General features: G+C 57.1%; 41 protein-coding genes. 24 read left to right on the top strand and 17 right to left on the bottom strand.

The window, feature by feature from the left end:
• Window positions 1-104: 104 nt before the first annotated feature.
• On the bottom strand, window positions 105-1,937 hold the full coding sequence (ilvD, locus tag ACR0NE_RS15660) for a dihydroxy-acid dehydratase (RefSeq protein ID WP_170395133.1): 1,833 nt from the start codon (window positions 1,935-1,937) through the stop codon (window positions 105-107).
• Window positions 1,938-2,041: 104 nt separating this feature from the next.
• Between ilvD and ACR0NE_RS15655 the strand changes: the two genes are divergently transcribed.
• From ACR0NE_RS15655 to ACR0NE_RS15640, 4 genes are all read left to right on the top strand, one after another.
• Complete coding sequence (locus ACR0NE_RS15655; RefSeq protein ID WP_170395136.1) at window positions 2,042-2,599, top strand: XRE family transcriptional regulator; 558 nt, start codon at window positions 2,042-2,044, stop codon at window positions 2,597-2,599.
• Between the two features lie 14 nt (window positions 2,600-2,613).
• Complete coding sequence (locus ACR0NE_RS15650) at window positions 2,614-2,883, top strand: CBU_0592 family membrane protein (protein WP_170395139.1); 270 nt, start codon at window positions 2,614-2,616, stop codon at window positions 2,881-2,883.
• A gap of 93 nt (window positions 2,884-2,976) precedes the next feature.
• Window positions 2,977-3,831 (top strand): 3-mercaptopyruvate sulfurtransferase, encoded by an 855-nt coding sequence (sseA, locus tag ACR0NE_RS15645; RefSeq protein ID WP_170395143.1) that lies wholly within the window; start codon window positions 2,977-2,979, stop codon window positions 3,829-3,831.
• Window positions 3,831-5,015, top strand: coding sequence for an amino acid aminotransferase (locus ACR0NE_RS15640; protein WP_170515810.1), 1,185 nt, complete (start codon window positions 3,831-3,833; stop codon window positions 5,013-5,015). The genes sseA and ACR0NE_RS15640 overlap by 1 nt, the downstream gene beginning before the upstream one ends.
• A 70-nt stretch (window positions 5,016-5,085) precedes the next feature.
• Here the strand turns inward: ACR0NE_RS15640 and ACR0NE_RS15635 are convergent, their stop codons facing one another.
• Window positions 5,086-6,408, bottom strand: coding sequence for an ammonium transporter (locus tag ACR0NE_RS15635; RefSeq protein WP_170597132.1), 1,323 nt, complete (start codon window positions 6,406-6,408; stop codon window positions 5,086-5,088).
• 33 nt (window positions 6,409-6,441) lie between these two features.
• Window positions 6,442-6,780, bottom strand: coding sequence for a P-II family nitrogen regulator (locus tag ACR0NE_RS15630; protein ID WP_039541190.1), 339 nt, complete (start codon window positions 6,778-6,780; stop codon window positions 6,442-6,444).
• Between the two features lie 257 nt (window positions 6,781-7,037).
• Between ACR0NE_RS15630 and ACR0NE_RS15625 the strand changes: the two genes are divergently transcribed.
• The gene (locus tag ACR0NE_RS15625) at window positions 7,038-9,224 is read left to right on the top strand and encodes a PBP1A family penicillin-binding protein (RefSeq protein WP_170597133.1); all 2,187 of its coding nucleotides are present in this window, start codon (window positions 7,038-7,040) and stop codon (window positions 9,222-9,224) included.
• A gap of 57 nt (window positions 9,225-9,281) precedes the next feature.
• Here the strand turns inward: ACR0NE_RS15625 and leuB are convergent, their stop codons facing one another.
• Window positions 9,282-10,385, bottom strand: coding sequence for a 3-isopropylmalate dehydrogenase (gene leuB / locus ACR0NE_RS15620; RefSeq protein WP_170395155.1), 1,104 nt, complete (start codon window positions 10,383-10,385; stop codon window positions 9,282-9,284).
• Window positions 10,386-10,476: 91 nt separating this feature from the next.
• Between leuB and ACR0NE_RS15615 the strand changes: the two genes are divergently transcribed.
• The gene (locus tag ACR0NE_RS15615) at window positions 10,477-11,004 is read left to right on the top strand and encodes a redoxin domain-containing protein (protein ID WP_170515492.1); all 528 of its coding nucleotides are present in this window, start codon (window positions 10,477-10,479) and stop codon (window positions 11,002-11,004) included.
• A gap of 6 nt (window positions 11,005-11,010) precedes the next feature.
• On the opposite strand, the gene ACR0NE_RS15610 is transcribed toward ACR0NE_RS15615, so the two are convergent.
• The gene (locus ACR0NE_RS15610) at window positions 11,011-11,904 is read right to left on the bottom strand and encodes a LysR family transcriptional regulator (RefSeq protein ID WP_170395159.1); all 894 of its coding nucleotides are present in this window, start codon (window positions 11,902-11,904) and stop codon (window positions 11,011-11,013) included.
• Window positions 11,905-11,987: 83 nt separating this feature from the next.
• Here ACR0NE_RS15610 and ACR0NE_RS15605 point away from each other — a divergent pair, with 83 nt between their 5' ends.
• Complete coding sequence (locus tag ACR0NE_RS15605) at window positions 11,988-12,893, top strand: sugar nucleotide-binding protein (RefSeq protein WP_170597134.1); 906 nt, start codon at window positions 11,988-11,990, stop codon at window positions 12,891-12,893.
• 7 nt (window positions 12,894-12,900) lie between these two features.
• On the opposite strand, the gene ACR0NE_RS15600 is transcribed toward ACR0NE_RS15605, so the two are convergent.
• From ACR0NE_RS15600 to ACR0NE_RS15575, 6 genes are all read right to left on the bottom strand, one after another.
• Complete coding sequence (locus ACR0NE_RS15600; RefSeq protein WP_170597135.1) at window positions 12,901-13,923, bottom strand: endonuclease/exonuclease/phosphatase family protein; 1,023 nt, start codon at window positions 13,921-13,923, stop codon at window positions 12,901-12,903.
• Window positions 13,920-14,750, bottom strand: coding sequence for a hypothetical protein (locus tag ACR0NE_RS15595; protein WP_170395166.1), 831 nt, complete (start codon window positions 14,748-14,750; stop codon window positions 13,920-13,922). The genes ACR0NE_RS15600 and ACR0NE_RS15595 overlap by 4 nt, the downstream gene beginning before the upstream one ends.
• 331 nt (window positions 14,751-15,081) lie before the next feature.
• The gene (leuD, locus tag ACR0NE_RS15590; RefSeq protein WP_170395169.1) at window positions 15,082-15,687 is read right to left on the bottom strand and encodes a 3-isopropylmalate dehydratase small subunit; all 606 of its coding nucleotides are present in this window, start codon (window positions 15,685-15,687) and stop codon (window positions 15,082-15,084) included.
• A gap of 42 nt (window positions 15,688-15,729) precedes the next feature.
• A complete protein-coding gene (locus ACR0NE_RS15585) occupies window positions 15,730-16,284 on the bottom strand; it encodes an HdeD family acid-resistance protein (protein ID WP_170395171.1) in 555 nt (184 codons plus the stop codon).
• A 38-nt stretch (window positions 16,285-16,322) separates the two neighbouring features.
• Window positions 16,323-17,726, bottom strand: coding sequence for a 3-isopropylmalate dehydratase large subunit (gene leuC, locus ACR0NE_RS15580; RefSeq protein WP_170395174.1), 1,404 nt, complete (start codon window positions 17,724-17,726; stop codon window positions 16,323-16,325).
• A gap of 43 nt (window positions 17,727-17,769) precedes the next feature.
• Entirely contained in the window at window positions 17,770-17,865 is a 96-nt protein-coding gene (locus tag ACR0NE_RS15575; protein WP_260023663.1) for an isopropylmalate isomerase, read from the bottom strand.
• Window positions 17,866-17,988: 123 nt separating this feature from the next.
• Between ACR0NE_RS15575 and ACR0NE_RS15570 the strand changes: the two genes are divergently transcribed.
• From ACR0NE_RS15570 to ACR0NE_RS15555, 4 genes are all read left to right on the top strand, one after another.
• Window positions 17,989-19,350, top strand: coding sequence for a mechanosensitive ion channel family protein (locus ACR0NE_RS15570; protein ID WP_170395177.1), 1,362 nt, complete (start codon window positions 17,989-17,991; stop codon window positions 19,348-19,350).
• Between the two features lie 164 nt (window positions 19,351-19,514).
• A complete protein-coding gene (rsfS, locus tag ACR0NE_RS15565; protein ID WP_039541351.1) occupies window positions 19,515-19,874 on the top strand; it encodes a ribosome silencing factor in 360 nt (119 codons plus the stop codon).
• Between the two features lie 44 nt (window positions 19,875-19,918).
• The gene (gene rlmH / locus ACR0NE_RS15560) at window positions 19,919-20,389 is read left to right on the top strand and encodes a 23S rRNA (pseudouridine(1915)-N(3))-methyltransferase RlmH (RefSeq protein ID WP_170597136.1); all 471 of its coding nucleotides are present in this window, start codon (window positions 19,919-19,921) and stop codon (window positions 20,387-20,389) included.
• Between the two features lies 1 nt (window position 20,390).
• Window positions 20,391-20,876 carry an NAD(P)H-dependent oxidoreductase gene (locus ACR0NE_RS15555; RefSeq protein WP_170597137.1) on the top strand — a complete coding sequence of 162 codons (486 nt, stop codon included), beginning with the start codon at window positions 20,391-20,393 and terminating at the stop codon, window positions 20,874-20,876.
• A 3-nt stretch (window positions 20,877-20,879) separates the two neighbouring features.
• Here ACR0NE_RS15555 and ACR0NE_RS15550 read toward each other — a convergent pair whose 3' ends face one another.
• On the bottom strand, window positions 20,880-21,227 hold the full coding sequence (locus ACR0NE_RS15550; RefSeq protein ID WP_170597138.1) for a hypothetical protein: 348 nt from the start codon (window positions 21,225-21,227) through the stop codon (window positions 20,880-20,882).
• A 35-nt stretch (window positions 21,228-21,262) separates the two neighbouring features.
• The gene (locus ACR0NE_RS15545; protein WP_170395190.1) at window positions 21,263-21,973 is read right to left on the bottom strand and encodes a DUF599 domain-containing protein; all 711 of its coding nucleotides are present in this window, start codon (window positions 21,971-21,973) and stop codon (window positions 21,263-21,265) included.
• Between the two features lie 80 nt (window positions 21,974-22,053).
• On the opposite strand from ACR0NE_RS15545, the gene ACR0NE_RS15540 reads away from it, so the two are divergent.
• From ACR0NE_RS15540 to ACR0NE_RS15480, 13 genes are all read left to right on the top strand, one after another.
• Entirely contained in the window at window positions 22,054-23,493 is a 1,440-nt protein-coding gene (locus ACR0NE_RS15540) for an FAD-linked oxidase C-terminal domain-containing protein (RefSeq protein ID WP_170597139.1), read from the top strand.
• Window positions 23,494-23,543: 50 nt separating this feature from the next.
• Window positions 23,544-24,638: an FAD-binding protein gene (locus ACR0NE_RS15535; protein ID WP_170597140.1), complete on the top strand. Its 1,095-nt coding sequence runs from the start codon at window positions 23,544-23,546 to the stop codon at window positions 24,636-24,638.
• 3 nt (window positions 24,639-24,641) lie between these two features.
• The gene (glcF, locus tag ACR0NE_RS15530; RefSeq protein WP_170597141.1) at window positions 24,642-25,955 is read left to right on the top strand and encodes a glycolate oxidase subunit GlcF; all 1,314 of its coding nucleotides are present in this window, start codon (window positions 24,642-24,644) and stop codon (window positions 25,953-25,955) included.
• Between the two features lie 117 nt (window positions 25,956-26,072).
• Entirely contained in the window at window positions 26,073-26,858 is a 786-nt protein-coding gene (locus ACR0NE_RS15525; RefSeq protein ID WP_170423291.1) for a trypsin-like serine peptidase, read from the top strand.
• A complete protein-coding gene (locus ACR0NE_RS15520) occupies window positions 26,858-27,673 on the top strand; it encodes a trypsin-like serine protease (protein WP_170396061.1) in 816 nt (271 codons plus the stop codon). The genes ACR0NE_RS15525 and ACR0NE_RS15520 overlap by 1 nt, the downstream gene beginning before the upstream one ends.
• 122 nt (window positions 27,674-27,795) lie before the next feature.
• Window positions 27,796-28,263: an Hsp20 family protein gene (locus ACR0NE_RS15515; RefSeq protein WP_170395206.1), complete on the top strand. Its 468-nt coding sequence runs from the start codon at window positions 27,796-27,798 to the stop codon at window positions 28,261-28,263.
• 223 nt (window positions 28,264-28,486) lie between these two features.
• Complete coding sequence (locus ACR0NE_RS15510; protein ID WP_170597142.1) at window positions 28,487-28,918, top strand: hypothetical protein; 432 nt, start codon at window positions 28,487-28,489, stop codon at window positions 28,916-28,918.
• Window positions 28,919-29,128: 210 nt separating this feature from the next.
• Window positions 29,129-30,208 (top strand): coiled-coil domain-containing protein, encoded by a 1,080-nt coding sequence (locus ACR0NE_RS15505; protein ID WP_170423295.1) that lies wholly within the window; start codon window positions 29,129-29,131, stop codon window positions 30,206-30,208.
• Between the two features lie 307 nt (window positions 30,209-30,515).
• The gene (locus ACR0NE_RS15500) at window positions 30,516-31,634 is read left to right on the top strand and encodes a hypothetical protein (protein ID WP_170597143.1); all 1,119 of its coding nucleotides are present in this window, start codon (window positions 30,516-30,518) and stop codon (window positions 31,632-31,634) included.
• 55 nt (window positions 31,635-31,689) lie between these two features.
• Window positions 31,690-33,621 (top strand): ATP-binding protein, encoded by a 1,932-nt coding sequence (locus ACR0NE_RS15495; RefSeq protein WP_170597144.1) that lies wholly within the window; start codon window positions 31,690-31,692, stop codon window positions 33,619-33,621.
• Window positions 33,622-33,987: 366 nt separating this feature from the next.
• Window positions 33,988-35,325: a DUF6638 family protein gene (locus ACR0NE_RS15490; protein WP_170597145.1), complete on the top strand. Its 1,338-nt coding sequence runs from the start codon at window positions 33,988-33,990 to the stop codon at window positions 35,323-35,325.
• 1 nt (window position 35,326) lies between these two features.
• Entirely contained in the window at window positions 35,327-35,593 is a 267-nt protein-coding gene (locus tag ACR0NE_RS15485) for a hypothetical protein (RefSeq protein WP_170395242.1), read from the top strand.
• A 10-nt stretch (window positions 35,594-35,603) separates the two neighbouring features.
• Window positions 35,604-36,248 carry a DUF1523 family protein gene (locus ACR0NE_RS15480; RefSeq protein WP_170408694.1) on the top strand — a complete coding sequence of 215 codons (645 nt, stop codon included), beginning with the start codon at window positions 35,604-35,606 and terminating at the stop codon, window positions 36,246-36,248.
• 38 nt (window positions 36,249-36,286) lie between these two features.
• On the opposite strand, the gene ACR0NE_RS15475 is transcribed toward ACR0NE_RS15480, so the two are convergent.
• From ACR0NE_RS15475 to ACR0NE_RS15460, 4 genes are read right to left on the bottom strand one after another with little or no spacing between them, the layout of a single operon-like run.
• Entirely contained in the window at window positions 36,287-37,381 is a 1,095-nt protein-coding gene (locus ACR0NE_RS15475; RefSeq protein WP_170597146.1) for a flagellar basal body P-ring protein FlgI, read from the bottom strand.
• Complete coding sequence (locus tag ACR0NE_RS15470) at window positions 37,378-38,385, bottom strand: flagellin (RefSeq protein ID WP_170597147.1); 1,008 nt, start codon at window positions 38,383-38,385, stop codon at window positions 37,378-37,380. The genes ACR0NE_RS15475 and ACR0NE_RS15470 overlap by 4 nt, the downstream gene beginning before the upstream one ends.
• A 2-nt stretch (window positions 38,386-38,387) precedes the next feature.
• Entirely contained in the window at window positions 38,388-39,839 is a 1,452-nt protein-coding gene (flgK, locus tag ACR0NE_RS15465) for a flagellar hook-associated protein FlgK (protein ID WP_170597148.1), read from the bottom strand.
• Between the two features lie 33 nt (window positions 39,840-39,872).
• Window positions 39,873-41,168 (bottom strand): flagellar hook protein FlgE, encoded by a 1,296-nt coding sequence (locus ACR0NE_RS15460; RefSeq protein WP_255611994.1) that lies wholly within the window; start codon window positions 41,166-41,168, stop codon window positions 39,873-39,875.
• Window positions 41,169-41,236 lie beyond the last annotated feature (68 nt).

Below are 41,236 nucleotides of genomic sequence, written 5' to 3'. Positions count from 1 at the left end.
CCGGCGCCGCGCCAAGCGCGGCGCCGGGCCCAAATTCCGATACATGGAATCGGCGCAGCCGATTCCATGTATCGGGTGCGGGAGTGTTCGCTCACCCGCAGTGCTTAGACCTGACGGACGGCCCCTTTTGCGGCACTGGTCGTCAATTTGGCATAGGCTTTTAGCGCGGTGGACACTTTACGCTTACGTGGTGCAACGGGCTGCCAGCCCTTCTCGTCCTGCTCTTCGCGCCGCGCGGCCAGGTCTTCGTCGGAGACCGCCAGATGGATGCTGCGGTTGGGAATGTCGATTTCGATCGTGTCGCCGGTTTTCACCAAACCGATCTCACCACCTTCCGCTGCTTCGGGCGAGACGTGGCCGATTGATAAGCCCGAGGTGCCACCCGAGAAACGACCGTCAGTCAGCAGCGCGCAGGCTTTGCCCAGCCCCTTGGATTTCAGATACGAAGTCGGATACAGCATTTCCTGCATTCCCGGCCCACCACGCGGGCCTTCGTATCGGATCACCACCACGTCACCTTCCTTGACCTTGCCGGTCAGGATGTCATTGACAGCCTGGTCCTGGCTTTCGCAGACATAAGCTGAGCCTGTGAATTTCAGGATGTTCTCATCCACACCCGCAGTTTTCACGATACAGCCGTCGCGCGCAATGTTGCCGAACAATACCGCCAGACCGCCATCCTGGCTGAATGCGTGCTCTTTCGAGCGGATCACGCCGCCTTCGCGGTCAGTGTCGAGCTCCTTGTAGCGGTTCGACTGGCTGAAGGCTTGTGTAGTACGCACGCCGCCGGGCGCCGCTTTGAATAGGTCCTGAGCCTTCGGGTTGTTGGCGACTTTGATGTCCCAGTTGGCAATTGCTTCGCCCATGGTGCCCGAATGCACTGTATGGCAATCCTCATGCAGCAAGCCTGCGCGGCTGAGTTCACCAAGGATCGAGAAGATGCCACCAGCGCGGTGGACGTCTTCCATGTGCACGTTTTCGATGTTGGGCGCGACTTTGCACAAACAGGGCACCTGGCGGCTCAGGCGGTCCATGTCGGACATGGTGAAATGCACTTCACCTTCGTGCGCGATGGCCAGCAAATGAAGCACCGTATTGGTCGATCCACCCATTGCGATATCCAAGCTCATGGCATTTTCGAACGCGTCGAACGTGGCGATTTCACGCGGCAGGAAGCCTTTCTCGTCTAGATCATAGTGGCGCTTGGTGATCTCGACGATGCGGCGACCAGCTTCCAAGAACAACTCTTTACGGTCGGCATGTGTGGCCAGGGTCGAGCCATTGCCCGGCAGCGCCAGACCCAGTGCTTCGGCCAGACAATTCATCGAGTTCGCGGTGAACATGCCCGAGCATGAACCACAGGTTGGACAGGCGTTTTCTTCAATGTGTTGCACCTGCTCATCGGTAAATCGATCATCCGCTGCGGCAACCATCGCGTCGACAAGGTCGATCTTCTTGGCGTCCAGATCGGCGATGTCGATCTTGCCCGCTTCCATAGGTCCACCCGAGACAAAGATCGCAGGGATGTTCAGACGCATGGCCGCCATCAACATGCCGGGCGTGATCTTGTCGCAGTTCGAGATACAGACCATAGCGTCCGCGCAGTGGGCGTTAACCATGTATTCAACAGAATCCGCAATCACCTCACGCGAGGGCAGCGAATACAGCATCCCGTCATGGCCCATGGCGATGCCGTCATCGACCGCGATGGTGTTGAACTCTTTGGCGACACCGCCAGCGGCTTCAACCTCGCGCGCAACCATCTGTCCCAGGTCCTTCAGGTGGACGTGACCGGGTACAAACTGGGTGAACGAGTTGACGATGGCGATGATCGGTTTGCCGAAATCGTCGTCTCCCATACCGGTGGCGCGCCACAGGCCGCGGGCACCGGCCATGTTGCGGCCATGGGTGGAGGTTCTGGATCGGTACATTGGCATGATGCTGTATCCCTATTGCCCAAACTGCGATATTGGGCGTGTACGTTATAGCGCACGTATCATATGTACGTTATAACGCACAAGACAAATCGCAGGGCGCGGGTATGGAATCGGACGAACTAACGCTGAAACTAAGGGATGTGCGGGCGGCATCCGGGCTGAGCCTGTCAAAAGTCGCGGAACTCACCGGGGTCAGCAAAGCCATGCTGGGCCAGATCGAGCGTGGCGAATCAAGCCCGACCATCGCGACCCTGTGGAAGATCGCGAAGGGTTTCCAGCTCCCGCTGAGTGCTTTGATTGGTACTGCTGCAATGCGTGACACGACAGACGCTGATGTGTTCAGTACCGTGAGATTTCCGGGAAGTATTGAAGTCAAGATTGTCTTTCCTTTTGATCCCGCATTGGGGGCCGAAACATTTCATGTCGAGTTGTCACCCAATCAAAGCCACGAATCTCCGGCCCATGCAGCAGGCGTAACCGAAGAGGTTTTTGTTCTGAGCGGAGCTTTGGACGTGCTGCGAAATGGAAACTGGGTTCCGCTGCAATCCGGTCAAGGGTTGCGATTTTCTGCGGATGTGCCGCATGGATACCGCGCTGGTGATCAGGGAGCTGCTTTTCTAAATATGCACCACTATTCGCAACCAGCGGAAGTTTCAGAATAGGAAAGCCCCATACAATGACCGCACTACTGGACAGTTTGACCGTCGTCGATGCCATCGGCTCATTCGGGGCTTTGATCGTAGTTGCGGCATATTTTGCGACCCAGATGCGAGTGATGAACTCGGAGGATCTGGCCTTTCCGCTGGTGAATCTTATCGGTTCGGTGCTGATCGTGTTCTCACTGCTGCAGAACTTCAATCTGGCGTCGATGCTGATCGAAGGCTTCTGGATCATCATCAGCGTTATTGGGATCATCCAGTATTATCGCCTGCGTCGATTGCGATAAATCCAGTGTGGTCGGGACGCTAGCGCTATCCAGCCTTGAACCTGCATCCTGCCAAGTATAGGGAAAACCCAAGCTCGCTTAGGGGAGGCATAGATGCAGGACGATCCAAAAACCCTCGTTTCTACCGAATGGCTTGCCGCACATCTCAAGGATCCGGATCTAAGGATTCTGGATGGGTCGTGGTACCTGCCGCAGCAAGCGCGAGACGCCAAGGCAGAGTATGACGCTGCCCACATCCCTGGTGCGCGGTTCTTTGATATTGATGAGATATCCGACCATCGTTCTGACCTGCCGCATATGGCACCTCCGGTCGAGAAGTTCATGTCGCGCCTGCGCGCGATGGGCGTTGGCGATGGCCATCAGGTCGTGGTCTATGACGGCGCGGGGCTGATGTCGGCGGCGCGGGTCTGGTGGTTGTTCCGTCTGATGGGACAGGACAATATTGCCGTTCTGGATGGTGGATTGCCCAAATGGCAGTCCGAAGGGCGCGAGATCGAAGACCTGCCCCCCATTATTCGCGACCGTCATATGACGGTGCGGGTTCAGAACCACCTTGTCCGCGATGTGACGCAAGTTTCCTCAGCCGCGAAGCTTGCGGATCACGAGATCATCGATGCCCGTTCGGCGGCCCGTTTCTTCGGGACCGAAGCCGAACCGCGCGAGGGGTTGCGCTCGGGTCATATCCCAGGCTCGCGCAACGTGCCTTTTGGAATGCTGTTGAACAAGAATGGCACGATGAAGTCGCCCGAAGACTGCCGCGCGGTTTTTGAAGATGCCGGCGTCGACTTATCGAAACCCGCGATCACATCCTGTGGCTCTGGTGTGACTGCCGCAATTCTCAGCCTTGCATTGGAACGCATGGGCAAGAAAGACCACGCGCTTTATGACGGCTCCTGGGCTGAATGGGGTGCCTTCCCAACCCTGCCCGTCGCAACCGGAGAGAACTGATGTTCGAGAACCTTAAACCGCAGCCAGCAGACAAGATTCTGGCATTGATGCAGATGTACCGCGACGACCCACGTGATCACAAGATCGATCTGGGCGTTGGCGTCTACAAGAATGCCGAGGGGGTCACTCCGGTGATGCGCGCGGTGAAAGCAGCTGAAAAGCGTATTCTCGAAGAGCAGGAGAGCAAGGCTTATACCGGTCTGGCTGGTGATCCAGCCTTTGCGGACGCGATGATCGACTTGATCCTCGGAAATTCTGTCCCGCGTGGCAACATTGCAGCCGTAGCCACCCCCGGTGGTACCGGAGCCTGTCGTCAGGCGTTTGAGATGATCCGTATGGCCAACCCCACCGCGCGTGTTTTCGTGTCGAACCCCACATGGCCAAACCATTTGTCGATCCTGAACTATCTAGGGATCGAGACAGTCCAATACCGTTATTTCGACGGAGAATCGCGTGGCGTCGATTTCGACGGTATGATCGAGGACCTGAAAACTGCCAATGCAGGCGACGTGGTTCTTCTGCACGGCTGTTGCCACAACCCAACGGGTGCCAACTTAAATATGGTGCAATGGCAAGAGGTCGTGAACCTGATCAACGCGCGTGGCCTCGTCGCAATGATCGACATCGCCTATCAGGGCTTTGGCGACGGTCTGGAAGAAGATGCGCAGGCAACCCGTCTGGTGGCATCGTCAGTGAAGCGCTGTCTGATCGCGGCGTCTTGTTCGAAGAACTTCGGCGTCTACCGTGAACGCACCGGCCTGCTGATGGCGATCAGTGACGATCCGGCACAGACTGCACTGAACCAGTCTACGCTGGCATTTCTGAACCGCCAGAACTACTCGTTCCCGCCTGATCACGGCGCGCGGGTGGTGACGACGATCCTGAATGACGATGCTCTGCGGGCAGATTGGGCGACCGAATTGGAAGATGTCCGCCTTTCCATGCTGGGCCTGCGTCAGCAACTGGCTGATGAGTTGCAGAGCCTTAGTGGATCGGATCGATTTGGATTTATCGCCCAGCATCGCGGCATGTTCTCGCGACTGGGGGCCGCGCCAGAACTGGTTGAAAAGCTGCGTGCCGATCACGGCATTTACATGGTCGGTGACAGCCGTCTGAACATCGCTGGTTTGAACGCCAATACTGTGCCCATTTTGGCGCAGGCGATTGTCGATGTCGGCGTCTGAGCGATATCTTTGAATGAAGGAAAACCCGGGCGCGAACGCCCGGGTTTTTTTGTTTTTACTTGGTTGGCTATTAGCCTTTGGAGAATTCCGGATACGCTTCCATACCCAGTTCAGCCATGTCGAGGCCGTTGATCTCGTCCTCTTCGCTAACACGGATACCTACGGTGGCCTTCAGGATCGACCAAAGGATAAGAGCAGCACCAAAGGTGAAGACACCATAAGCAATGATCCCGGTCAGCTGAGTGATCAGGCTGGCTTCGCCATAGAAGATCACGGCGATGGTGCCCCAGATGCCAGCGAACAGGTGGACCGGGATGGCGCCGACTACGTCGTCGATCTTGAACTTGTCCAGCATCGGAACCGCGAAGACCACAATGATGCCGCCCACAGCACCGATCCACAGAGCGCCGAACAGGGTTGGGGCCAGCGGCTCAGCAGTGATCGACACCAGTCCCGCCAGCGCGCCGTTCAGCACCATGGTCAGGTCGGGCTTTTTGTACAGCAGCTGTGTCATGATAAGGGCGGCAACGGCACCGGATGCAGCGGCCATGTTAGTGTTGGCAAAGATGCGCGATACGTCCGAGACATCTCCTACAGTGCCCATCGCCAGCTGCGAACCACCGTTGAAGCCGAACCAACCCAGCCACAGGATAAAGGTACCCAGAGTGGCCAGAGCCAGGTTCGAACCAGGCATCGGGTGCACTTTACCGTCCTTGTACTTACCGATGCGCGGCCCAAGGATGAGAGCACCTGCCAGAGCCGCCCAGCCACCGACCGAGTGCACGATGGTTGAACCAGCGAAGTCCGAGAAGCCTGCTTCGGACAGCCAACCACCACCCCACTGCCACGAGCCCGAGATCGGGTACATGATGCCGGTTAGGACAACAACGAAGGCAAGGAAGGGCCACAATTTGATCCGTTCAGCCACCGCGCCGGATACGATCGAGGCGGTTGCGGCGACGAAGACCAGCTGGAAGAAGAAATCCGACCCGATCGAGGCGTAGTCGAGTGCCGCGGCATCTGCACCGACGCCCACCGGGTCAAGCACAGTGGTTGAGAAGAACGGACCCAGCCAGCCCGAAATAGTCCAGCCGTCGCCGGGATACATCAGGTTAAAGCCGATCAGCCAGTACATGATCGCGGCGATTGAAAACAGCGCGATGTTCTTGATCATCTGCATCGCGACGTTCTTGGACCGCACCAGCCCACCTTCGAGCATGGCAAAGCCTGCAGCCATGAAGAACACCAGAAAGCCACCCATCAGGAACAGCAGCGTGGTGAAGATATATTGGGTGTGTTGCGCGGGCTCGCCGGTAGCGGCCTCTTGCGCAAGACCCATCTGCGGCAGTGCGACGATCGCAGCGGCAGGGATGAGAGATTTCATCAGGTTCATTGTCAGTCCTCGAGTGATTGTGAATGAGCGCGCTTAAAGCGCCTCTTCGTTGGTTTCCCCGGTCCGCACGCGCAGGGCTTGCTCGACATCGAGGACGAAAATCTTGCCGTCACCGATCTTGCCGGTCTTGGCGGTTGTGGTGATGGTCTCGACGATCTGGTCGGCCATGGTGGCGGGCACCACGATCTCAAGCTTGATCTTGGGAACGAAATTCACGGCGTATTCGGCACCGCGATAAATCTCGGTGTGACCCGATTGCGAGCCAAACCCTTTGATCTCAGTCACCATCATGCCGCGCACGCCTGCATTGGTCAGTGCCTCGCGCACCTCCTCAAGCTTGAACGGTTTGATTGTCGCAATGATCAGTTTCACGTCTTTCCCCTCTACTACTCCGGGCGGCCCGGCATTTTGCACCTGCAGAAAAATGCGCGACAGAGGTTCAGATGGAACGTTTTCGGAGGGTAAATGAGGGTAAAAAATCAGCAATTATGCACAATTTTTGCACAAAACACGCTACTTGGTGAAAATATAGGCAAACTTGTGAGGGGAAATACGGGTATTTCACACCTCTACATGGCCGTTCCGGCGGGGTATGGTGCCCCAAAAGCATAACCGGGCAGAGTTTGAGCATGACTGAGTCCAACCGTCGCAAATCGCGCCTTGTCGCGGATAAAAGGTACCCGACCAAAGGCCGAAAGCCTGCGGCGACCAAGCGGGCTGCAAAACCCGCTGGTAAGAAGTCGACGGCCCGAAAAGCCGCTCCGCGCAAAACGGCGCGGAAGAAAACGCGGCGCAGTTCTGGTGGGAAGGGCGGTGGCATTTTCCGCCGGCTGTTCCGCTGGTTCTGGCGCATAATTTGGGGGATCAGTTGGAGGGTCGGCGCAGTGGCGGGGTTGCTGTTGGCGCTGGCGGTGGGTGTTGTTTACACCTCATTGCCGGATGTCGATGCCCTGCTTGATGGGCGGGCACGCGGTTCGGTGACCTTGCTGGATCGCGACGGCAAGGTCTTTGCCTGGCGTGGCGATCAGTTTGGCGGCGTGATTACGGCGGATACAGTTTCGCCGCATCTCAAGAACGCCGTGATTGCAACCGAGGATAAGCGGTTCTACCGCCATTTCGGCGTCAGCCCGCGCGGTGTCGCCAGCGCGGTACGCATCAACCTGAGCGAAGGACGTGGACCGCTGTCTGGTCACGGTGGTTCAACGATCACCCAGCAAACCGCGAAACTTCTATGCCTGGGTGTGCCTTATGAGCCCAGCGAATGGGAGTCTGAGGCTGCATATGAAGCCGATTGCCGTCAGGGTTCGCTATGGCGCAAGGCGAAAGAGGCAGTTTATGCCATTGCGATGGAGGTCAAATACTCCAAGGATGAAATTCTGACGATCTATCTGAACCGCGCCTTCCTCGGTGCGGGAGCCCGCGGCTTCGAGGCCGCCAGCCAGCGGTATTTCGGTATTTCAGCAGCCGAAGTGTCTCCGGCCGAGGCAGCAATGCTGGCAGGTCTATTGGTGGCCCCGACACGCTATGCGCCAACGAACAACCTGCAACGTTCACAAGATCGGGCACGTTTGGTGGTTGGGTTAATGGAGGCTCAGGGCTATCTGAGCAGCGCGCAGGCCAGCGAGGCCCGCAGCCGTCCGGCGCAGTTGTCCGAGGCCGCTGCCGCGCGTGCTGGTGGTTACTTTGCCGATTGGGTCATGGCCAGCGGGCCCGAGTTTTTCACACGTAACACAACCGAGGACGTGGTGATCCGAACCACACTGGATCAGCGCATTCAAACGTCGGCAGAAGAGGCGCTGAAATTCATCTTCCAGGAGAAGGTGCGCGAAGGGTCCAAAGCGCAGGCCGCTATTGTGGTGATGTCAGCGGATGGCGCGGTTCGAGGTATGGTCGGTGGGCGCAAGACCCGTGTTTCGGGGGCGTTCAACCGGGCTACGCAGGCTCTGCGTCAAACGGGTTCGTCGTTCAAACCGTTTGTCTATGCGACGGCCTTGGAGTTGGGTTATTCACCGCTGGACACGGTGATGGATGAACCAACGTGCTGGAACATCGCAGGTTCAGGTCAGTGGTGCCCGAAGAACTACACCAATAAGTTCTATGGCCGGGTGACATTAGCAGATGCGTTGAAGAATTCGTTGAATATTCCCGCAGTCAAAGTGGCGGATATCTCGGGGCTGGACAACGTGCGCACGGTTGCCAGTGGTTTCGGCCTTTCAAGTGATCTGGCCGAGGGACTCGCGCTGGCGCTCGGCGCATCGGAAAGCACGCTGATAGAGATGACGGGCGCTTACGCTGGTATCCTGAACGGCGGTTCAGCGGTGGAACCCTATGGTCTGACCGAGTTGAAGCTGCTTGGTGAGACCGATCCAGTTATGATCACGACAACCGGTATCGGTGAACGCGTCATCAACGACAAGGCCGCCAAACAACTGACCTGGATGATGGAGCGTGTGGTCTCTGAAGGTACAGGCGGACGGGCAAAGCTGCCGGGCTGGCAGGTGGCGGGCAAGACCGGCACGACCCAGGCCGCACGTGATGCGTGGTTTATCGGATTTACCGCGGACTACGTTACGGGCGTTTGGATGGGGTATGATGACAATACGCCGTTGTCAGGTGTCACGGGTGGAGGCTTGCCGGCGGAGATATGGAAAGAGACCATGCTGCGCGTGACAGAAGGGATGACGCCCACGCCGTTGCCCATGTTGGTGCCGGACCCACCGGTTAGAACCGCGCAGCCGCAGCAACAGCGCCGTAAGAATCAAACCGGTTTGGACCGTGCGATCAACAACCTGCTGAACAACATCTTCGGAAACTGACCAACAAAAAAAGGCGGTGCGCTGGGCACCGCCTTTGATGTCTGAATGATCGTAAGATCAGACGCTTTCGTCTAGCGCTGCCAGAATTGCATCACCCATTTCGCTGGTCGAAACCGGCTCAACCCCTTCTTCGGCCAGCAGGTCAGCTGTGCGAACGCCGTCGGCCAGAACCTTCTCGATCGCGGTTTCCAGACGATCCGCTTCGTCGCCTTGGTCAAAGCTGTAGCGCAGTGCCATGGCGAAGCTGAGGATACACGCAATTGGGTTGGCCTTGCCTTGACCTGTAATGTCCGGGGCCGAGCCATGAACGGGTTCATACATGGCCTTAGGGCGGCCATTCGCCATCGGTGCGCCCAGCGAGGCAGACGGCAGCATGCCCAAAGACCCGGTCAGCATCGCTGCGCAATCGGATAGTACATCGCCAAACAGGTTGTCGGTGACGATCACGTCAAACTGTTTGGGCGCGCGCACAAGCTGCATCGCGCCGTTGTCTGCATACATGTGTGACAGCTCGACCTCGGGGTATTCCTGACCGACACGTGTCACGACCTCGCGCCATAGGATGCCCGATTCCATCACATTGGCTTTTTCCATCGAGCACAGTTTCTTGTTCCGGCGCATCGCCAGCTCAAACGCGGAACGTGCTGCGCGTTCGATCTCGGATTCGGTGTAGCGCTGGGTGTTGATGCCAACGCGCTCATTGCCTTCTTCAAAGATGCCGCGCGGCTCACCGAAGTAGACACCCGATGTCAGCTCGCGCACAATCATGATGTCGAGGCCAGCGACCACATCCTTCTTCAGCGAAGAGAAATCCGCCAGCGCGTCGAAGCACTGAGCTGGGCGCAGGTTGGAATACAGGTCCATTTCCTTGCGCAAACGCAGCAGTCCGCGTTCGGGTTTCAGGCTGAAATCCAGATCGTCATACTTAGGGCCGCCAACAGCCCCCAGCAGCACGGCGTCGACGTCTTGTGCCTTGGCCATGGTCTCATCCGATAGGGGCTTCCCGTGCGCATCATAGGCAGCGCCGCCGACCAGATCCTCGCTCACGTCAAATTGAAGACCGCGATTGGCGCCGAACCAATCGATGATTTTGCGCACTTCGGCCATAACTTCCGGGCCAATTCCGTCTCCGGGCAGGATGAGGAGCGAGGGGTTGGACATCGACAGTCTCCTTGCGTTTTGTCGCACAGGCCCTAGCGTTTGCGGCGCATCGGGTCAATGAGACGAACCCATCAAATCACGAGGAAACCACATGCTGACACCCGGAAATCCGGCCCCATCGCTAAAAATCGAAACAGTAAGCCATGGCACCTTTGATCTTGAGCGCGACACGGGCGAAAACGGAACGCTGGTGATTCAGTATCGCGGCCTGCATTGCCCGATCTGCGTTCGCCAAATGGGTGAGGTCGAGGCTGCGCTGGATGAATTCGCCGAGCTGGGGATTGAGGTGATCATGATCACCACGGATACCGACGAACGTGCGGCCGAGACGGTTGAGAAGGCCGGAGTGTCGAAGCTGCGCGTAGGATACGGCCTGTCCATGGCCGACGCGCGGGATGTCTGGGGCCTGAACATCTCGGTGGCTCGTGAAGGTAGTGCCGAGCCAGCGTTGTTCGCTGAGCCAGGACATTTCTATATCAAACCTGATCAGACCCTCTATTACGTCTGGCAGCAGACAACGCCTTTTGCGCGGCCGCCGATGTCGGACATCGTCGGCGGTTTGAAATTCACCTTGGCCAATAACTATCCTGCGCGCGGCACCTATACCGGCGCGCTGTAGGCGGTTTTAAAGCCGGGCCTTCAACCCGTCGGCCAGCAGATCCCAGACTCTGCGAATGCGCGGGGTCTGTCGCATCGCCTGAGGGGCAGCCAGCCAGACCGGTAGCACCGGTATCTCGACATCAATATCTAGCACTTCGACCAGAGGATCGGACTGTGCGATGCTGAGTTGGCTGAAGCCCACCCCACACCCTGCGCGGATCAATTCCCAATAGGCAGTCTGGTTGTCGCATCGCGTGGCAAAGCTGTCCCGGCTGGCAGGCCAGCCCTTGTTCCGCATAGCGGTGATAATGTCTTCATTGGTGTCAAATCCCACAAGGTCGTGCTGCATCAGCTCTGTCGGCGTTGTTGGTCGCCCCGCACGATCCAGATAGCTTTGGGCGGCGCAGAAACATAACGGCACCTCGCCGATATGCTTTGCCACGATGTCGACCTGTTCGGGCCGATACATGCGCACGGCAATATCGGCCTCGCGGAACAGCAAGTTTTCGCTGGCATCCGAGGCGACCAGATCAAGCTGAATCGCCGGTTCTGCCTCACGGATTGCGGCAAGTATCGGCGGCAACAGGTGATGCGATACAAATACCGAAGCGGTGATCCTGACCGACCCTTCCAGCTGTTGCGCCTGACCCGCTGCCGTCAGCCCCAGGGCATTGACTGCGCTGTACATCTGCTGCGCCATTGGCAGCACTTGCTGCCCCACCTCGCTGAGCGTCAGTCCACGCGCGTGACGATCAAACAGCGAGACCCCCAATTCTTCTTCCAGCGCATGCACCTGACGACCAAGCGTCGGCTGGCTGCGACCCAGTTGCTTTGCGGCTGCGGATAGTGAGCCGGTTTCGGCAACCGCCAGAAAGCTTTGAACTAAGGACCAGTCGGATAGTTGGAGTGTTTTAGCCATTCAAAAACGAATACATAATCTGCGATTTTTCGCAATTTCCAAAACATCGTGAATGAATAGATTGATCCGGAACGGAGGGATCAATGCCACAAACGGTACTTATTCTCGGGGCCACCGGTCGATTTGGACGCAACGCTGCAAGAGCTTTTTCGGATGCGGGATGGATTGTGCAAAAGTTTGATCGACGCAGGGAGGAATTGCGCGCGGCGGTACATGGAGTAGACGTCATCGTGAACGCCTGGAATCCGCTTTACCCCGACTGGGCGGAGCAGGTGCCAGTGTTGCATCGTCAGGTAATCGCCGCTGCATCAGAGCGTGACTTGACGGTCATTGTCCCGGGGAACGTTTATGTTTTCGGTGCGGATACGCCCGGCCCCTGGTCTACCAGGACACCGCATCTTGCGCGAAATCCGTTGGGACGCATTCGGATCGAGATGGAAGAGGCTTATCGCGCCTCGTCGGTTCGGACCATCATGTTGCGGGCAGGTGATTTCATAGATACCACGGCCTCTGGCAATTGGTTCGATCAGATTCTCATCAAACACTTGCGGCGCGGGCGCTTTGTGTATCCCGGCAATCCGGATATCGCGCATGCTTGGGCCTATCTGCCCGATTTAACTCGCGCTGCTGTGGAGTTGGCAGAAATGCGCAGCCTGCTACCGCGTTTCTGCGATGTCCCCTATGCTGGATACACCTTGACTGGCAATGAAATGGCATTGGCGCTTTCGCAGGTTGCGGGGCGTAAACTCACCCTTAAACAGATGGCATGGTGGCCTTTGCATCTGGCCCGCCCGTTCTGGCGTATGGCGCCTCATTTGTTTGAGATGAGGTATCTATGGAATACTTCTCACCGGCTGGACGGACGCCTCTTTGATGCTCTGCTACCGGAATTTGCGCAGACCGACCTAAATGATGCGTTAAGGAACGCCGTGTCTGAACCTGTGCAATATGAATCCCGCCAGCGACTCGGCACAGTCATACGGTCATGATCGAAGCCTATTCGTCGAACAGATCGACCCAGACAAGCCGGTGACGGCTTGCGGCGACGGCCGCGTCACGGGATGTGGGTTCCGGCCAGTAAATGCCCGCATCGTGCACACGCCAATCCGCCGAAGGTAGGACATAATCCACTCTCATCTCGCCAACGCCCTTCCACAAAACTGTTGAAGTTGACCCCGCAGGGTCAACAGGCATCGGATCCTGCAGTTGCGGATTGGCCAGAAGATCACGGATTGCCGATTTGCGACCCTCGCCTTTGTAAGGATCCTGGTTCGCATCACCTGCGATGACAAAACGCCCCGCAGGTTTCTCACCCAGATCACCGTTCAGCAAAAGCGACCAGAGCCGAATTTCATCCCTGTTGCGCAGTCCGTTCCGATCTTCAGGTCCATCAAAGACAGGCGGGCTGGCGTGAAACGTCATCAGGTCTAGGCGACCACCCGGGGTGTCGACTGGAACGACCCAATGCGATGTAGAAGACAGCCGCTGAACAGCCTGCGCTTGTGGTGATGGGAAGGGCTCTCCATCCTCGGCTGGCAGCTGGGCATTCGGCAAGTCGCGCCACCGCAACTGGGTGAATGACCGCACTTGATCGGTAGCGATAGGATAGCGGGACAGCACTGCCAGCCCATTCTGGCCGGTGAACCGCCCCCAGCCTTGTGCATCGCCCGGGCCGCCCGTCTCGCCGTCCCCATCCAGATCCAACGCGGTTTCGATCCCGGAATTGGGTTGCTCGGCGTAACTGTATCGATAATCCAAGCCGTTGCTTTTCAGCGCCTCGACCAGCGCAGCAAGGGCAAGCCCGTCTAAATCCCAATCGATGCCTTGCAGCGCGACGATATCGGGACGGGTTGTCATCAGCACCTCGATCACCGCAGCGACCTGAGGGTCGTTCCGCCGAATATCACGCAGCAACAGGCCGGGACCTTCGCGACTGAGTTCTGTATTGAAACTTGCGATGCGCAATGTCTCTGCCTGTGCCGTAAAGGGCAACAGCAACAGAACCAGCAGTCGGATCATGCGATCTGAGTTGACTCGGAAGTTGAGTATGCGCGGCGCTTCTCAACGATCAGGCCGGCAATGCGTAGTGTCGCCATGCCTCGCATGATCATGCTGGCAGGCAGGAATGCCCATGCGCAAAGGGTCCAGATCAATGTCTGCGGATTGCTGAGCGCGATCGGCGTGATGAAAGCAGCCATCAGTTTGATCAGGGCGGGAATCAGGAAAGGCAGCAAAGCCCCAATTGCGATGTTGAGCCGCCCGTCACGCTGCAGACGGGTGACCACATCACCACCCTTGGTTGGGTCAAACAGCGGTAGATTGGTCCAGACGTTGAACGCGCCGTTGCCTGTTGGCCATCCCCGAAGCTTCACTGCATAGGCAAAGCTGGCGATGGTAACCAAGGCCGCGACATAAGCGACGCTGGCGGAGATACGCACCAAATCTACGAGGGGCTGGCTGGCATCGGCGGGCAGCATCAGAACCACAAGACGAACGGGGGAGTAGGGGAAATCCACCACATTCGCGACCATCAGGCCAACTGAATAAAACAGGCCAGTAAGTTCCGAGGGGGCATAGGCGTTCTTGCAGATCAGCGTCAGGAAGGTAACCATCGACATCAAACCGACAAAGCGCAGCCTGTTCACAGGTGGTGCGTCACGAAATTCGATAAAGCTTGGAAAGGCCGAGTTGTATTCCGAGAAAGTCAGGATAAACGCAAGGATCGCCAGAAAGACGACAATCTCAGTCCCATTCGACGTCGATGTAGGCAGGTACAACGCAGGGGTAAGCACCATAAGTGCTACCAATAATCCACGTATCGCCGCCCCCGTTGTGCGTGCAATCACAATCCGAACCCTTTTTCAAACCGGCGTAGTCGATTCTGTGCCGACTTATCGTCCAACTTGTGCTCACCGCTCGTTCGTTGGCGGCTACCTCATGGGTGCCAACTTTGCCGATAAGCGGTATTTCGCTCAAGCCAATGAGCAAATAACACGCAATTTCGGGCAAAATGATGGCGCAACTGGTGCGGGATTGCATCAATTTCGACGCAAATCCGACGTGTATCTCAAATTGATACCTACATGTTGTGGTGCTCTGGGTTTTTGCCCCAAGAATGCGAACAGGGCCGCGCTTGCGACCCTGTTAGGTTGAGTATCAACAGATTCGTCCCCAGAGTCATACCCAGGGGCGGGCCTGACTCGCATGATCTTCGAACTTGTCGATGTGATGGTCTTTTTCCATCGTCAGGCCAATATCGTCCAGACCGTTCAGCAGGCAGTGCTTGCGGTGTGGGTCAATGTCGAACTCGATGACCATGCCATCCGAAGTGGTAATCTGCTGATCTTCCAGATGCACCGTCATGCGGGCGTTTTCACCCTTGTGCGCGTCATCCATAAGAATCGCGTGATGCTCTTCTTCGACTACGATGGGCAGGATGCCGTTCTTGAAGCAGTTGTTGAAAAAGATGTCGGCGAAGCTGGTCGAGATCACCACCTTGATGCCGAAATCTTTGATCGCCCATGGCGCATGTTCCCGCGACGAGCCGCAACCGAAATTGTCGCCGGCCACCAGAATCTCGGTGTTGCGATAAGCGGGTTTGTTCAGAACGAAATCTTCGTTCTCGCCGCCATGATCGTGATAGCGCATCTCATCAAACAGCACGACACCCAGGCCAGAGCGTTTGATGGTTTTCAGGTGCACTTTGGGAATGATCATATCGGTGTCGATATTGATCAGTGGCATTGGGGCGGCCACCCCGTGGACTTTTTCGAACTTTTCCATTTCTACACTCCTGCGGGGTAGGGCCGCGCCCGTGCTCCGCGTTTAAGCTTCTTTCGCTTCTGTTGTTTCGTCCTTGGGTGCGTTCTTGACGAAGAACGCCATGAAGACCAATCCGAATCCGTTGAACAGCATCTCAATGCCCAGGAAGATCCCGAGTATGCTCAGCAGAGCAGCCGGTTCCTTGCCCACATAGGTCCAGATGATGCCGGCGAGGATGATCGACAAGATGCCCGAGATCATCGTGGGCCAGAAAAACTGCGTTCCTTTCATCTGGAACGACAGAATGACCCGCGCGATGCCGCCTGCCATGAACAGGATCAGCATCACAGTTGCCAGCGTCAGCGTGCCCTGCAGCGGGTGATCCAGAAAGGACCAGCCCAGAAACAGCATGACCGCACCCATGATGAGTGACAGGATCTTGTTGCCAGTGCCTTCAACCGTGAAGCCACCAACGATCTGCATTCCGCCCGCAATCAATAGCAGCACACCGGTTACTACTGTTACGGCAACGGACGCCACGACCGGTGCGCCTAATACGAACACCCCGAATGCTATGGACAAAAGTCCAAGCAGTAGCCATTTGACCCAATCACTCATGTTAGTCTCTCCATCAAATATCTAGATATGAGAGACTCTTACATCAATTCACGGACGTCTGTCAGCCGTCCTGTGATTGCCGCAGCGGCAGCCATTGCGGGGCTCAGCAGATGGGTACGCCCACCGCGACCCTGACGGCCTTCGAAGTTGCGGTTCGAAGTCGCGGCACAGCGCTCGCCCGGTTGCAGCTGGTCGGGGTTCATCGCCAGACACATTGAACAGCCCGCGAGACGCCACTCGAAACCGGCATCTTTGAAGATCTCGGCCAAACCTTCTTCTTCGGCCTGTGCACGCACCAAGCCCGAGCCTGGTACGACCATGGCGCGCATGCCGTCCTTGATCTTCTTGCCTTTCAGGATTTCCGCCGCAGCGCGCAGGTCTTCGATCCGACCGTTGGTGCAAGAGCCGATGAAAACAGTGTCGATTTCAACATCGCTCAGCTTTTGACCGGCTTCCAAGCCCATATACTCGATCGAACGGCGGGCCGCGTCGACTTTACCGCCTTCGAAATCTTCGGGATGCGGTACGGATGCGGTGATCGGCAGCACATCTTCGGGACTGGTGCCCCAAGTGACGACCGGCGCGATATCTTCACCACGCAGCGTGATGACTTTATCGAAATGCGCATCTTCGTCGGTGTAAAGCGTCTTCCACCAGTCCATCGCGGCTTCCCACTGCGCGCCTTTGGGGGCATGCGGGCGGCCTTTGACATATTCAAAGGTGGTCTCATCCGGCGCGATCAGGCCAGCGCGGGCACCGCCTTCGATGGCCATGTTACAGACGGTCATGCGCCCTTCCATCGAAAGATCGCGGATCGCTTCGCCGCAATACTCGATGACATAACCTGTGCCGCCAGCAGTACCGGTCTCGCCGATCACAGCCAGAGTGATATCTTTGGCGGTCACACCCGGCTGCAGTTTGCCGGTGATTTCGACCTTCATATTCTTGGACTTCTTCTGGATCAGAGTCTGGGTGGCCAGAACGTGTTCAACCTCGGACGTGCCGATGCCGTGGGCCAGAGCGCCGAATGCACCATGAGTCGCCGTGTGGCTGTCGCCGCAAACAACGGTCATGCCGGGCAGGGTCCAGCCCTGTTCGGGGCCGACGATATGCACAATGCCCTGACGGACGTCGTGCACAGGGTAATAGTGAATGCCGAAATCTTTGGCGTTCTTGTCCAGTGCCTCGACCTGAATGCGTGATTCCGGGTTTTCGATACCATTCACACGGTCCGGCGTGGTCGGAACGTTGTGATCCGGCACGGCGATGGTTTTTTCTGGCGCGCGCACCTTGCGGCCCGCCATGCGCAGGCCTTCGAACGCCTGTGGGCTGGTCACTTCGTGAACCAGATGGCGGTCGATATACAGCAGGCAGGTGCCATCATCGGCCTCGTGGGCGACATGGGCATCCCAGATCTTGTCATAGAGTGTTTTGGGGGACATCGGTCCTCTCCCGTATGAAATGAGAAATAGCTGGCGAGTTGGCTTAGGCCGCCGATAGGCGGGCCAAGACCGTGCGGGCAGCCCCAAAGAACCGTTCACGCAGACGCGCGCGATCTTCCAGATTCTGTTCTTGGGCCACATTGAGTCTCATACGCACCAGATATAACGGGCATTCGTGTCAATCAAGGTTCAATCCCAACCGTCTCACTGCGGGCTTGCATCATCCAGCATCGCTGTCCAAGCTGACCTGCAGGAGAGGTGAATGAACCAGGATTTACTACCGGAGACGCTCTCGGAGCTTTACGCCAACATGACGGCGGCGTTTTCCTCGCAAATTGAAGGTCTGGTCGAGTTGATCGTCACCCCAGGATGGCGGCAGTATCAACTCATCATCATCCTGTTTCTCTGGGCAATTTCATTCTTGCTGAAACTGCTGACGCAGGGCCGATGGGAAACCTGGGCGAGGGCCCGGGTGGGATGGCCAAAATGGCGTCTGCGGATATTGATACAACTGATGCGCCGTCTGACGTTGGTCTATTTTGTGTTGCTGTCTGGTGGGCTTTATCTGGTGATGCAACAGGTCACATGGCCGTCGCGGAGCTATATACTTGGTGTCTTCGCAACACTGGCTGTTGCATGGCTGGCCATCGCGTTGGTTTCGCGATTGGTGAGAAACCGAACGCTGCGACAAATATTTAAATGGTCTATGTGGGTCTATGCCACGCTGATTGCGTTGAACCTGACGGATGATGTAGCCGGTTTCCTAGATGGCGTCGCCATTTCTATCGGTGATCTTCATATCTCGGCGCTGGGCATCATCAAGGCTGTACTGCTGATCGGCGTCCTGCTGACTTTGGCGCGTGTCGGCACACGCGCGGCTGAGCGCGGCCTTACGAACAATCAAGACATAACCCCATCGATGCAGGTTCTTCTGGCCAAGGGTATTCAGGTGCTGCTCTACGGGGCGGTGTTCATGGCGGCGATCCGCACCCTCGGGTTTGATCTGACTGGCATAGCGTTGCTGTCCGGGGCCATTGGCGTCGGGATCGGGTTTGGCCTGCAAAAAGTGGTTTCGAACCTGATCTCAGGCATCATCATCCTGATGGACCGGTCGATCAAACCGGGCGACGTGATTTCACTCGGGGACACATTTGGTTGGATTAACGCGCTGGGCGCGCGCTATGTCTCGGTGGTTACGCGGGATGGTCGGGAATATCTGATTCCGAACGAAGATCTGATTACCAATCAGGTTGTAAACTGGTCGCATTCCGACCGTTTCGTGCGGTTGGATCTTGATTTCGGCACCAGCTACGACGACGACCCGCACAAAGTCCGCGCGACAGCGATCCGTGCCGTCAAGACGGTTGGTCGAGTGCTGAGTGGAGGCAAACATGAACCTGTCTGCCATATCACTGGTTTCGGTGACAGCAGCGTGGACTATGTGTTGCGCTTCTGGATCAGTGATCCGAACAAGGGTCTGACAAACATTCGAGGCAATGTCTTCCTGGCGCTGTGGGATGCGTTCAAGGTCGAAGACATCTCGCTTCCGTTCCCGCAGCGTGAAATCCGTGTATTGGGCGGCTTGGAGGCCGACGCCGAGGTGCAACATCTCGCCAAAGAGTGACTGGATGTGGGGCGCAGCGTCGGCCCTTTCATTGAAATGTTGCAATCCCCTTGTTACCTTATTAGTACCCCGGCGCCGGGGTTTCACGGCGCGCAGCAAAGGAGGACTATGTCCTGTCTCTACATACACAGGCGGGTTTGCCCGCCGATGATGGGGCCGGTGTAATGGCCCACTCTCAGTCAATCAGCGACAAGCTGCTTGAACGTATCCTTTCCTCACTTTCCGATGACAAGGCCGAAGACGTCGTGCAGATCAACCTGCAAGGTAAGTCTTCTGTTGCGGATCACATGGTGATTGCCTCGGGTCGGTCGACCCGCCAGGTCTCGGCCATGGCGGAAAAGCTGACGGATCGCATCAAGCAGGAATTCGGTTTCACCTCGAAGGTCGAAGGCAAGGATGCCGGCGACTGGGTGCTGATCGATACGGGCGACGTGGTCGTTCATATCTTCCGCCCCGAAGTGCGTGAATTCTATCAGCTGGAAAAGATGTGGCTGCCTCAGGGCGGCAGCGCCTCGGCGAATTGAGGCGCTATCCCGGCCTGTATTGAGGGGTCGGAGGCGAGAGAGACATGCGTATCAGCATCGTTGCGGTCGGGCGATTGCGCGCCGGACCGGAGAAATCCCTGCTTGACGACTACCTGACCCGATTTGACAGGACCGGCCGCGCGCTGGGCCTTGGTCCTGCGAAGGTGATCGAGGTCGAAGACAAGAAAAACGCAGGCATGGGGGCCGAGGCGGCCCTGCTGCGCAAGGCGCTGCCCAAGGGTGTGGTGATCTGTACGCTAGATGAGCGCGGACGGGTGTTGTCCTCGCCTGAATTTGCAAAAAAGCTGGGTGGATGGCGCGACGCGGGCCGACAGGATCTGGCGCTGATCATCGGCGGAGCGGACGGAATAGACCCTAATCTGCGGGCGGAGGCTGATTTTTCCCTATCCTTTGGGTCAATGGTCTGGCCCCATATGTTGATCCGTGTGATGCTGGCCGAGCAACTTTACCGGGCCGCGACCATCCTTTCAGGCGGCCCTTATCACCGGGTCTGACATGGCGCAGCTATTGATCGTCTACCACTCGCGCACCGGCGGCACCCGGCAAATGGCTGAAGCCGCAGCCGAAGCAGCGCGGGATGAAGCGAACACCATCCTGAAAACCGCCGATCAGGCCGGGCCAAACGACCTGCTGGCCGCCGATGGCTATATCTTCTGCGCACCCGAGAACCTGGCTGCGATTTCGGGTCTGATGAAAGATTTTTTCGACCGCTGTTATTATCCTGTGCTGGGGAGGATCGAAGGTCGACCCTATGCGCAGATGGTCTGCGCCGGATCAGATGGTGAGAATGCCGCGCGACAGATGGCACGGATCGCAACGGGGTGGCGGTTGAAAGAGGTGCAACCGCCCCTGATCATCTGCACTCATGCGCAAACACCCAAAGCGATCTTGGCCGAAAAGATCATTCCTGAAGAACAACTTGAAAACTGTCGTGAGGTTGGAGCGGCCTTGGCCGCAGGTCTCAGCCTCGGGGTGTTCTGAGGGTCAGTTCAGATCGACCACGGTCGTGTCTTCGCTCCAACCACCGACATTGTCGCGCGCCTGAATTTGCACCTGCGTGGTCCCGTCCGGAATCACCACCCCGCCAAGTGACCGTGTAAAGGGCTGCTCATCGACATGAGGGTGATGCAGCACACGCATCCCCAGCTCGTCCCCCTGCATATCCAGAACACGCCAGCCGTCGGCATAGTCATCCCATCCGGTGTCGGAGTGGCGGATCGTGACGTCGAACCGCCAGGTATCCCCATTTGATTGGGCTGAAACCTGTTCGACCGTCGGAGGGTCGGCGAATGCGGGGCTGGCCAGTAAGGCGCTGAGAATCAGATATCGCATGGGGCCAAACTATGCGCTCGCGCATGGCATTGCGATCACGACTCTGTGTTTGGTGGCGCAGTCATGATTACGGTGCGCGAATGCGAGGCGAATTCGCGACGATAGAGCACACCGAATGTGACGATTGAGCTTAGGATCAGGGCTACCGGTCCAAGTATCCATGCAATTGAAGCCAACGCAAAATATGTCGCCCGCAACGCGCGATTGAAACTACGAGCCGCCGTGATGCAGATATCAGCGGATTGTGTGGCGCGTGGATAGGCCTGTGGATCATCGGGATCATTTGGAACAGCGGCCATCAGGATTGCGCAATACCCAAACAGGCGATGCGACCAGACAAATTTCAGAAAAGCGTTCGACAGAAAAAGCAGAATAATCAGTATCTTGATTTCCCAAACCATGGCAGGCGCACGGCCGATGGCAAGATCTTCAGCAACCCCAGCAAGGCGTTCGGTATTGCCAAGCAATGCCAAGCCGCCGCCTATTGCAATCATGATTGTCGAAGCGAAGAACGTGCTGCCCTGGCGCATGGCCGAGATCACTTGTGCATCGAACACACGCGGCTGGCGCGTCACCATTTCACGCATCCAGACCTTGCGGAAATCATCCATCATCAATGAAACCGATGGTTTCTGAGAGGACGGATTTTCGATCCTCCACCCAATCCCCAGCCATGTCGCGAACAATAGCAAAACGGCTGCATAGTCCAGCGAGGAAAACAGTAATGTGCGGTCGATCCAGGTCATGCCGCGACACTATTGTTGGATTCGGCAACTTGCCAGTCGATAAAATTGGTAATATAATTTTACCAAATGGAGGATCAGCGATGGAAATGCCCAAGCCAAATCCGGATGTCTTAGCACGCAAGCAGGCATTGGTTGCGCGACTACAGCAAGTGCTGCCGAAGGATGCTGTTATCCATGAAGAGGCCGAGACCAGGGCTTATGAATGTGATGCGCTGACCGCCTATAAATGCCCGCCAATGCTGGCTGTACTGCCTTCGACCACGCAGCAGGTTTCCGATGTCTTGCGCATTTGCCATGAACTGGGTGTGCCGGTTGTACCGCGCGGCGCGGGCACGTCATTGGCGGGTGGTGCCCTGCCGACGGCAGATTGTGTGATTCTAGGCGTTGCACGGATGAACGAAGTTCTGGAAATCGATTACGACAACAGATTTATCAAAGTGCAATCCGGCCGAACCAACCTGAGTGTAACCGGTGCCGTTGAACAAGAGGATTTCTTTTACGCCCCCGATCCCTCATCCCAGCTTGCCTGCGCCATTGCCGGAAATATCGCGATGAATTCCGGCGGCGCGCATTGCCTGAAATACGGGGTGACGACCAACAATCTGATGGGTGTGACTATGGTCATGATGGATGGCAGCGTGGTCGAAATTGGAGGTGCCTATCTGGATGCAGGCGGGTTGGACCTGTTGGGTGTTATCTGCGGATCCGAAGGGCAATTGGGTGTCGTAACTGAAGCAACGTTGCGCATCCTGCGCAAACCTGAGGGTGCGCGGCCCGTTCTGATGGGCTTTGACGATAATGAAGTGGCCGGTCAATGCGTCTCTGACATAATCAAATCGGGCATATTGCCTGTCGCGATCGAGTTCATGGACCGCCTTTGTATTCGAGCCTGCGAGAATTTCGCCCAAGCGGGTTATCCTGATTGCGAGGCGTTGCTGATTGTCGAAGTTGAAGGATCAGAGGCAGAGATCGATAGCCAGTTGTCGAAGATTATCGAGATCGCCAAGCGGCATAATCCGGTTGAGCTGCGAGAAAGCCAATCGGCTGATGAAAGCGCCCGTATCTGGCTGGGGCGGAAATCGGCCTTCGGCGCGATGGGGCAAATCAACGATTATATGTGTCTGGATGGGACGATCCCGGTCTCATCGCTACCCTTCGTCCTGCGCCGGATCGGGGAGCTGAGCAAAGATTATGGCCTGCCAGTCGGCAATGTGTTCCATGCCGGTGACGGCAACATGCACCCCTTGATCCTGTTTGACGCCAACAAACCCGGCGATCTTGAGAAATGTGAAGCGTTCGGGGCGGACATCCTGAAGCTTTGCGTTGATGCGGGGGGCTGCCTGACTGGTGAGCATGGGGTCGGCATCGAAAAGCGTGATCTGATGACACACCAATATGAACCACAGGATCTTGAGGCGCAGATGGCGGTGAAAGATGTGTTTGACCCGAATTGGCTGTTGAACCCAGCAAAGGTGTTTCCGCTAAAGGCGTCTGCCACGCGCAGGATGGCTGCAGAATAGATGAGCCTTCCCCATCAATACCCAGAGTATTTGCGAAAAGATGAAGTGCCATGACACCTGAAACCGAGGCTGAACTTGCGGACATCGTTGCCGGCCTGGATGGCCCAGTGCGTATTGCCGGAGGCGGCACGCGCGGCCTTGTTGGGCCCGAGCCTGTGCTGAACCTGTCAGGACTGCACGGAATTACACAGTATGAGCCGGGCGCATTGACTCTGGTCGCGAATGCCGGGACTCCAGTGACTGAGATCGAAGCGGCTTTGGAGGCCGAGGGCCAGCAACTGGCGTTCGAGCCGATGGATCATCGCGGTTTGCTGGGCACCACGGGGGAACCGACAATCGGCGGTGTTGTCGCGGCCAACATCTCGGGGCCGCGTCGAATTCAGGCGGGCGCGTGCCGGGATTTCCTGTTGGGCGTACGTTATGTCGACGGGTTGGGGCAGGTGATCAAGAATGGCGGGCGGGTGATGAAGAATGTCACCGGTTACGATCTGGTCAAGCTCATGGCGGGTTCCTGGGGCACGCTAGGGGTGCTGTCCGAGGTCTCACTGAAAGTGCTGCCTAGACCTGAGATTGAGACCACTCTGGCAGTCGGGGCCGCTGATGTAGGAACCGCAGTTGATCTCATGTCCACTGCCCTGAAATCCCCCTTCGAGGTGAGCAGTGCAGCCTATGATCCACTGGGTGGGCAGGCGCTGTTGCGGATCGAAGGATTTGCCGACTCGGTTGCCTATCGGGTAGGTCGATTGCGCGAAATCCTTGGGGGCGAATGCACCGAGTTAGAGAATTCGAGGAACCGCTGGGTCGATCTGCGTGATCTGCGTGCGTTTCAGGATCTGGAAGGTGATGTCTGGCGCTTATCGGTGAAACCCGGCGATGCAGCCAGCCTTGCAGAACGGATCGACGTGGATCGAACCTTATTTGACTGGGGCGGGGGCTTGATCTGGGTATTGGTGCCAAAGGGCACTGATCTGCGTGCACGACTGGGTCACTTTGAAGGACATGCAACGCTGGTACGTGCAGAGGCTGACACCATCGTTGAATTTGGGCGGTTCCAACCGGAGAGCACGCAGATTGAGGCTCTAACAAAGGCAATTCGGAAGAGATTTGACCCTCGGAACGTGTTCAATCCGGGTCTGATGGGGTAGGCGATGCAGACGAAATTTACCGAAAAGCAGTTGCAAGACCCAGCGATTCAGCGATCCAACGAGATACTCCGAAATTGTGTTCACTGTGGTTTCTGTACAGCAACCTGCCCGACTTATCAGGTGCTAGGCGATGAGTTGGACAGCCCTCGCGGGCGCATCTATCTGATCAAGGACATGTTGGAGAATGAGCGTGTTCCGGACGAAAAGACTGTCAAGCATATCGATCGCTGCCTATCCTGCCTCGCCTGCATGACCACGTGCCCCTCGGGCGTGCATTACATGCACCTCGTGGACCACGCACGGGAATATATCGAAGACAACTACAAGCGCCCGTTCTCGGATCGGGCTCTGCGCTGGATATTGGCCAGAATCCTGCCTTATCCGACACGCTTTCGCTGGGCTCTAATCGGGGCAAAGCTGGGTCGTCCGTTCCGGTTTCTGATGCCGGATGCCCGGCTAAAGGCGATGCTGGACATGGCGCCGAGATATATTCCACCAGTCAGTCGCAATGATGACCCTCAGAGCTTTGCAGCAAAAGGCGCTAAGAAGAAACGCGTCGCCCTAATGACGGGCTGTGCGCAAAAAGCGCTGAACACCGACATCAACGACGCCACGATTCGCCTGCTGACCCGATTGGGCTGCGAGGTCGTTGTCGCCGAAGGTGCCAGCTGTTGTGGCGCATTAACCCATCACATGGGTAAAACCGGTGAAAGCCATGCGTCTGCTGCAGCCAATATCCGGGCCTGGACACGCGAAATGGATGGTGATGGTCTGGATGCGATCGTGATCAACACCTCGGGGTGTGGGACCACGGTTAAAGATTATGGGCACATGTTCCGCAGTGATCCGCTGGCGGTGGATGCGGGGCGTGTATCCGCCATGGCGATGGATATCAGTGAGCTTTTGGTGCAGCTGGAGATGCCGAACAGCGACAAGAAAGAACTGGTTGTTGCCTACCACGCGGCGTGTTCATTGCAACATGGGCAAAAGGTTACCTCTTATCCCAAGAACCTGCTGAAATCTGCTGGATTCACAGTGTTAGAGCCTAAAGATAGTCATTTGTGCTGTGGCAGTGCAGGAACCTACAACCTGATGCAGCCTGAGATTTCGGGTAAGTTGAAACAACGAAAAGTGCGCACGCTTGAGGCTAGGAACCCTGATGTTATCGCGGCAGGTAACATCGGATGCATGATGCAGATCGGCTCTGGGACTAACACGCCCGTTGTCCACACAGTCGAGCTGCTGGACTGGGCCACCGGAGGGCCGGAACCGCGCGCATTGCGCGGCGGCATGGCTGGGGTACCCCAACTGCGTTGATCGATTGCTGCACCCGCGCATCAGGTCCGGTTGAATTTCATCCAAGGGGCAATTGCCCTATTTTCGCCGCACCAACGGCATACGAATCTTGGTCGGACCCCATGACCGGAGACCCGCGTGCGCAACTGGATCACGGCTATTGTCTTCAGCTTGCTGCCCTTGGCAGGACAGGCGCAGGATACTGGGCTTAGGAGCCTGGAAACCACCGATGCCGGGCGCGAGTGGATGGCGGTTGGTCGGCTGGATATCGACGGTACTGGGTTTTGTACCGGATCGCTGATATCTCCGACTCTGGTACTGACGGCTGCGCATTGTCTGTACGACAAGACCACGAAACAGCGAATTAATCCGGCCCGGATCGAGTTTCTGGCCGGTTGGCGCCTTGGTTCCGCCTCGGCTTATCGTCCGGCGCGTCGAACAGTGGTTCACCCCGACTATGTTTATGAAGGCAATGTTTCTGCAACGCGGGTGCGTCATGATATTGCGCTGATCGAGCTGTGGCAGCCGATCCGCAACACCTCGGTCATTCCTTTCGAAACCGGACGCCGTCCTGCCCGCGGTCAAGAGGTGGGGGTTGTCTCGTACGCGCATGACCGCGCCGAAGCGCCAGCACTGCAGGAAGTCTGTTCCGTCATTGGGCGACAGGCTGGAATTCTGGTTATGTCCTGCAACGTGGATTTCGGGGCATCCGGCGCGCCGATCTTTTCGTTTGACGGCGAGCGGCCACGCATTGTGTCGGTCGTTGCAGCGAAGGCCGAATTGCAGGGTCAACGCGTTGCGCTGGGCACCGCCTTGGATGAATCGCTGGAATTGTTGCGGGCCGAGCTTTCGCAGGGGCGGGGTATGAACGCCACATTGGACAACAACACCAAAAACCTCGGAGCAAAGTTCCTTAAGCCATGATGCGTGTTTTTCTAAGTATCACCTTGCTTGTTTCTATTCTCGTAACTGCCGCGCAGGCCCAGACCAGCAGCAAGCGCCGACTGACGGATCGCGATGATCTGTATGGGTGGGAGGCGGTCGGACGTCTGGATATCGGCGAACAGGGCTTTTGCACCGGTACTTTGATAGCAAAGGACATCGTGCTGACAGCGGCGCATTGCGCTGTGAGCAAGGCCACCGGAAAACCCTATGCCCCCGGTGAATTGACCTTTCGTGCCGGTTTGAGCGACGGTCAGGCGCTTGCGGATCGCAAGGTCATCCAGATTGCGACCCATCCCGATTTTGTTGCCAATGCGCCGGTATCGGCGTCACGTGTTCGAATTGATGTGGCTCTAATGCGGCTGGAAGAGCCGATTCCCTATTCGATTGCTGATCCGTTCGCCCTGCACAGCGGCCGCGTCAGCGACAGCGAAATCAGCGTCGCCTCGTATGGTCGCGGTCGGGCCGAGGCGATCACGCGCCAACGCTCTTGCCGCATCCTGCAACGCGGGCAGGGGCTGATCAGCTTTGATTGCGATATTACATTCGGTTCGTCGGGCTCCGCTATTTTAGCAAAAAAAGGCCCGCGTTGGCAGATCCTGTCGGTTGTTTCGGCGGGCGCATCGGATGGTCAACGCAAGATCGGCTACGGGATGGAGCTGTCGGGGATTGTCTCGGAACTCAAGGCGATATTGCGTCGTGACGCGCCCCGACCCACGGCAACAATCCGCAGATTGCAGCCGGGTTCAGCCAAGTCCAGTTCGGGTGCTAAATTCCTCAGCGCGGGCGGGTCTTGAACCCAGTCCTTTTACTTCCCATCTGAGTTTTACTGGATCGCCAAGGCTGGGGTCCGGCATAAATCACCGCCCGTCCATTTCGGAGGGCAATTTCGTGAATCGCTCAAAGATGAGGATACGACATGCGTACATTTGACTTCGCACCACTTCACCGCGCAACCATCGGTTTCGACCAGATTGCAGACATGATGGACCGGGTTTTGACCAATGACGTGGCTCAGCCCAGCTATCCCCCTTACAACATCGAAAAGACCGATGCTGATACCTACCGCATTTCGGTCGCTGTTGCAGGGTTTTCCGAGGCCGATCTGTCGGTTGAGGTAAAGGAAAATTCTCTGGTGGTTTCCGGCAAGAAAGCTTCGGACGAAAAAGAGCGCAGCTACCTGCACCGTGGCATCGCCACCCGCGCGTTCGAGCGCCGCTTTGCTCTGGCCGACCACGTTCGCGTTACCGGCGCGAGCCATGAGAACGGCATGCTGAACATCGATCTGAAGCGCGAAGTGCCAGAAGCCCTGAAGCCGCGCCGGATCGAAATTTCGTCTGGCAAGGCCATTGAAAAGGACGTGGTTGACGCCAAAGCCGTGAACTGAGGCCGTTGATCACTTAGCGACAGTCCCGCCTCTCTGGATTGTCGCACCACACGCCCCGCGTTCCTCCAGGCGCGGGGCGAAGTTGTATCCATCGCAACACGGACATGGTGGGCAACACGTTTTCACGAAAATCTGGCAATAGTTTAGGTCGTCAGGCTAGTCTCTTCTGGAACACTTCAATGAACTGAATTTTGTTCACTGCCTACAGAGGGAGACGAAATAGATGCGAATGAAATCCGTTTTTGCCGCTATAGTCTGTGCCGTTGTTGCATCGACCACACTGACCGCGACACCAACCCGTGCCAACGATACAGGAGCGCTTATCGCTGGGGTCGCGTTGGGTGTGCTGGGAGCGTCGATCGCCAAACACCATCACAAGCACGGATCAAAATACCAGAAGCACCCGCACGTTTCGCCCGAGGAGAATGCGATCGGGCTTTGTATGCATCGGACCCACACCGCCATGAGCAATCAAGGCTACTATGCCGTCGATTTTGAGCGGACGCTTTCCTATACGACGAATTCTGATGGCATCGATCTGATTGATTTGGAGGTCGCGCGCTCAAAGGACAGCAATGATGCGCGGAGCCACATAAAAGCCCATTGCGCTATTCAAGATGATGCTGTGGTTAATTTCCGCTACTCAAACTACTGAGCTTGCCCTTCGGCAACTTCAACTTAAGAAATCCAAGAGCTTCTATTTTCCCTTCTGAAAACCAGTAGGCAATGTGTCTCGGCCTTGTCTCTGCGTCTATCTTTTTAGCGTCGAGTTTGTCACAGTCTTGGTGATTTGGAGACCCAAGGGGATGTAAATTGCCATAACATTCCCTATGTCATTGGATGATAAGAAGAATAGGGATAGCAGATGTCGAACCAGCAATTCGAAGCATTGATTCAAGAGACGCAACAGAAAGTCCGCGAAAGCCAGTCGCAGATTGAAGGCTTGACCTCACGGATCGAAGCGGCGCGTGCCAAGATCGGAACCGCAGAGGCAGATATCGACATTGAAAATGCCACTTTGGAAGATGTGCACGCCCATACCGAGGTGATGAACGCCAACATCGCTGAGTTGATCATGGGGCTCGACGACGTGACCAACGCGTTTTCCAAGGATTTCGACGAAATGCGTTCGAAAACCGGGTGGGAGTCGTTCGTCGGCATCTTCGCCAAGGCCAAATCCGAGTCCATGCGGCAGGAACGCATGCGCACCGCCAATATTGATGACAAGCTGCAGGACCTGATCGCCAAGTCCGATGTGATCGTAAAATTGCTGGAAGGGCAGTTGTCGGTACTGGAGGAACAGCGCGTCAAGGTCGAAGACAACCTGACTGTCACGCTGGATGACCGTGAGGCGACGGTGGCCGAGTTGGAAGCACTGCGCGCCGAGATTCAGGGTATGGACCCAACAATCATCACGCTGGAAAACAAGATCAGCGTCGAACAGGATGCTGCCGCCCGCACCCAGTTAGAGACTGAATTGGCCGAATTGAACAAGCAATACAACGCCAAGGTTCAGGAAGAGCAGGTCAAGCTGGCCAAGTCTCAGACGCTGGAACGCTATATCGAAAAGGGTAAAACTTGGGTCGATTCACTCCAGAACCAGGCAGCGACGCAGATGGTGCTGATCAACAAGCTGCAGACAGACACCCAGCAGCGCGTGGTGCTGTATGACGCCCTGACCAAATCGCTGAAAACCGCGCAGCAGCAGGACGTGGCCCACCGCATCAACGAGATCGGCGTGCAGACGGACCAAGAGGCGCAAACCGCCATGGCCGCCATCGGCACCGCGACCAACCAGAAAATGGCCGACATGCTCGAGGCGCATGAGGACCACATGGTCTTTGCCCGCGACGTGCTGGAGAAAAAGGCCAAGGCGGATGAACGCTTTGCCCGTCGGTTTGCCTCGATTGTCGAGAAGCATGATAAGAATTTGTATGGCGGATGAGTTCTCGTGTCCGATCTTACCTATTTGTCATGATTGGTCTTGGGCTTGGGATTTACGCCTATCACCTTGATCCGTGTGCATTTGGCAATGGTCCATGCCCATCCAACGCAAGGCCCGTTGGCTTTATCTCGTTCGTTTTCATCATCTTTCTAGGGATAGGACCGCTATTGAATAGGTTCATTTGGAAGGCAACCAAGGTGTCTGCCAACGAATATCAGATGATGAAATGGAAAAGTAAATGTGAGGGGCCGATGGGTGGACTTCTGATGTGGTGGTCAGGCATTCGAGAGGACGGAAGCACTAAGGAATGACTGATCCTACTCAAGACCATGTCGGCCTGACCGACACTTTCGCCTCGCGCCGTTACTTCCGCAAATTCGAGGTGATCACCGTCCACCTCCTGCGCGTGGCTGCGACGATGGAGGCGGAGGGTGCGATCAGCAAGCAAGAGGTGCGGATCATCTCGCGCTACCTCTCTGGGTTGCTCTACACCTTTCGCGCGCTCTCCATGAAATACCTGTTGGTCGGGCGCGATACAGGGCGGTTCTTTGGTAGCCTCGCGATGGACAAGCGTGACAGCGGGTTTCCGGTGGCGGCCGAGTTGTTGACCATGGCCAATGACGCGCAGCAGGCGCAGGTGCATCTGGCGAATATGCCCTCGGAAGACGATCTGAAAACCGACATGGTGCGCACCATCATTGGCGACCGGGACATCCCCACCAAGCTGCAATTTGCGCTGTCCCAAAGGCTCTATTACGAGGAATTGCTTAAAGGTCAGCTGTTCTGGGCCCGCAACGATCCCGAGTGCCACTGGATCGGGAATGAGGGCGAACGGCGGAAGTTCATGATCCACTGGGCGGTCTATGACAGCCAGATCAACCTGCCAGTGATCTACCTGATGCAACTGGAGGACAGCGGCAAAACCGCCCTTCCCAAAGACCAACGCCGCTGGCCCGAAGTGCAGGCGCATCTGATGGCGCAGTCTTTGGGCGGGTTGAAACTGGTGACCATAGCCAAAGGGTTCGATCAGGATTTCGACGACCTGCACCCCAAACACCTGCGCCGCATTCATGTGGGGCCAATGTATTCCTCGGCCTATACCGAACAATCCGGCCCCCTGCGGCAGGTGCTGGAGGATGCGCAATCTCCGCAAGGTCAGGATTGGGCGCTGGCCTGGACCACGGAAGAGCTGGAAAGCGAAGATGTGATCGAAGAACGCGCCGGTTGGTTTTCCACCGTCGAACGTGAGGTCTTTGCTCTCGACCCATTCGGCGCGCAAGGGGCCGAAACCGGGGCCACACGCACCCAACGGTCGATCATCTTGCCCCAGCGTCCGTTTCAGGTGCTGGCCGAGCGTAACCCTCCAGGGTTTGCCGATGTGCGCAAGTTCGTGGTCAGCAAGTCAGGGCAGGTGTTGAGGTATTAGTTTCGCCTTCGGCGAGAGTATTTTTGAAAAAGATGAATCAAGGGCGGTTTTTAAGATGAGTTTGACGTCAGATCAGATGGAATTGCGCGAGGCGGATATTCGCAAGCATTACCCGGCAGCGACCGCCTTGCTGAATGGGTTCGAACACGCACCGCGGATTGCCAAGGCGGTGGAGACGTCGACGGAACGGTCGCCGGGGGTGTCGATCGGACGGAGGTTTCGGTCCACCACGCCGGGTTTGGTGACACGGCGCACAGTGCGCGCAGACGGGGTGCATTTGGTCGAACGGATCGAGGCCTCGGATGATGGCGATGCGCTGGTCTCGCCACCGCAGGCCACAACGCAGCAGGCAATCCGCCGTGCGGTTGCCATCGCTCTGGCGGTGAGCGAGGCCTACGCCGAACAGACACCGTTGGCAGACTTGAAACGCGCGAACCTTGCGGGCGATTTGCCCGCCGCGCGGAAGACCGAATTCTCGGAACTGCTGACTGCCGAGGCTCTGATCACCTCGCACACCTTCGGCAATGCGCTGGCGTACTTGATGTCCTCGCATCTGGGAGAGACCACTGTCGATATCGGTGAGATCGAAGAGGTCCTGACCGACAACGGCCAACTCGCCTTGCACGGCGCGCTGTGGGAGTTGGACCAGACCATTGCCAAACACGCCCCCGATGATGCCCACCTGATCGCGGCCACCAGCGCCTATGCCGAGCAATTGATGGAGAAAGCCGCCCTGCGCGCGCAATCGGCCGGCCATCTAGCCCCGTTCCAGAATGCCGCGTGGCATATCGAGGCCGATGACCTGACGATCCGAGGGTTTGAACCGGCCTCCAAGGCCAAATCCACCACGCTGACCATGACGTTCAAGAAACCGAACGAGGTGGTGGGCAACCATATCGCCAAGTATCAGGCCATGAAGCTGGCCAAGATGGTCATGGCCTATGACTTCGACCGCCGCCTGAACCCGTTCGCCGAGCTTGGCGGGTTCATCTTCACCTTCATGGGTGACGGTAAACCGGGCACCGGTAAAACCACGCTGATCCAGATGATGGCCGGGCTGATCAACGACTATTGCCAGAACGCGGGCTATCCGTTCCGCTACCAGAACCTGAGCACCGACAACATCGACAGCTATCAGGGCAAATCCGGCCAGAACGCGAAGGCCTTCATCAACACGATCATCGACCCCTCGGTCATCGGTTTCGGCACGATCGACGATATCGACCAGCTTGCGGGCAAACGCGGCGATCGGCAGTCGTCAGCCGGACAGTTGGAAATCACGGCCGTGCTGATGGAGAGCTTTGCGGGGGCCAACACCGTCGTGCGCGGCAACTGCACCTTTGGCATGTTCTCGAACTACCCAGAGAATGTGGACGACGCCCTACGCCAGCGGGCGGGCGCGCGGTTCCTAGTGGACGGTCCGCAAACGCGTGAGGACTACATCGACATCCTGCACCTGCTGATGGGCCGCAACCACGACATTCCGCTGGGCGAACACGACGCCTATGCCGCGCAGGAGATCAAAAAGGCCGTCGTCGCCAGTTTCGAAAGCCACGCCCGCCCGCATGAGGATGCCCTGCTGCAGGTCTTTGACCGCGTCTCCGGCGAGATCGGCCAGATGGACACGATTGCCAAACTGGGCACCTACCTCAAAGCGATCCAGCAGGCGGATGAGCGGTTCACCGGCCGTGCGATCAAGAACATCACCGACGCGGTCAAGGTCCGCGCGATGGATTTCGAACTGCCCGACGAGTGGATGGAAAACCCCGACCTGTTCCTGTTCCGCGACTACGACACCAAGAAGGCGATGATCGACGACCTGCGCCAGCTGATCACGGTGGAAATGGTAATCCAGGAGATCAACCGCTACGCCGACAGCGAATTCCGCTATGCCGACAAGAGCGACGAGGTCGCCATCGAAAACGCCGTGCGCGAGATGGGCCGGATGGAGGAGGCCAAGCGGCGGTATCTGGAGGGGAAGGGGTGAGTATTTTCCGACTAGCCATCGTCGTCGCGATATTTTCTTTCGTTCCAGCGATTTTCATGACCGTAACGATTTGCGGTTGGAAGGGTTTATCACCTGAGAACTTTCGTATTGTTCGCACATGCTCAGTGACGGACCCACCAAGCGAAGTGATTTTTGGCTTTCTGACAATTGCAGGCATTTTGTGCGTGGCCGCCACAGTATTGTACTATTTTTGGCGGCGAGTTTCGAAATGACAAGTTTAGTTTTGACACATTCAATAATCGCGGCGCAGCCGCGACGCGCCCGACCCGCCTCCCAGGGCGGGCGCGTTCCGCACCCACCCTCGTACCGGGTGCATCGCTACCGTTGCGCGGGAAGGCATATGTCATGATCCGCCTCATCGAAAAAGGCCTGATGTTCGGCAACCTCGTCCACATCTCCAGCCCGGCGCTGGTCGAGCGGTATAACCGCGCGCTGCAGCATCTGGCGGGCAAGGCCACGGCGCTGACGGATTTCCACGTCGATATCTCGGGCTATTCGCCGGAGGTGGGGATTGAGCTGGAGGACGAGCTCTACCTCAACCCTAACGGGGTCAACCGGCAGTTCATCTTGCTGACGACCGAACAGAAACGCGCGCCTCTGCTGAACGTCAAATTCTCGACCTCGCGCGATATCCTGCGGGACTTCATCGAGATGAACGAAGCGCAGCTATTCGCCCTGACCGCCACCGATGCGGTGGCCGGAGAGCTGGTGAACTCAGTCATCAAACTCAGCACGCCGCGCGACCTGTTGAACCTGAGCAAGATCGAGATCGAGGCCGACACCGCAGGCGGCACCCTACGCAAGGCCCAGCAGCTAGCGGGCATGGTCGAACGTTTCAAAACCGAAGAGGATGCATGGTTCGACGATGTGCTGATCGCCAAGATGATCGAAACCGCCAAAGAAACTGGCGACGTAACGCGCAATCCGGTGCGCCTGCGCCATACCGCTTTCGAGCAGCGCAACTTCTGGACGGCGCACTTTGGCGGGCTCTACCTGTTCCCGGATATGGATCACCCGGCGGCGATTTGCATGGGCGAAAAGCCTGACGATATGCCGATCAAATATATTTTTGACCCGTCGCAGCGGAACCAGATTGCCAAGTTTCTCGACTACAACGATCTGGTTGAACCTATCGTTAAGGCGCGCGGCGTGGATGCCGCAGCGATCTTACAACAGAAGATGGACTTTCTGACCATTGCTGCGGCTGCTGACGCAGATGTTGATCTGAGCGGGTTGGATCGCAGCGACATGCGCCGACTGGCCCGCAATCACGCCGATCGCCTGCCCGAGGCGTACCACGGCCTCGCACAACTGTTGCGCTGGGCGACAGATGGTGGGCGCTGGCCACGCATCACCTCGGATCATCCCGCTTATTTCTACACATTGCGCGCAGCCGATACGCCGAACCGCGATCTGGTGAATATGCTGTTGACCGAATTGGCTCCGCTGGATCCGCGGCAGATGTTCATCTGCCACAAGGAATTGTTTTATATTACTTACAGGACCTGGCCCGAGACCAAGAAAGCCTATGTTGCCGACTTCCTTGCCCGCGAGTATCAGGTGGACAAGGCTGGTGCGCGGGCGGCTCTATTTGGTCATGAACCGGATATGACCGGCAATGACCGGGTCAGCGAAACAGTGATCGCACGGGTCGGCCCTTGGGGCGCGGTCAGGAGAGATTAAGATGTTCGGAGCGATGCGCCTGTTTCTGATCCTGCTGGTGATCCAGACGATTGCCTATTTCGCGCTGTCCTTTTATTCGCGAGGAGTTAGGCGGCGAAAGTTGGAGACGTGGTGGGACGAAAAGGGCAAAACCGGTAACAAAGAAGCGTTTGTTGCGCGTGGTTTGCACGTCTACGACAACTCATTCCGGCGCAAACTGATTTTGGGTGTCTATATTGTACCTTGGGTGGCGATTGGCGCGCTGATCTACATCGTGAATTACATGTGAGGGTTAAGGCATGGCCTATGTGAAATGGGCGTTCATTATCATCTTCTGGGGCACGATCGCCGTGATCTTGCAGTATTCCCTACCGCAGCACGATGTGGTGCGGATCGTCAACACCTATGAGGAACGTCAGGACCTGACGGACTGGACGCGAATCTTCTGGTCCGAGCCTGAAGATCAATCCACCAGCCTGTCAAACCGCGATGTACAGTTCATTCAGGCCGTACGCGCCAACGGGAAGCCGATTGTCTATCGCAACGAAGACACCGGTTGGGGCTGGCCGCCTTATTTCAAGTTCGACACTGCGAACCTTTACACCGAGGCCAACGATGCCAAGTCGACCAAAGATAACCCCGATTGGGTGGTCGTAACGCACTACGGCTGGCGGAATGAATTCATGTCGATTTTTCCCAACGCAATTTTCATCCGGCATGTCGAGGGGCCGGATGTCCGCATCATCCCGTGGTTCAATATTGTCTTCCTGACTTTGTTTGCTGCGCTGGTTTGGGCCATCTGGGTTCGATGGCGGCGGTTTCGGCAAAAGAAGATCGATCCTGTTTTGGAGAACATGGAAGATGGTCTTTACGCCGCTGGTGATGCAATAGATGAAAAGCGCAAGGGCTTTCGCCGCTGGCTGGACAGTTGGAAATCCAAGTAAAGTGGTACACCAAAAGGCGTGCGCTGTGGTCTGACTGCTCATCTCACGATGAACTCTGCATGAAGTGCCCCGGCAGCTTTGATGGTTTTCAGGATGTCGATCATATCGCGTGGCGACACGCCCAAGGCGTTCAACCCGGCGACCACTTCGGACAAGGTGGTTGCCTCGGGGATTTCTGCAAGCCCGGTTCCTTCTTCCTCTTCGATCCCGGCAAAGGTGCGTGGAACAACGACGGTTTCACCCCGCGCAAACGGATTGGGCTGAACGGCAATCGGGGCTTCCTCGACTGTGAGGGTCAAGTTGCCCTGCGATACCGCCACGCGTGAAATCCTGACGTCCCGACCCATGACAATTGTGCCCGATCTTTGGTCCACCACGACGCGGGCTTTGCTTTCGGGTTCGACCAGAATGTTTTCAATACGTCCAATCGCATGCGCGGTTGATACGGCCCGCGTCGCCTCGACGCTTAACTCCACAGTGCCGGAATCGCGCATGAGTGCGACGGCGCGGTTGAACTCCCTGTTGATGGCGGCCTCAATGCGGCTTGCGGTCGTGAAATCCGGTTCTCTCAGCGCCAGCCTCAGTTGAGTCAAATCAGCAAGCTGAAAATCAATCTCACGCTCCACCCGCGCGCCCGCGGGTATGACACCCGATGTCGGCACCCCACTGACAACCGACGCTGCATCGCCCTCAACCGCAGCGCCTCCGGCAAGCACTGTCCCTTGTGCCACGGCATAAATCTGACCATCCGCTGCATTCAGGGGTGTCATGATCAATGTCCCCCCAAGAAGCCCTTTGGAATCTCCGATGGCAGAGACAGTAACGTCAATCTGACCTCCGACACGCGCGAATGGTGGAAGGGTGGCGGTGACCAATACGGCGGCGACGTTTTTGGGGCGAAAATCTTCACCATTCACGTTTACACCCAGCCGTTCGAGAATGTTGGACATAATCTCTTCGGTGAACGGAGAATTGCGCAAGCCGTCGCCGGTGCCATTCAGGCCAACCACAAGGCCGTAGCCAACCAGATCATTGCCGCGGACACCGTCGAAATCCACCAGATCTTTCAGGCGTATAGCCCCGGCATTGGCAATGCACGGTAAGACTATCAAAAGGAATGCGAGTATCTTCATCTTAAGAAATTCACCAGTGACAGGTTGGCATTGCGAACGGTCACGGAATACAGACTCTCCAGTTGGAACTGCACGGTTTGCAACTGTGCCGCAGTCTCATAGGGATCTGCAGCGATCAACGCATTGCGCGCATGCTCAGCGCTGGTCCTTGCGGCGGCGTTGCGCGTTGCGGCTTGCTCCACACGCGCCTCAGCCGCGCCGACCTGGGCGCGCAAATTGACCGTCGCATCCTGTGTATTGGCCAGCTCAACACCAAGCTGCGTGAACATCGCGGTTCGTAGATCAGGCGTCCATCCAAGCGCATCATCTGTGGCCAGAGCCGCAACCGCAATATCGCGCAAAGCGTCCTTGAGCGTGGGGTCTGTCGCAGTGATCGGAAGCGTGATCCGCTCGTTCTCGGAAATCTGCATCGGAGCCAAGGTGTCTGTGCCACCTTGATATATCACCGCATCAAATCCGGCGGGGTCGTTGAACCAATCCTCAGCGGCCTGTTGGATATCTGTTAGGGAGGTCAGCCCTATCAATTCGGCCTGCAGCGCTGTCAATAATGTTTTAGCGGAGGGCAGAGGTGAGACGTCAGTCGATGTTCCAGAATACAGGCTGCGCCCTCCAGCCCGCGTATTCAGGGCTGAGATCATTGTGTCGAGCTCATTTCGTGCCTGAACCGATGCTTGTTCATGTGTCACGGTCTGGTTCGCCGTGCCGAATGATAGCAGCGACGCTGACATCTCGGCGACCGAGCCGCTTAGCGTTGTCAGGCTCAATTGCATTGCGTCCGTGAATAGCCGCGCCTCGGCGGTGGCGATGGAAAGCGCGTCCAACCGTTCCAGGCTGCGATCTAGATCCAGTAGGTGCGAGTAATCACCACCCAGACGGCCCGAGATATCCTGCACCTTGCCGGTGGACATCTCATACGACAGTGTTTCGATTTGTGATTTGATCTCGGCGCTGCGAGTTCTGAGGGTAAGACCGCGGGCCAGATCCCCGATCGAATTCAGTGTCATGTTCATAACCTCAACAGGGTATCCATCAGTTCATCCACGACAGCGACGATGCGTGCGTTTGCGGCATATGCCTGCTCGATCTGCATCAAGCGCTGCAGTTCCGCGTCACTGTCAACACCTTGCTCCGCGACGACTTTTTGCATTTCCAGCTGCGCGTTTGCTGCAAAACTGCTGCGCTGGTCAGCTGTGTGTGCGTTTGCCCCGGCTTTGGAAAGCAACGCCTCGGCGATCTCGGCCGCGCGCATCGTGCCTGTCCCAAATCCCACGCTAGGGGCCGGGCGTGAGTCGGTCAGAACGGCCCCAAAAGCTTGCAACTGGCTGGCATCACCCGGCGCACCGGGGGTCAATGCCCCCAGACCCGCGCGTAATCTCCAGCCGTCGCCCCCTGCGTCTGGGTCGACCACAACATTTAGTGAGATGCGCGACGCAAGACCGGTTTCAGAAGCCGGATCAAAGCGGCTGCCGTCATCCGTGAAGACGCCCGGATCGGTCGCGGTAGCGGTCGGGTCCAACCCGGTGGTTTCAAAGCGCTCGATCAGGTCGCGGGCGACGGCGTCCAGATCGGCTTGCGCTTCGACAGTCAGTTCGTCGCGGACCGAGAACTGGGCCATTAATGCGCCGCCTCGGATTTGGGCGAACTCACCGCTCACGCGAACGGGTCGGCCGTTGATCTCGAGCCCGGACAACAACCCGTTGCCAACGGTCATATGCGGCATGGTATCGCCTGTGGTCGAGAACGAAAACTCGGCCGCGGTTCCTTCCAGCAGGATCAACCCGCCATCGGAATAAAGGGAAATCTGATCATTATCGCGCGCGATCGCGTTGACAGGCACCAACTCGTTGACTTGATCGACCAGAATCTGACGATGATCCAACAGCGCGCCAATATCACCGCCCGAATTGCGGACAGCGGGGATACGAGCATTCAGTTTCTCGATGTCTTTCAGAGTCTGATTCAGCGTATCGACCTGTTTGCCTATCGTGCGATCCGCATCGGATCGCATTTGCCGCACCCCTTCGGACGCTGTATTGAGCGCTGTGCTCAATGTACCGCCTGCACGGGCGGCCTGATCCAGCCGTTGGGCTGAGCCGGGCAGGCTTGCAGCTGTAATCAGGCTGCTTTCGAATTGGGCCAGTCTGGCCGAGATCGAAGTGGCATCGTCGGCTGCCCCCAACAGTTTCTCGTAACTTGAATGAAATTGCGCCACGGTTTTGGCTGCCATCAGGTCTGCATCGGTCGCACGGCGGTTTGCGATCAGTACCGGATCCTGGTGCCGAGTGATACCAACGACACGAACGCCATTACCAGAAACTGCGCTGGTCGCCAGTTCAAGCGATCTGCGAGCATATCCCGGGGTCAAGGCGTTGGCGATGTTTCCTGAAACCACCGCCGCACCACGGCTGGCTGCGCTCAGCCCGCCCAGAGCGTTGTTCAGTGCTGTCGACATATTCATCGGACGCATCCCTTTCGTTGATCAATCATCAGATCAGCGTTTGATATTGGTGGTTTCCTGCAGCATCTCATCCACAGTCTGAATGACCTTGGCGCTTGAGGAATAGGCCCGCTGGGTCTGGATCATTGAGGTCAACTCGGTGGCGACATCGGTGGTCGATTCCTCGCGTGCGAAAGACACGAGATCGCCTGTCGGACCTTCACCCGCGTTCCATAAGAAAAAGGTGCCGCTGTCGCGCGAGGGGGCATAGGTCTGACTGTCCAACGCCGTCAGACCGTTTGGATTCGGCACATCGGCCAGCGGAATCTGGAACATCCGGCGGCTGACCCCAGTATCATAGAAAGCATAGACATAGCCGTTCTCATCAACCTGTACGCTTGTCATCGTGCCAACGGCCGAACCATCGCGTGTGATCGAAACCGGAGCAAAGGTATCGGAAAGCTGTGTAATGCCGTCCGCATCGCCGATCTGGCCGATGTTGATCTCCATCGGTCCGCCGGCGACGTTGACGACAACGCTGCCGTTTGCCGGGTCATAGGCACCGCCGGTCACGGCGGTGACGCTGGCTAGTGTTCCACCGGCTGTACGGCTATCGGTGAAGGTCAGGGTATATTCTCCGATGACAGCGCCGCCCGAGGCCGAATCGCGCAAGGTCATGGTCCATTCATTGCTGCTGCCGGTTGCAGGAACGGTGGGGACCAATTCGATATCGACGCTTTCAGACTTGCCCAAATTGTCAAAATACTCGACCGACAAGGGCTGCGTGTCACCCGGAGCACCAGCGTCGGTCGCTGTTGCAGGCAGGTTCATCCGCAGGTTCATGGATGTTGTGGGGGCGCCCGAAAGCTGATTGACGCTTAGCTGAATGGGTTCCAGAGCGGCGGGCGTATCCCTCGGGACGCTGGGGATCGAGCCATCTGGATTGGCACGCCAGCCAAGAAGTACAAGGCCGGATTGTGTGACCAGATACCCCTCCTCATTGGTGCGGAATGAGCCTGTCGTGGTCAGCAGCATCTCATTTGAACCTGACGCGATCTGCGAACTGGGACGGACAGGCAGCATGCCTCTGCCGCGCACGGCCAGATCGGTTGAATTGTTGGTGGTTACCAGCGATCCGCGCTGATCTATCAGGCGTTGGCTGGTGGTTCTGACCCCGCCTGCCGAATAGCTGCCGCCCTGACCAGATGTGACCATGGAGTGAAAGTCGGTCTCGACCCTTTTATAGCCAAATGTCGATGAATTGGCGATGTTGTCAGAGATCGTGGCCAGCCTGTTGGCGTTGGCCTTCAACGCTGCCACACCGGCATTCAGCGAAGAGGATATGGTCATCGGTACGCCCTTTTGTTGCGTCATTCGTTGATGCAACACGTACCGCACTGGCCCTTAACAGCCGGCTA

The sequence above is a fragment of the Ruegeria sp. C9 genome (assembly GCF_056537585.1).
The sequence above is the reverse complement of the archived record's forward strand: the minus strand, read 5'-3'. Positions and strand labels throughout refer to the sequence as shown.

Bases quoted from the DNA above. Each gene is read 5' to 3' on its own strand.
- ilvD (WP_170395133.1), bottom strand. From the start codon at position 1,937: ATGCCAATGTACCGATCCAGAACCTCCACCCATGGCCGCAACATGGCC.
- ACR0NE_RS15655 (WP_170395136.1), top strand. From the start codon at position 2,042: ATGGAATCGGACGAACTAACGCTGAAACTAAGGGATGTGCGGGCGGCA.
- ACR0NE_RS15650 (WP_170395139.1), top strand. From the start codon at position 2,614: ATGACCGCACTACTGGACAGTTTGACCGTCGTCGATGCCATCGGCTCA.
- sseA (WP_170395143.1), top strand. From the start codon at position 2,977: ATGCAGGACGATCCAAAAACCCTCGTTTCTACCGAATGGCTTGCCGCA.
- ACR0NE_RS15640 (WP_170515810.1), top strand. From the start codon at position 3,831: ATGTTCGAGAACCTTAAACCGCAGCCAGCAGACAAGATTCTGGCATTG.
- ACR0NE_RS15635 (WP_170597132.1), bottom strand. From the start codon at position 6,408: ATGAACCTGATGAAATCTCTCATCCCTGCCGCTGCGATCGTCGCACTG.
- ACR0NE_RS15625 (WP_170597133.1), top strand. From the start codon at position 7,038: ATGACTGAGTCCAACCGTCGCAAATCGCGCCTTGTCGCGGATAAAAGG.
- leuB (WP_170395155.1), bottom strand. From the start codon at position 10,385: ATGTCCAACCCCTCGCTCCTCATCCTGCCCGGAGACGGAATTGGCCCG.
- ACR0NE_RS15615 (WP_170515492.1), top strand. From the start codon at position 10,477: ATGCTGACACCCGGAAATCCGGCCCCATCGCTAAAAATCGAAACAGTA.
- ACR0NE_RS15610 (WP_170395159.1), bottom strand. From the start codon at position 11,904: ATGGCTAAAACACTCCAACTATCCGACTGGTCCTTAGTTCAAAGCTTT.
- ACR0NE_RS15605 (WP_170597134.1), top strand. From the start codon at position 11,988: ATGCCACAAACGGTACTTATTCTCGGGGCCACCGGTCGATTTGGACGC.
- ACR0NE_RS15600 (WP_170597135.1), bottom strand. From the start codon at position 13,923: ATGATCCGACTGCTGGTTCTGTTGCTGTTGCCCTTTACGGCACAGGCA.
- leuD (WP_170395169.1), bottom strand. From the start codon at position 15,687: ATGGAAAAGTTCGAAAAAGTCCACGGGGTGGCCGCCCCAATGCCACTG.
- ACR0NE_RS15585 (WP_170395171.1), bottom strand. From the start codon at position 16,284: ATGAGTGATTGGGTCAAATGGCTACTGCTTGGACTTTTGTCCATAGCA.
- leuC (WP_170395174.1), bottom strand. From the start codon at position 17,726: ATGTCCCCCAAAACACTCTATGACAAGATCTGGGATGCCCATGTCGCC.
- ACR0NE_RS15570 (WP_170395177.1), top strand. From the start codon at position 17,989: ATGAACCAGGATTTACTACCGGAGACGCTCTCGGAGCTTTACGCCAAC.
- rsfS (WP_039541351.1), top strand. From the start codon at position 19,515: ATGGCCCACTCTCAGTCAATCAGCGACAAGCTGCTTGAACGTATCCTT.
- rlmH (WP_170597136.1), top strand. From the start codon at position 19,919: ATGCGTATCAGCATCGTTGCGGTCGGGCGATTGCGCGCCGGACCGGAG.
- ACR0NE_RS15555 (WP_170597137.1), top strand. From the start codon at position 20,391: ATGGCGCAGCTATTGATCGTCTACCACTCGCGCACCGGCGGCACCCGG.
- ACR0NE_RS15550 (WP_170597138.1), bottom strand. From the start codon at position 21,227: ATGCGATATCTGATTCTCAGCGCCTTACTGGCCAGCCCCGCATTCGCC.
- ACR0NE_RS15545 (WP_170395190.1), bottom strand. From the start codon at position 21,973: ATGACCTGGATCGACCGCACATTACTGTTTTCCTCGCTGGACTATGCA.
- ACR0NE_RS15540 (WP_170597139.1), top strand. From the start codon at position 22,054: ATGGAAATGCCCAAGCCAAATCCGGATGTCTTAGCACGCAAGCAGGCA.
- ACR0NE_RS15535 (WP_170597140.1), top strand. From the start codon at position 23,544: ATGACACCTGAAACCGAGGCTGAACTTGCGGACATCGTTGCCGGCCTG.
- glcF (WP_170597141.1), top strand. From the start codon at position 24,642: ATGCAGACGAAATTTACCGAAAAGCAGTTGCAAGACCCAGCGATTCAG.
- ACR0NE_RS15520 (WP_170396061.1), top strand. From the start codon at position 26,858: ATGCGTGTTTTTCTAAGTATCACCTTGCTTGTTTCTATTCTCGTAACT.
- ACR0NE_RS15515 (WP_170395206.1), top strand. From the start codon at position 27,796: ATGCGTACATTTGACTTCGCACCACTTCACCGCGCAACCATCGGTTTC.
- ACR0NE_RS15510 (WP_170597142.1), top strand. From the start codon at position 28,487: ATGCGAATGAAATCCGTTTTTGCCGCTATAGTCTGTGCCGTTGTTGCA.
- ACR0NE_RS15505 (WP_170423295.1), top strand. From the start codon at position 29,129: ATGTCGAACCAGCAATTCGAAGCATTGATTCAAGAGACGCAACAGAAA.
- ACR0NE_RS15500 (WP_170597143.1), top strand. From the start codon at position 30,516: ATGACTGATCCTACTCAAGACCATGTCGGCCTGACCGACACTTTCGCC.
- ACR0NE_RS15495 (WP_170597144.1), top strand. From the start codon at position 31,690: ATGAGTTTGACGTCAGATCAGATGGAATTGCGCGAGGCGGATATTCGC.
- ACR0NE_RS15490 (WP_170597145.1), top strand. From the start codon at position 33,988: ATGATCCGCCTCATCGAAAAAGGCCTGATGTTCGGCAACCTCGTCCAC.
- ACR0NE_RS15485 (WP_170395242.1), top strand. From the start codon at position 35,327: ATGTTCGGAGCGATGCGCCTGTTTCTGATCCTGCTGGTGATCCAGACG.
- ACR0NE_RS15480 (WP_170408694.1), top strand. From the start codon at position 35,604: ATGGCCTATGTGAAATGGGCGTTCATTATCATCTTCTGGGGCACGATC.
- ACR0NE_RS15475 (WP_170597146.1), bottom strand. From the start codon at position 37,381: ATGAAGATACTCGCATTCCTTTTGATAGTCTTACCGTGCATTGCCAAT.
- ACR0NE_RS15470 (WP_170597147.1), bottom strand. From the start codon at position 38,385: ATGACACTGAATTCGATCGGGGATCTGGCCCGCGGTCTTACCCTCAGA.
- flgK (WP_170597148.1), bottom strand. From the start codon at position 39,839: ATGAATATGTCGACAGCACTGAACAACGCTCTGGGCGGGCTGAGCGCA.
- ACR0NE_RS15460 (WP_255611994.1), bottom strand. From the start codon at position 41,168: ATGACCATATCCTCTTCGCTGAATGCCGGTGTGGCAGCGTTGAAGGCC.